Below are 57,671 nucleotides of genomic sequence, written 5' to 3' on the forward strand. Positions count from 1 at the left end.
ACTCAGTAGTAAGGTGTAATTCTTTAATAAATTCAGACATAAAAATAGGCCACAACTTCTGTTGTAGCCTATTATGAGCCCTTTGAAAGATCGTTCAATTAGCTTAAACGATCTGCATTACTACATATGGCAGGGCTAGGTTGTAACGGCTTATTTTAGTCGTTCAAGGGGTTTAAAACTCATAGCTAAAGCTTAAACTCAGCTCTCTAGGCGTTTCTTGAGAACGAATTAGCACATCATTTTGTTCTACTTCAAAGTTTTGTCCCAACATATTTTTCACTTTAAGTGTTAATGTAGTATTGAACGTTGGGTAGTAACTATAAACCATGTCTAACGAGTTTAAAGGTTGTTCGTAAGCGTCATCAAAATTGTTAACACCCGCAGCTAAAATACGGTCACCAAATACGTTATAAATAACTGAAGCTTGGTGCATGCCATCATGCGAATCGTAATTCAATTGTAAGTTGGCAACATACTTTGAGTGGCCAGTCATGCGTCGCTTTAGATTAGTAAGGTCAGCGCGCTGCTCTTGTGCAATTTCAACTTCTGAATCACTTACTGTTAAATTACCAGAAGTAAAAAAAGCACCTCCTAATAAATCACTATGCAACTCAGTTAACCATTCTGCTTCTATACCGTAAACATAGGCTGTATCTGCATTGTCAAACTGCAGCGTAAAACGGCCGTCACTTTCGGTTAATAATGCTTCGATTGGGTTATCTATATCTTTATAGAATGCGCCAACTGAGTAGTTATCACCATTGTCCATATAAAATTCGATACGTGCATCAAAGTTATCTAGGTAACTAGATTCTAAGAATGGATTACCAAGCGTTCGATAACCGGTCAACGGATCTTGGAATTGAACAGGGCTTAACTCACGCAAGTCAGGACGAACAACCGTGCTGCCATAGCCAAAACGAACCTGGTACGACTGCTGACTGTATGTCATGGATAATGAAGTAAAATACTCATCTTCCATCACACTTGCTTGTTTTATTGCATCTGCACTTAATTTATCTGCCAATAAAGCAGGATCGAATGCTGAGCGAGAAAAAGCGAGGGCAACTTGGCGGAAATCCTCGTAACGCACACCACCACTTAAACGCCAATCTTGAGCAAAAGTGATATCAAAAGAGCCATAATAAGCATCAATCATTTGCGCTGCTAAGTAATCATCGGCTGTAGGTTCTTGAAACAATAACTCTAAATCCGTTGAATCGATCACAGCATCATTTGCAAAGAAACTACCAATTGACAGTGCTTCTTCTTCACTTTGTGCTAAATCTAAAGACTGTGTTTGGCTAAAACGATAGTTAAAAAAGTCTGTGCGGTAATCACGCGTTTTTTCAACAAAATAGCCGCCACCCGCGATTTCAACTTCGGCGTTCTCAAAGTAAAAAACTTTGTTAATATTAACGCCCCAGTTTTCTACATCGTCTTCTAGCTCAACAAATCGATACAAATAAGGGTTGCCACCTAAGCTACCATTATAAAAAGTACGTTGATATTCGCCATCGGCGTACTCATCACGCACCGTTACTTCAAGCTCGCCGGGTATACTCGTCGTCGCTGTTGAATCAGTGTATTGCCAATCTACACCGACACCTTCAAGAAAACTCCACTCTAAATTGTGCATTCCACGAAGTTGAAGTATTTCAAGTTCCCGTTCCTCAAAAGAGGTTAAGTGGCTTCGCTGTAATTGCCCAGCATCAATGCTTAATGACTTTGAAGGCTCTTGGTAAAGCGAAACAGAAGCTTCATCTTCAGTATCTCGTAGCATCATATAGGTAGCTGTTAAATCATGGCCGCCAATTTTATAACCTAAATTTAGAGAGCTATTTAATTTTATATTATGCTTGGTTGATACTTCTTTCTCTGTGGCAGAGTAACAAGTAAAATCATCTTTTGAACATTCAGATTCAGATGCGTCAACAGAAGAAAGTACTGCGCTAAACTTCTCTGCATTAGACCATTCATTTTCATAAGCAACTGATGCTAAGAAACCAAAAGATCCGTCTAGGCCAAATAAGTTATCAAATCGGTCGCCATAAACAGCTTTAATGCCTGCATCAGGGTTTAAGCTTTCTTTTTCTAAGCCAAAATCTCTTGGTAGTGCTTTTGATAAACTTTTATTTAAGTCTATTGCAGCTGCTTGACCAATATCAGCCCCCTGACGTCTTGACTCGACATCTCTTATATTTCTGTATGAGATATCAGACAAGCCATTGATATAGGTATTTAGCGCCGTTTTAACGGCTCCAGGTAATGCGCGTGTACCATCATCTTTACCTAACCAGTCGTCACTGCCGCCATTGTATGTGTAGCCTTCATCGTTTGTATCTTTATAGCTAGCACCAATCTCAACTTTAAATAAAGTATCACTTGGAATGCTTTTCGTCCTGATATTAACGTCACCACCACCAAAAGCCGCAGGCATATTAGGCGAATAGGCTTTTTGAACAGCTAAAGATTCAATAATACTTGATGGGAAAATATCAAGTGGAATTACATTTCGAGTCAGATCTGGGCTTGGAACAACCGCGCCATTTAAACGCACGCTTGAGTAACGCTCACCTAAACCGCGTACATAAATAAACTTATCGTTAACTAACGATAAGCCTGTAACACGGCGAAGTGCAGAAGCGGCATCGCTATCACCTGTTCTAGATATTTGCTCTGAACCCATTATATCAGCAACAAATGCCTGGTTTTTACGTTCATCAATTACGGCACTAGCACTGCCTTTAAGGCGTGTACCTGTTGCAACAACTTCTTCTATCGCTTCTTCATTGATTATTTCTTGTGCCTGTTCAGCAAAAGAATTAAATGAAGAAAAAAGGGAGAGCAGAGATAACGTTATTAGATTAGTTTTAAACTGCTTTTGATGTTTCATATTTATATCCTCTAAACCTAAAATTCCCTTAAAAAAGGCGCCAGAGCGCCTTATAATTAGAGCCGGTCTAGATTAATTACTAGCGCGTTGTAAAGATGCAGCTACAAAATCAGCCCATTCACTTGATTCACCTTCTTTAAGTGCACCAATGTAGCCTGCGTTAGTAAAGAAAGAGTCAACCTCACTCATGTCTTTAGCTGTTGTAGCTACCGCAGTACCTTGTGAATCTGTAATAGTTGCTGCAGTTGAAACACCATCAGCACCAAGCACATTTGCAAAATCAGCAAAACCAATCAGCTGGTTATTTTCGCCACCAGTAAACCAGGTATTGATATCAAAGCTTGCTAACGCGCCTGTTAAAGGAGTATTTACGTCTTCAAAATTCTTACCACACGCAAATATTGAACTCATAAATGCGATATCACCGTTGTTAGCATTGGCATGCACACCAGCATCTCCTGATTTATCTTTTTCATTATATAAATCAAAACAGCCAGCACCATCTACAGATGATGAGTTTACAAACAGCATATTAGCTAATTGCGCTTTACCCCATTCTTTCATTTCCATACCGGCACCAGTACGACGCCCTTCAGCACCTTGGTCACCAGTAGTAACAACGGTTGCATTAGCAATAGTTGGATTAGAAACAGTCGTTACTAAATCTTGTGCGTCTGCAGATAATGGATCAACTTTTGCGCCATCTGTTTCAAAACCATGATTTCCATATTCATTTGAACGGACAAGAATGTACTGTCCATAGCCTTTCCAACCCTCATCCCAGTCAATACCATCATCGCCTGTATCAGTAACAACGATGTGTTTAAGGTTAACACTACCACCAAAGAGCTCTATACCATCATCAAAACCATTATGTACATGGACATAATCAATTGTTGTGCCTGAGCCAACAGCATTTAGTGTTAAACCATTTAGCTCATCACCTTCAACACCAAATCCTGCATACTTAATAACAATATGCTTTAGAATACCGCTACTATCTTGCGGATCATTACCACCGTAATAAGATACAATACCTTCAGCTGAGTGGTTACACATGTCTTGTGCCGCAGCTGTTGCTGTACAACGAATAGAATGACCACGTCCATTTACCTGAACACCACCCCAATCCCCAATTTGAGCGGTGGTAGAATCATCACCATCAACTTCTTTAATGCTTGTGAAAATAATTGGCTTATCTACTTCACCAATTGCTTCAATATTTGCACCGCGAGCAATACGAATAAAACTCTCTGGCTTGGTAAACGCAATGGTAGCGCCTGCTTCAATAGACAATGTTGGGCCATTAACATCAATAGTGGCGCCAGTAGATGTGTCTACATCGTCACCAATAAATAAAGCACCTTCAAATACATGGGCACCGCCATCGTCTAGCGCAGGGATAACAAAAGAGCTTGTAATTTCTTTTGCATTACTTGCAAATGCTTGGCTGTATAAACAGTTAATGCCTTCTGCTTCACCCGTAAATGTAGCTCCATCTAATGTGTATGTGGCACAACTTATTGTATCGCCACCATTATCACCACCTGGGTTAGTCACTGAATTGTCTACACTGTTATCAACTGTAGTCGGTGTAACGTTAATATCACCACCGCCACAACCAGCCAATGTTATTGCTGTAGTCACTAAGCTGATTTTGAATAAGCCAGATAATTTCATTGTTCACTCCGTAAAAGTATTTAATTATTGTGTTAGCGCTTTAAGTAATAACTTAAGTCACTTTAAGGCACGATACTCATGCATTAAGGTCACTTGAGTTATCGAATACGAAGTACAATACGGGAGTGTTATGACAATGAAGTTACACTTTAATAAACATAAAATGACAATGTTAACTTTCATAAAATCAATTGGTTACTTTTTATAGCAACAAAAAAACCGCCATGAGGCGGTTTGGTATTGCGATTATGAAATGGCTTTATAATTCCTACTTATACGTTTGCAGGAATTAGTAAAATTTACAGTAACGCTGTTCTAAGTGTTTCTGCATGCACTTTCTCGCGCTTTACATATTTAATCCATTGCTGCGCTAAACGCTGTGATTTTTTATGTTTTTCTGCCTGTTCGAACGCTAAAATTGATGCATCAAAATTTTGTAAGTTGTACTGAGCCATACCCAAGGCAACAAATGCATTTGATTCAAAATCAAGTGAACCTTTATTAAGTGCTTTACGCGCTGCGTCGGCCGCTTCCTCGTATTGCTCAGTATTAACATATACTTCAGCTAAGCGTTGGTCATATTTACCACTGGGTGATAAATCGGCTGCTTTTACAAAGTATTTTATTGATTTTTCGTCTTCTTTTGCTTGGATCATCGCCTCTGCTACAAAGGCATAGTTTTTAGCGTTTTGCTCTGCAATCCCTTTTTCAATCGCATCGCTCATAACGTCTGCGGCTTTAAATGCTAAGCCGTTATATAAATACACTTGTGCTAATTGGCGTAAATCAGATTTAGAGGTTAAAAATCCTTGCTGATAAGCGGCTTCAATTACGGCTAACTGTTGTTTTTCTTGTCCTGTTTCGCCATACATACCCGATAACTGTACCCAATACTCAGGCTTGTTATAAAGTTTTACTAAGCGCTCAAGTACAGTAACTACTTTACCTGTTTGATTAAGTGAGTAGTACATGGCACGTTGTAGCACTAACCAATTCTCTTTAGGCGCTTTGCCTTCATTATCGCTCAGTGCAATAACCTGAGATATATACTTAAGCCCTTTCTCATAATCTTTTAACTGATAATACGTTTGGGCTCTTAACAAGTAATAAGCTTCTGTTTTAGGCTTAGTGTTGATAGTGTCCCAGTCATCTAAAAATGCGATAACTTTAGTGTAATCACTATTAGCCATAGCTAGTTGCGCTAAACTAAAGGTAGTACTTAAACGAAGCGACTCAGGAATGGCTTCCTCTGCTACGACCTTTTCAAACGAAGCTATCGCTTTTGGTAAATCGTTTTCGTTGTAATAAATAAACCCATAAAAATTATGCATCATCGCAATTTCGTACGAGTTCATGCTCGATGAGCGCTCGTTAATACTGTCAAGCGCCTCAAGGCCTGCTTTAACATCGCCATCATCAGCGAGTTTTTGTGCACGTGCGAGTTGGCTGTAGACCTTTTCGCGAAGCGCTGGTACACGTTTAGTTTTTTGTTCTGACTCTGCATGTGCCGTAGCTACATTTAGCCCTGGTATCAGGCTTAAAGCACTTGGAGTTACAATGCTTGTACTTACTGCAGCGGTACAAAATAAAGTCACTTTCAAAAGTTTAGCCGTAGGGTTTAATTTCATAACTGATTTAATAAATGGTTTCATAATCGCCTCGCATTTCTGTCCGTTTACTCGTGGTTAGTTACTAAATTAACCGCTAATTTGGAAAGATATTTTGTTCTGAACACCCGCTACTTCAACGGCTTCACCGCTTACTACACGTGGTTTATATTTAAATTTAAGTGCTGCATCCATCGCGGCTCTATCAAACAGTGACTCAGGCTGTGCTTTAATTACTTGTGGGTCACGCACTGTGCCTTGTTTAGTTACTGTAAATTCAACAATAACGTAGCCTTCTATGCCACGAGATAACGCACGACGCGGATACACTGGGGCCACTTTTACAATCGGTAAATATTCACCGTCACTTGTCTCTAGAGCTAAACCGCCCGCTAAATTTACATCTGCATCTACATTGGCAGCAAAATCAAAGTTATTAGCATTTGCTGTCGCATCGCTGTTTTGCATTTGCGGCGACTCCATTGGTGGTGGCGGCTCTTTTGGTGTTGGTGGTTTTTGAGGTTTACGCTCTTTTTTTTGTACGGTTTCTTCTTTTTTCAAGCGAACAAAATCAAGTACGTTACCCTTTACCGGATCCGACATAGCGCCTTCACCGCCAGTAATCAGTGCCTGCATGCCTAAAAACAACATAAAGGTCACTACACCGGCTATCACTAATGCAACTAAATATCGCAACATAACTAGCCCTTAAGACGCATCTTGTGCGGCAATTGATACATCAAATGCGCCCGCCGCGCGCGAGGCATCCATCACCTTTATTAACATTTCGGTAGTGGCTTTTTTATCCGCTTGAATCACAACGCTACCTTGTGGATTTTCTGCTTTTAAACGCTCGATATTGGCTTGTACTGCGCGTACATCAATTTGACGTTTATTAATCCAAATTTCACCTGTATCTGAAATCGCCACAAGGATATTTGCACGCTCTTTTTTAACCGCTGTTGCGGCTTCTGGGCGGTTAACATCAATACCGGCTTCTTTAACAAAAGAGGCAGTTACAATAAAGAAAATAAGCATGATAAATACAACGTCTAGCATTGGGGTCATGTTTATTTCTTCAGCTTCGTCTTCTTGAAATAGGTTTCCTAACGGGGCTCTCATTTTTATTCTCCTAGGATGAGCGACTTTATATAAGCCGCTTATCAAAATTTTGCTTAATGGTCTAAAACCATGCTGTCTTGTAGTAGTTCTACTTCGCGCTTAGCTTTTCGTTGTAAATACGTTGAGGCAAATACCCCAGATAACGCACCTACCATGCCTGCCATTGTCGGGATAGTTGCTTTAGATACCCCTGATGCCATTGAACGCGCACTCCCTGTGCCGGTAATTGCCATTACATCAAACACTTCTATCATGCCCGTTACAGTGCCTAACAAACCAAGTAGTGGGCACAAAGCAACCATCACATTAATCAAAGAAAGATTGGTGTTTAAGCGCATACCTGCTCGCGATATCATCGCTTCGCGTATTTGCTCTGCGTTCCAACTATTACGTTCTGCACGGTTAATCCAATCGGTTTTCACACCCTGTTTATAGCTTCGAAAACCGTTGAAAAAGTAAATAAATCGCTCGAGTATCAATAACCACATCGCGAAGATTAACACCCCGATGACCAAGAGAACTTGGCCACCAGTGTCGAGAAAATCACGGATAGCATTGATTGAATCAATCAATAGCACCATGGTTTATGCTCCCTTCTCGCTACGCTCTGCAATAATACCGGCGCTCTGCTCTTGAATAGTCAACAAAATGTTTTTAGCGCGCGTATTAAGTAAGGTGTATAAAAATACCGTTGGTATTGCTACCACTAAGCCTAGTACCGTTGTTACTAATGCTTGAGAAATACCACCTGCCATAAGCTTAGGATCCCCAGTACCAAATAAGGTGATTGCTTGGAATGTATTGATCATGCCTGTTACCGTACCTAATAAACCTAACAGCGGTGCAACAACAGAGATGATTTTGATAAGTGTTAAATTACGCGTCACTTTTGGCATTTCACGTAAAATAGCTTCACTTAATTTAAGCTCAAGTGTGTCGTGTGAAACACTCGGAAATTGATCTTTTACTTTCATTACGCGTCCAAGCGGATTGTCATCACGTGCAACTGAATCTTTAAGTTGACGACGAATTTTACCGCCCATAATCAATAATGAGAAAAAACGCTCTAGTGATATAAGTAGTGCAATAACACCCACGCCTAAAATCACATAACCAACAGTCCCACCTTGATGAACACGTTCTTGTGTATCGGGTGCTTGAACTAATAAACCAAGAATAGAGCCGCCTGTTGGGTCAAGTGCGAATTGCACCACACCGCTTTTAGTACTTTGAAGATCGTCTGCCGTTGCGGTAAAGCGCGATACGGGTTGGCGAGTTAATTCACTCAAAGAATTAGTCGAGGAATTAAACTCTAAATACTTACCGTTTGATATAAGGTTAAATGCACCCACTCGCACAACTTCTTGCTGTGCTTTAGTACCGCCTTCAACAATGACACTTGCGTTAAAGCGGCTTACCTTGCCTTGCTCGGTCATTTCGCGCTGTAGTTCAAACCATACTTTTTCAATATCTTCTATTGAAGCAAGTTTTGACGTTGAACCCATTTTTTGAGCAAGTTCATCCATAAACGTACTACGCCCGTCTATTTGAGCCGACACAATCGATGTCGCAAATTTATTACTAGAATCACCTGCTACTTGCTGTAACACACCAAACAACTCTTTTAGTGAGCCCATACGCTTAGTAAGCGTGTCTGTTAGGTTAGCTAGTTTTACTTCGTTTTCTTCAAACTGTGTTTCTAAACGCTCAGATTCCACCAGCATTTGATTACGCTTAGCTTGGGTGTTTTTAAGCATTTGTACTTGTTCGTTTTGACGAGCCGCAAACTCTTGCTCACGTTGCTTGTTTTGCTCGCTTTGTGCTGATTTACCATTTTCGAGCGTTTTAAGTAATGAATCTAGGTTCATAGGCTCTGCCGCTACACTTGCGCCAGTAATACTTAGGCTTGCAGCAAAAAGAGCTATTTTTGTCATTTGAGTAAACAATTTCATTTTCAACCTCTTATTCTGCTGCATGTACTGGCAGAGTTAACATATCTGGGGCTAGTTGCTTACGTGCAATACGTAAACCTTTATTTATTTGGCTTATTGTAGAATCTGGTAATGCTTCGAATGATTTTGTATCTGCATTCCAACTACCTGCTTTTTTTCCATCACGTGTTAAATAAATAAGCTCTAAACGGCCAATGCGTAAAAAGTCGACTTCACGCTCTTTATCATCCACATTTAAAAGTGCGGTATAAGCTTCGATAGTACGTCCGTAGTCAACTTCAACTTGGTAGGCTTCAAGCACACGGCGAAACTTTTCGCTTGAGTTGATATCTGCACGATTCATCATTTCATTTAAAGACGTAACGCGCTTAGTGCGCTCATCAGCTAAAAATGGAATGTCTAAAGATACAAACTGCTCAAGACCTGTGATCATGCGCAGCATAAGAGGGGTAATTTGACGTTCAATAATAGAAACCTGATCCATTGATAGGTTTAAAGATTCCATCTCTTCTATTTGATTATTTAACTGTTTAGTTAGCTGAGCGTTGTAAACAGCTAAACCGTCAATTTCTTTATTGAGGGTTTTAAACTGTTGTAAACGTCCTTGCATTGAATCTGCAATCTTGTCTATTGTTGTTTGTGATTGCGCAGCTGATTTATTAATTTCACTGCTTTTATCAATAACCTTATCTAAATCATTTGCGTGTACTGCTGCACTTGCGGCCACAATACCAGCTAAGATTAATGGTTTAACGCCTTTCATCGCATACACCTTTACTCGTTAGTTAGCGGATTTGCTAGTTTGTTTTTTAAGGTAATAAATTAAGTTCTATAAATAATTTATTACTTTAGAATTTCAATGAGCAGGAGTTTATAGATGAAACATGACAAGGATGTTGCGAAAAAAAGTCGATTTTATGACAGTGGTAATAATTAAGACTTACGAGGGGGTTTTTAAGATGATAAGAGCATTTGTTAGCCAAATGCCCTATAAACAGGCTGGATTATTTTAAAATTGAATTAATTTGATTAAGGGAATAATGCCAATCGGTGTAATTTATTTCAATTGGGTATGCTTTATTACCTTTAATAAGCACTAGTGAGGGAAAACCTTGGATTGGTAGTGTACGAACAAAGGATAACTCAGCTTTAAATTCATCATTAAGCTCGCTTGACGTTAGCTGCACGGTAAACTCATTTTTATCTAAGCCAATCTTTTCAGCCAAACTAATTAATGTACTTTCATCTGACGGGTTTTGCGCATTTAGGTAATAAGCATTTTGAATTGCAGCCACCATTTGAGCTTCTTTATCCGCTTTACGCGCTATAAGTGCGGCTCTACATGCGGGATACGTTGAACGCCTTGGCTGGCAATTGCGCCAAAAATCATAATTAAATTGAGTGCCTAGCTGCGCTGAAATTTTATGCCAAGTCCCCTCAAGCATCTCTTTCATATTTTGTGGCATTGGGTCTTGGCTATCGGGTGCTAGGCCACCTACTCTATATTCTATTGCCACTTTACCAGCAAGCTCTGATTTTAGCTTAAGCCAGGTTGGTGAGTAACCCCAACACCAACTACACATTGGGTCATGAACATATATTAATTTACTTTGAGACATATTAATCCTTCAACTAGTTCGAGACGACACTATTACGACCAGCAGCCTTTGCACTATAAAGAGCTTCATCAGCTTGTTTTAACGAATCATCATAATCAGTTACTTTATTTACTTGGGAAATACCAATACTACAGGTGATTGAAATACGCTGCTTGTCATCAGTAAATATAACATGCCCTGCAACAGCCTCTCGAAATTTGTTTGCTATTACAGTGGCTGTAGGAACAGTAACCTGCGGTAAAATAACAACAAACTCCTCACCTCCATAACGGGCCTTTAACGCAGTTGCTAAAAACTGAGATTCAAGGAGCTTGGTAAATTCAATCAATACTGTATCACCAAAATCGTGTCCATGCGTATCGTTTAAAGATTTGAAGTTATCTAAATCAATTAACAAAATTGAAAAAGGTAAGTACTGCTCTGGGCGAGTTTGGGCAAGCTTTAAAAAATGAGAGGTAATAAAACGTCTGTTTGCTATACCAGTAAGGGGGTCGGTATAAGCATCTTTTTTTTGCTCTAGCGTAATATCAGCAATAGCCATGTGGCTTTTATACCTAAAATACTCACCAATAAATGAGAATAAAAACACCATAGAAAAGGACGCTATAAATCGTGCTTTTTCTACGTCGCCATAGCTAACTTGACCGAAGTCAGGGCCGTATAAAATAACAAGACAAGAAAACAGTAAAGTAAAACCTAACCAAGCACCTAATCTAACCCCTAAAGATGCAAACGTCACTACAGGATAAAACATTAGCCAATATAGCGCGGTGTTGTCTTTACCGCCGGTATAAACAAGTGCAACAAACATCATGCACACAATGCTCATACTTATTAATGCCACTACTTGAAGATTACCCGTTTTTATAAAGTATATAGAACAGCTTATATTTGTAATGTTAACGATAATTAATAAAGCTGTGAGTATCGGTGAGTAAACCTTATAATTCAAAAACACTAATACTGCGATCACCACAATTGATATCCCAATCATGGTAAATAAAGAAAACGCTTTGCGTTGCATGTCTGAGCTATAAACACTGTCGATATTTATTAGACTGAGCCAATTTGGTTTATTCACATTTTTTTTAGTCATTAATTTTATACTTTAAACTTTTGAACCATATTTTCTAAGGCACTAAACTGCTGTTTTAGTTTGGTACATTCGTTAAGCGTGTCATTTAAGTTAGCCTTGCCTTGTATAGAAAGCGCACTAATTGTTCGAATATCAGTATCTAATAACTTAACAACTTGGTTTTGCTCATCGGTTGCACTGGCCACAGAATGATTTGCATCGTTAATTTGCTTAATAGATTGTATAACATGACTCATTAAATTGCCGACGGCATCTGCTTGTTGTACGCTTTTTTCACTGTCTTGAAGGCTTGTTTTCATAAGCTCTACAGCAAGGTTTGAGCCTTTTTGTAACTGGCTCACGGTGTCTTCAATTTCTTGCGTTGATTGTTGAGTGCGGTGTGCTAATTGGCGTACTTCATCTGCTACAACGGCAAAACCGCGTCCTGCCTCTCCTGCTCTCGCAGCCTCTATTGCGGCATTAAGTGCCAATAAATTCGTCTGCTCACTTACACCTTTAATAACTTCAAGCACTTGGCCAATACTAGCTGTATGCGTATTTAAACTGTTTATAGTTTGCTGAGCTTTCTCCATATTAGCCGAAAGCTGGTGGATGGTTGCAACACTGTGACTTAATGCTTCTTGATTTTGAGTTGAGTGCTCATCTGCATTTTTAGCAAGTTGCGATGCACTCTCTGCATTATTTGAAATATCCATTGATGTAGCTGAAAACTGATTGATAGCTGCTGCAACACTATCGGTTCGTTTACTTTGGTCATCATACATAGACAGCGATGAATGTGTTTGTGATACCAAGCTCTCAATAGCTGTATCTAATTGCTCTGTGGAGTCTTTTACTTGCTCTATTGAATGCTGAATTTTTTCGATGAAAATATTAAACGAATGGCTTAACTCGCCAAACTCATCATCATTTTCAACGGCTAAGCGCCTTGTTAAATCGCCTTCGCCTTGTGCTATATCTTTAATGGCATCGTTTAAACGGTTCATAGGCTGCATTAAATAGCGTAATAAAAGCTGCATCATAATAATGATAGTAATGATCCCTATCACCATAAAAACAGCCGCAGTTTGGCCAAAGTTAGAAACACTGACATACGCTTTATCTTTATCTATAACGACACCTAGGTACCAATCTACGTTTTCAATACCGCTTATTTTTGTAAATGAGATAAGCTTAGACTCTCCGTTTATCTCATATTGGGTAAACTCTCTTTGCAAAGGTGTATTAGTGCCAAAAATATCTGATGTGTTTTTTAAATTTAACTTCGCATTTGGATGGCTTAGCACTTGGCCTTTGTTATCGAGTAAAAAACCATAACCGAGACCTAAAAAATCAATATCGTTAATAATTTTAGTCACGGTTTGCATATCAATATCGGCACCTGCAACGCCGCTAAACTGGCCATTTTGTAGCATGGGTACTACCGCTGAAATTGTAAGCTCATTAGTTGTTACATCTATGTAAGGAGTCGTAAAAGCAGTATTAGATTTGTTTTCAACTAATTTATACCAAGGACGAGAAGTCGCATCAAAGTCAGCAGGTAAAACGACTGATTGATCGTTTAATATAAACGTGCCGCTGGATTTACCTATGTAAGTATTTTTAAAGCTTCCAGCAAGCTCTGCAGTATTTAATTGTGAAAGGGTGAGGGCTTTAGAATCATTAGCTTTATGGGTTTTAGCAATTGATATAACAATTGCCAGCTTTGCATTTAACCAACTCGCTATATTTTGCGACACAGATTCAGAATTTTGTTGTAATACTAGGCTTAACTGCTGCTCGGTTTGCTTACGCATGGCAATATAGTTATTAAAAGTAAATAACCCTAGTACCAAAACTAAAATTAAAGAGGCTGCAATAGTCACTTTGGAAGTAAATTTTAACGAGTTAAGCATATAAGCCCTTTTATTATTTTTTCGTTATTATCCATACAGTTTTAGCAAAAATTTAGTTAAATGTCTTAATTAATAAGGCTTGCGACTAGATTATTAGATAAAAATAAGGATAAAGGATTAAAAAATAAAAGGCTTTAGGGGGTAACTGACTAATATTGAAATAAATTGTGACTTATATTAATTACTTATGGAACGTTCCTATTAAATGTAGCTTTATAAGTGACTGAATACGTATTCAGTCACTTAATATTAAGCGGTTATTGCCACTTATTTGCTAAGCGAACAACATTTAATCCGTACCATGCTATAAATATGTAACACACCATTGGTACAAAAAAGCTTTGTTGTATATTTACTGTATCGGCTATAAAGCCTTGGAGTAATGGCACAAGTGCACCGCCTACAATAGCTAAGCATAACCAACCAGAACCTTTACTGGTCAATGATCCTAGTCGCTCGATAGCAACCGAAAATATAGTCGGGAACATAATTGAGTTAAATAAACCAATTGCCAATACTGAATATAAAGCGACGTCACCTTGAGTAAAAATAGTGATCAGTAAGAGTGTAATAATACTAAATGCATTAAATGCGATGGCTTTTGAAGGTGCTATTTTTTGTAATAATACAGAACCAATAAAGCGCCCTACCATTGCCCCGCCCCAGTAATAACTAATAAGCGCTGCTGCAGTGTGCTCTTCAAGTCCTGCTATGTGTGCCTCACCAAAATAATTAACTAAAAAGCTGCCAATGGCAACCTCACCGCCTACATAACAAAATATAGCAAGTACACCCATAGTTAAGTGCGGTGCTTGAGTTAATGAACGAAATTCTACTGCAGCATTATTTTCCTCTTTATGGGCTTCAATTTCTGGAAGCTTTATAAAGGCAAATATAATAGCGATAAGTAATAAGGCACCGGCAAGCATTAAGTAAGGCACTTTTACCGATTCAGCAGTTGCTGCAGAAGCCGCTAATGTACCTGCGGTTCCAAAAAATAGTATGCCACCAACGTACGGACCAACTGTAGTGCCGAGTGCATTAAGAGCTTGTGCTAAATTTAACCTAGATGAAGCTGTTTTTTCAGGCCCAAGAGCTGCAACATAAGGATTTGCAGAAACCTGGAGTACTGTTACACCTGATGCAAGAACAAATAAAGCGCCTAAAAATAGCCAATACTCATGTACAACAACAGCAGGGTAGAACAACATACACCCAATTGAAGCCACAATTAAACCGGTTAAAATCCCTTTTTTGTATCCAAACTGCTTAACTAAAATCCCCGCAGGGATAGAAACAATAAAATAAGCACCAAAAAAGCAAAACTGTACTAGCATCGCTTCAAAAAAACTTAAATCAAATACGCCTTTTAAGCGTGGTATTAGTACATCGTTTAAAACAGTAATAAAACCCCATAAAAAAAATAGGGTCGTCATTGCAGTCAGTGGAAACAGATAATTTTTATTTGGCTGTTCGTTGACCGCGAATGATTGGTTTGTATTTATTTCACTCACGTCGTTTTCACTCCATTAACAAGTTGAAAACGATTTTACATGTTTAAATATAAATTAGTCAGCGTACTTGTGGAACGTTCCAGCGGTGTTGTTCACATTGCGTATTGATCGCACTAATAATTCGGTCTATTTCGCCACTATTATGAAACTGATAAAGCCCTTCGTTTATATCCTCTAATACTAAAAGCCAGTTAGGTGTAAGCTTACTAATAGCGAAATATAAAGGGTTGTATTGCAAAGGGATGTTTTCTATTTCAATGGATGAAAGCAAGGTGTGTTTTTTAGATTTACTCAAAGAGGAGTAAGAAACTGAGAACTTTAAAACGTCGGGATCGCCTATAATCAAATCAACACGCTTAGCAACCAGTAGCTGAACAAGTTGTAAATCATCAACAGAGGTAATAATTTCAAACTCATTATTATCCATCATGGCATCAAACTCAGGTGTGTTTTGATACCCACGAACAACCCCAATTTTTTGTCCTTTGAGCGACTTTAAATTTCCAGTAAAACGATCCTTATCACCTTTTCGTTTTAAAAATGCAATTTCGCCACCTTTAAACGAATTAGATAAACCAAGTAATTCTCGACGGGTTTTGCCAGTAACATAATCAGAGGGGGCTGTATCTTCTATAAAGTATTCAGGCATTAATATATCAGCTTTGCCTAGTTCTACATTTCGTACAGCTCTTGCCCAAGGCAAAAATTCAATATATACGCTGTAGCCCTTACTATTTAATAAGGCAATAGAAAACTGATAAACCCACCCTTTATTACATAAATTACTACCAATATATGGAGGCCAGTCGAGAGTAGCTAGATGAAGTGTTTGCTTGGGAGTTTTAGACTCAAAAAATATGCCCGATTTATGGTTGTAACCGTTTACAACTTGATGACTACCCTTTAGATGATATTCAACTATTGAATCTGAATAACTAAGGTTGCTCGCTAATAATAGAACTAATAAAAATAACCAACGCATTGTAATATCTTAAAATGTCTTAATTTATTTAAGCTTAGTTAAAAATGAATTTTTTGCATGATTTAAGTGGGTAAGGATTTAACAGAAAAAGAGTGTTTATAGAATATAGGTAATGTTGTTGCGCATTATAAGCTATGCGCAACCAAGGCTCTATAGTAAGCGTGAAAGCAAGGTTAACTAATCAGCTTTTTCCCATTTCATTTTATTATTTGTATCGCGCGAGCTTATAATTGTTGTATCGCTGCTCTCAACGCCGCCTAATTTAGCTAAGCGATCGTACAAAACCACATTACAAGTAGCCGCTAAGTTCATGCAGCCAATAGTGGGAATATAAACAACTTCATCGCACCACTTTAAAATATCTTTTGGGATTGAGCCGTCTTCAGGACCAAATATATAAAATGCGTTTTCAGGGTGTTTAAACTCAGGAAGTGGCGTTGCACCTTCAATAAGTTCAATAACAACAACGGTAGCACCCTGTGGCTTTACTACTTCTAAACTATCAGTTTCGGTAAGCGGGATACGCTCAAGTACATTTTTTGTGTCGGTATGAAATTTCTTGGCGTTTAAATAACGATTACCAGTAAAGAAAACCTGTTTAGCGTCGTAACACCCTGCAGCACGCAATACGCCACCAACATTAGTCGGGCTTTTAGGATTAATTAAACCAATTACCGCTTGTTGTTTGCTCATTAATCAGCGTCCTTTGTTGGCCACTCTGCAATGTACAAATCAAAGTCATCTAGCTTCACATCGCAATCTTTTACTGTTTTATCTTTTACAGAAATCCCTAACTCGTGCATTTTTGTTTTATCGCCATTGTTTAATAACGGATGCCAAGAAGCCAAGCCACGCCCTTCGTGTAAACGGCGGTAACTGCAACTTTGCGGCATAAAAAAGATGTCTTTGAGGTTTTCTTTTGTGAGTTTTACACAAGAAGGAACAAGCGTTTGGCGGTTTTCGTACTCGCTGCAACCACAGGTGTTGTTATCAAGATACTGGCACACAATATTAGTAAATATTAACTGCTCACCTTCACGTAACTGATCGGTGGCGGTAAATTCGTCTTCATCTTCGCTATCAATAAACGTATTTAAACAACATTTTCCGCATCCATCACAAATGGCTTCCCATTCGTTTTGACTCATGTCGCTTAAGCTTTTTTTAAGCCAAAATTGTGTATTTGCTAATTGTTGATCAAACATAGTTTACTCGTGCCCCCTAAAGAGCGCGCATTCTACCGTATTGCTGCAAATGGCGCAAAGCCAATACCCTTTCAAAGTACTGGCTTTGCGCTACAAATTAGCTTTGAGATTTAACCCAACGCTTAATTTTTTCCTCTAGGATTGGCATTGGTAATGCGCCATCAATTAATATTTGCGTGTGAAACGCTTTAATATCAAATTTATCGCCGAGTTCTTTTTTAGAATAATCACGTAGTTCTTGGATTTTAAATTGCCCTAACTTGTAAGAAAGCGCTTGTCCTGGCCATGCAATATATCGCTCAACCTCTGCAATTACATCGCTCTTGGCCATAGATGAGTTAGCAAGCATATAATCTATTCCCTGCTCACGCGTCCACCCTTTTGCATGAAAACCAGTATCAAGCACTAAACGCATTGCGCGTAATTGCTCGTCTGATAAACGCCCGTACCACATGTAGGGGTCAGTAAATAATCCAAGCTCTTTGCCTAAACTTTCTGCGTAAAGTGCCCAACCTTCTGCAAATACGGTGTAACCACCAAATTTGCGAAAATCAGGTAAGCCCTCTATTTCTTGTTGCAGGGCTATTTGAAAGTGATGTCCTGGCGCTGCTTCATGAATAGATAAGGTTTCGAGTAAAAATTTCGGCTGTGCTTTTAAGTTATACGTATTGATATAAAAAATGCCTGGGCGAGAGCCATCAGGTGCAGGAGATGCATACGACGCACCTGCTGCCGACTGCGCTCTGTATGCTTCAACCGCTTTTACAACGTAAGGTGCTTTTGGTGCTATGTTAAAAAGCAGAGGCAAACGAGCATCTATTTTTTTCTTAACGTTTTCATATGCCGCAATTAACTCCTGTGGCGTATTGTAGTAAAACTCGTCTGAATTACGTAAGTGGTCAAAAAATTCAGACAATTCGCCTTTAAAACCTACGGTTTCTTTTACTTTTTTCATTTCGCTTAAAATGCGCGACACTTCACTTAAACCAATCTCATGAATTTCGTCTGCAGATAAGCTAAGCGTCGTGTTTTTCTTAATTTGGTATACGTACCACGCTTTACCGTTTGGTAAGTCACTATAACCAACGCTTTCTCGGCTATTAGGAATATACTGATTAGCTAAAAAGTCACTCATGCTTTTATAAGCTGGTACTAGGTGCTGCATAATCAGTTCGCGATACTGCGCTGTAATTTTTTGCTTTTGCTGTGCGCTAAACGATTCTGGTAATTTTTTAATTGGTCCCCAAAATAGTGAGTCTTCAGCATTTTTAACTACATGAGCCGCAAATTGTGGTTGCAGTTTTTCAGCCAGAGGCTTTGGCAAGGTAATACCTAGTTTAATACCTTGTGCCATTGAGCGCTCTACACTAATAAGCCACTTAACAAAACCTTCACTGCGCGACATAAAAGCAGTGTAATCTTCAACTGTATTAAACGGCTGAGCGCTTTGACCTGAGCCAAAACCTGCAAACGTGTTATGCGCACCCGCCATTTGGTTAATTGGTAATAAATAATTAGGAAACTGCATGCCCTCTAATTTTAGTGCAAGGTCGCGCTCTAATATTTCAAAGCTTAAAAGCGACTGCCCTGTTAACTGTGCTTTATCTACAAAGTTTAATCGCTGTTGATATTTTTTATAAAAAGCCGCTTTTTTTGCTCTATTTTCTTTTGAGATTTCTGGCGTAAATTGATCGTTAAACTCGTTACGGCCACTATACGTTGCGCTTATAGGGCTATATGTAAGCGATTCATCGTAATACTGTGCAACAAGTACATCGAGCTGTTGCTCTGCCGAAAGCTCTGAAACAATACCTGCCGATGCGTTAACTGTGTTTAGCTGCGCACTGGTGTTAGTGTGTGTACTAAGCTCAGTATTCATACAGCCACTTAAAGCAAACATAACGCCACTGGCAACTAATGCTAATTTAATTGATTTCATGATAATCCTTTTTAATATCGTTTTTTGATTATGCGCATTAAGCCTTACTTAATAAAGTAATTACGATAGATTGCGTTCATCGAATTAAATTTGCACTTTTATCTGAGCTTGTTACATTTCTATTAATTCAAATATGATTTAAAAGAAAAATAAAATGAAAAAACAACTACTCAGCACCTCTATAGCCTTACTTTGTTTAACTACTTTTAATGCCCATGCCGTTACATACCTATCGGCTAAAGCCATGGTTAATGTTGAAAATGGCACGCTCATTAAATCGCCCTTGATTACTATTGATGATGGCGTAATTACTAACATTGAACAAAACAAAAAACCTAGGCTTTCTAAAAATGATGAGCATATCGCGTTGCCGGAGCTAACACTTATGCCTGGTTTAATGGATATGCATGTGCATTTAACAAGTGACCCAACTGTTTCTCGTAGTGAGCGTTTAGGACAATCTGTTCCGCGTATGGCAATTAAAGCGGCTTATTTTGCTAAAAAAACCTTAGAAGCCGGATTTACTACAGTACGTAATGTTGGCGCTGAAGGTTACAGCGTTATAGCGGTGCGTGATGGAATTAACGCAGGTGATATTGTTGGTCCTCGTATTTGGGCTGCGGGTCCATCACTCGGAATTACTGGCGGGCACTGTGACAACAACCGCCTACCGCCTGAACTTAAATATACCTCAAGTGGTGTGGCAGACGGCCCATGGGCTGCGCGAATAAAGGTGCGCGAAAACATTAAATATGGGGCAAACGCAATTAAGTTTTGCGCCACCGGTGGCGTATTTTCAAAAGGCACTAAAGTAGGTGCACAGCAGTATTCTTTTGAAGAAATGAAAGCCATTGTTGATGAAGCCCATATGCGCGATTTACCGGTTGCAGCCCATGCACATGGTACAAGCGGAATTAAAACAGCCATTAAAGCAGGCGTTGATAGCGTAGAGCACGCCAGCTTTTTAGATGACGAGGCTATAGCTCTTGCAAAAGAGCATGGAACTTGGCTTTCTATGGATATTTATAACACCGAATACACGCTAACTTATGGCGAGCAAAACGGCGTAGACGAAGAAAACCTAAATAAAGAGCGCCAAGTATCTAGAAGGCAACGTGATAGCTTTAGCCGTGCTGTAAAAGCCGGTGTGAAAATGGTGTTTGGCACTGATGCTGCAATTTACCCGCACGGCGATAATGCAAAACAGTTTAGCCGCATGGTTGAATTTGGTATGACAGAGCTGCAAGCCATTCAAGCATCTACTATTAATAGTGCAAAGCTATTAAAAATGGACGATCAGTTAGGGCAAATTAAAACCGGATTTGCTGCTGATATAATTGCTGTAAAAGAAAACCCGCTTAAAAACATTAAAACCTTAGAGTCAGTACCCTTTGTAATGAAAGCCGGTGTCGTTTATAAAAAATAATAGTAAATGCTAAACAAGTTGACCTTTGGGGGTTAAAATTTTATTTAGTAAGGCTAAGATTACTTAGTCTTACTAGCCCCCTTAATTCCCATAAAAGGAACAAGATAACCTTATAAAACTTCTTTTTGATTGTTAATCATCCAAACAGTTCTATTTAATCAAAAAAAATGAACTTTTTATTCACTTTAAAAACAATAACCATTATCATTCGCGTAAATTCAATAACGCGAATAGTTATCACTCTATGAAAACGTTTAAGTACTCTCTTATTACTCTTGCTTGTTTAAATGCAAATATGGCATTTGCCGAAAATACTATAGCTGACTCTGATATTGAACGTATCAGCGTATACGAAAAACAAAATCGCGTGGTGATGAGCTCAGGTCTTGCGACTAAATCAGACATGTCTTTAATGGAAACACCTGCACCGGTTGTTATTATTGACCGTGAACTTATTGAATCTCAAGGTGTAGATAGCCTACAAGATTTAGTTAGAAACGTAAGTGGTTTAACACAAGCAGGTAATAACTACGGTATTGGTGATAACTTAGTAATTCGTGGCTTAGATGCAAACTATACCTACGATGGTATGTATGGTGGTGCTGGTTTAGGCAATACATTTAATCCAACTCGTTCGCTTACAAATGTTGAATCTGTTGAGGTTTTAAAAGGCCCTGCAACAGGTTTATATGGCATTGGTAGTGCGGGTGGCGTAATTAACCTAATTGAGAAAAAGCCAGAGTTTGAAGAAAAACACAAAGTAGCGGTTGAGCTTGGCCAGTGGGACAGCTACTCGTTATCGTTTGATAGCACTAACGCGATAACAGATGATTTAGCATATCGTGTAATGGCTAAAACAGCATCAAGTGACGGCTTTCGTGATTTAAAAGAAGATCGCGACGAAATTTACACCTCGCTTAAGTACGTGCTTAACGATAGACAAAACATCATGCTTTCTGCTGCATACATTAAAGATGAAATAGCGGTTGATTCTATTGGTCACCCTATTCGTATTTACAATGCAGAAACTGCAAACGGTTTAAGTGCGGGTGAAGTAACGGGGGCTGATTTAGTAAACGATCCGACAGGAAGCGGCGTACAGTTAAGTGACGCACAGCGTGACCAGCTAGCTAATTCGCTATCTGCATCTGATGGTTTAACACCTTATAGCTTTGGCACAAACGGTATTATTTCACCAATGGCTGATGATAACGAAGGTGAAGAGCTGCGTTTTAAATTAACGCATAACTATTACATTACTGACGATTTGTTTTTAAACCAGCAACTACAGTACCGTAATTACACATCGAGCTTTGCGCGCCAAACAGGTGCTTATAACTACGTCTATTCAACGCGCGATTCAATTATAAATAACGACCCTCGTGCTCCATTAGTTGAAGACGGTGTACTTTATCCGTATGCAGCACGCCGCCAAGAATACCGCCAAGTAGAAGCAGATGAAAAGTCGTGGCAGTACTTTTTAGATTTACGTTATGACTTTATGTTAGGCGACGTAGATAACGAATTACTTGTAAACGCAAACTACGAAGATAGAGATATTCGTTTTAAACAATACTCTATTTATGACGCTGATAAAGTAATTAACGACAGTGATGGTAACTTACTTTACCAAGGCACATTGCCATACATTTACGATATCAGAGAGCCAAATTGGCCATCTGGCAGCTTTGAAGATTACGATCCGCTTAAAACAAGTGACTACAATAAAAAAGTACAAGCATGGGGCTTAGGCATTCAACACGTAGGTTATATAACTGAAGAGCTTACAACGCGTATTGGTGTAGCATATAACCGTATTGAGCAAACTTACGAGCACTTTGGTGTAGATGAGCGCTATAGTTCAAGCAATGCAGACCCAACACCTGAAGCGAATACTTCAGATAGCGGTTTAACGTATAATTTAGGTGCAACGTATCAGCCAACTGAAGATTTATCTATATTTGTAAATCATTCAAAAGGTCGTACTGCTTACAGTGTTTTAGGCTCTGTTGCAGGTAACGAAGCCGACAGAGAAGATTCTGAGTCAATGAGTAACGATTTAGGTTTTAGATTTAAAGCGTTTGATGATCAACTACTAGCTTCTGTTGTTATATTCGAAAGCTCTCGTACTAATTTAGAATACGCAAACCCGCTTTATGACGCTTTAACATCAGGCTCAAATGTACCTGAAAGCTATTATGATGGTAAAGAAGAAACAACAGGTATTGAACTTGATTTAAACGCTTACTTAAATGATAAATGGAAAGTAAACGTAAACGGTATTTATCAAGATGCACGTGACAAGAGTAATCCTAATAGCAGCAGTTATGATACACGCCAAAAAGGTGTGCCTTACGTAACAGCAAGCACATGGGTAACTTACTACGCAGATATGTTTAACTTACCTGAAGCTGTAAATATAAGTGGTGGTATTACATTTGTAGATAACAGAAGCACTAATTCAAGTTCGTTCTCGATTCCTGATGGTTATGTACCAAGTTACACGATTTACGATACAGCGGTATCGTATACAACTGATAAATGGCATATGCAGTTAAACATAAATAACTTGTTTAATAAAAAGTATTACTCAAAAGCAATGTTTTTAGGTGGCATGCCAGGCGAAGAGCGTAATGCAAAACTAAGTTTTAGTTACACACTTTAATTGGTTTAGTATTTAAAAAGCACGGTTTTGTATTTTTACAAACCGTGCTTATTTACTGTAGCTATTTAATTAAATAGTAACGACAATTCGGCCGTTAATTTCGCCTTTAAGCATATCATCAAAAATTTCGTTAATATCCTCTAAACGTTTTTCTTCAATAATTGCTTTTACCTTACCTTGTGCGGCAAACTCTAAGCATTCTTGTAAATCTTTACGTGTACCAACAATAGAGCCCACTACTGACACGCCATTAAGCACAGTATCAAAAATAGGAAGCGGCATATCCTCTGGAGGTAATCCCACTAATACACATTTACCGCCACGGCGTACACTTTTATAAGCTTGTTCAAACCCAGCTTTAGATACCGCAGTACACACTACAGCATGCGCACCACCAACTTGTTCAAAAATAGCTTCGCTTGGAACAACTTCTTTAAAGTCGAGGGTTATATCTGCGCCAAGCTCTTTAGCAAGTGCGAGCTTTTCTTTACCTGTATCAACAGCTATTACATTAAAGCCCATTGCTTTAGCGTACTGTACTGCTAAATGACCAAGCCCACCTACACCAACAATAGCAACCCATTGCCCCGGTTTAGCACCGGATACTTTTAATGCTTTATACGTTGTAACACCTGCGCAAAATAATGGAGCAGCTTCAGAAAAGCCTAATCCCTCAGGTATTTTTACAACGTAATCACCGTGAGCCAAACAATATTCTGCATAGCTACCATCAATAGAATAGCCAGTATTATGCTGCGATAAACACAGTGTTTCTTTGCCATCTAGGCAAAACTCACAGTGCCCACATGCACTATAGAGCCAAGGAATACCCACCCTATCGCCAACTTCTAAGTGCTTAATGTTGCTTCCAACTTTATCAATAACACCAACTCCTTCATGCCCTGGAACTAATGGCATTTTTGGCTTTACCGGCCAATCACCATGACAGGCATGTAAATCAGTATGGCAAACACCACAAGCGGCTATTTTTACTAAAACGTCGTTTATTCCAACCTCAGGAATTGGCAGATCTGTTATTTGTAATTTACCTTTGTATTCATTATTAATTGCAGCTTTCATAGTCATTCCATCGTATTTGAAAAAATAAAAAAAGGATTTATTTACGTATTGTTGTGTACAACATATCCCAATGTAGATGTATAAATATTAATCTAAATCATACTTTAGTCGTTAAAATCAATTTATAAAATGGCTAAGAACTTGCTATCCAAAATGAGCGTGCTAGCATTTACTTTCTGAAATTACTGAAAGTTACTAAGCTATGAGTTTATCCGAAAAGAATTTTGCCTTTGTAATGCATTGTGGTGAGATGGGCAGCCGCTGGGGATTCAATCGTACGATTGGGCAAATGTGTGGTTTGCTGATTATTACTAAAAATCCAATGACAGCCAATGAGATTGCAGATGCGCTTAGTATTTCTCGCGGTAATGTAAGCATGGGTATTAAAGAGTTGCAATCGTGGCAATTAATTAAAGTGCAGCATATCCCTGGCGATCGAAAAGAGTACTACGCCCCTGCTGGCGATATTTGGGATATGGCTAATCGCGTATTTGAAGAACGTAAGAAGCGCGAAATTGAGCCCACCTTAACATTACTACGCGATAACTTATTAGACGAAGCCAGTAACGACGATGAACTTTACGCACAAAAACAAATGGGGGAAATTCACAACCTGCTTGAAACCGTCACTAAATGGTCATCAGAGCTGCAACGTTTAACGCCAGAGCAACTTAATAAACTGATGAAGCTAGGTTCTGGAATTGGTAAAGTTATTGACTTAAAAGATAAGATATTCAAAAAAGAATAAAGCCGCAATTGCGGCTTTATTTATAGGTATATTTTAAAAATTAGATTTTTGGATAACCAATTCTATCCGACAAGTAACCTACGCTAGTAGCAAAGTAATACGAGCGATTCCAATGCATAAACACTTTGTAGTTATCGTACGCTAAGTACATACGGCCATTTATATCATCAGGCATAACCAGCGCAGCACGTACGTCCACATTAGGTAAATCAGAGCCATCGGCTTTACGTACACCCAGTGCTTGCCAATCAGCTAATGAGCGCTCAGAATCATTCCAGTATTCTAACCACTGCTTGCGCGTTTTTGTACCACGCACCAAAACATATTTACTATCAAAGTTTTCAGGTAACTGTACTTGGCGACCCCACGTAAGAGAGTCGTTCCAGCCTTCTTGCTTTAAATAGTTAGCAATTGAAGCAAAAGCATCTTCCTTTGTGGTCCAAATATCTTTACGGCCATCATTATTGTAATCAACCGCGTAAGCATTAAATGAAGTTGGCATAAATTGCGTTTGCCCCATTGCGCCTGCCCATGAGCCTTTAAATTTATCAAGCGTTATGTGGCCCGATTTTAAAATGTCGAGTGCAGCCCAAAGTTGGCGTTTATAAAGCGCTTCTCGGCGTCCATCAAAAGCAAGTGTAACAAGTGACGAAATAACATTATGGCCACCTTGAATAGCGCCAAAGTTACTTTCAAGTCCCCATAGTGCCACTATAAAGCGTGCTTGTACGCCAAACTCTTTCGCTACTTTTTCAAGTACATCTTTGTTTTCTGCATAAAGCTTGCGTGCGCGGTCTATTTTCCACTGTGGTACGCGTTTTGGTAAATACGTTTCAAGGGTTTCTTTTACTTCTGGCTGGTTTTTATCAGCCGAAACCACTTTTTCTTTATACGTTGCTGTTGCAAAAGCATCATCAATTAATTTGGCTTCATAGCCTTTTGCAATGGCTTCTTGCTTTAAATTAGATAAATAATCTTGAAATTCGGCCTGTGTTTTTGCCATCACAGATGAGCTTAAACATACGCCACACAATATAACTGCCAGCTTCTTAATCACTATCGGCTCCATTTTGCTTTCTAAGTTCACTTAACAAGTTTTGCTCTGGTGGAGGTAGTTGTAAATAATAGCCTTTATCACTTAACTCAGCTTTTACAACTTCTAAATCAGACCCGCCTAAATGCTCACGTTTTGCTAAGTTGATAATCATCACATAATGAGGTTGACCAAGCATAGTCATTAAAGGTTCCGGAACTTTGCTAAAATCATCTCTTTTCTCGACAAATAAGAACGCATCCGCTTTTTTCTTACTTTTATACACTGCAGTTAACATTATGGCCCCATAAATTCTTGCTTAACAATGCTGCACACTATAACATGAGAGTAATAATAAGTTAGAAAAATTAGATTAGAAATTTCATCAAAGGCCTCATTCAGCCTACGTTTATCTAAAATTAATTTCTAATCAGACAATTCAATTGAGCGTGTATGTCGGACCAAATTTTTGAGTTAAAAGGGAATCTTTTTACGTTATCAGTTTTGCATCTTTATAGTACTGATATAAACCTTTTAGCAGAACAACTGTATGTAAAAATAGCCCAAGCGCCTAGGTTTTTTGAAGGTGCCCCCATTGTTGTTAATTTAATGGAAATTAAAAACAGTCCGCTCGATTTTATTCACTTAAAATCACTAATTGAGCGCATGAGTTTTAATGCAGTTGGTGTGTGTAATGGCTCAGATGAGCAACACACTCAGGCAAAAGCTGCTGGCTTATCTGTTTTAAATTATTCACAAGACGTTAAGAACGAACCTGTTAAACAGGAGGCTAATACGTCTATTGTAGAAAAAACAGTGCATTTGCCGGCGCAAATTATTAGCGGTACCGTTCGTTCTGGCCAACAAGTTTATGCAAAGGACAGGGATTTGATAGTACTTGGCGCGGTAAGTCACGGTGCTGAAGTCATTGCCGATGGTAATGTCCATATATATGGCACGTTGCGCGGTCGCGCTATTGCAGGCGCAAAAGGGTTTAAAAAAGCACACATTTTTTGCCAAAAACTTGAAGCCGAACTGGTTTCAATAGATGGTAACTACTGGATCAGTGATTCGCTACAAGGTGAACACTGGGGAAATGCAGTGCAAATACAACAAAAAGACGAATCATTAGAAATTTCAGCTTTGGTTAAAGGATAAATCTCATGGCAAAAGTAATTGTCGTTACCTCAGGTAAAGGCGGTGTTGGTAAAACAACATCAAGTGCTGCAATTGGCACAGGCTTAGCGTTAAAAGGCTATAAAACAGTTATTATCGACTTTGATATTGGTTTACGTAACTTAGATTTAATTATGGGCTGTGAACGCCGTGTTGTTTATGACTTTGTAAACGTAATTAATGGTGAGGCAAACCTTAACCAAGCGCTTATTAAAGATAAACGTGTAGATAAATTATTTTTACTACCCGCTTCACAAACTCGTGATAAAGACGCATTAACTCGTGAAGGTGTTGAACGCGTATTAAACGAATTAAAAGAAGACTTTGATTACATTGTATGTGATTCACCAGCAGGCATTGAAGCTGGCGCTATGATGGCAATGTACTTTGCTGACGAAGCAATCGTGACAACAAATCCAGAAGTGTCGTCAGTTCGAGATTCGGATCGTATTTTAGGTATCTTACACAGCAAATCAAAACGTGCTGAAGAAGGCCTAGAAAACATTAAAGAACACTTACTATTAACACGCTATAATCCTAGTCGTGTTGAAAAAGGTGAAATGCTATCGGTAGAAGATGTGCAAGATATTCTGTCAATCCCATTATTAGGGGTTATTCCTGAATCGCAAGCGGTATTAAGTGCTTCAAACTCAGGCCAACCTGTTATATTGGATACAGAATCTGATGCAGGTCAAGCTTATTCTGATGCAATTAACCGCTTACTAGGTGAAACCGTCGATTTTCGCTTCTTAGACGTTGAGAAAAAAGGCTTATTTAAACGGATTTTTGGAGGTTAACGTGTCTTTACTTGACTACTTCCGCTCGGAAAAGAAAAACAGTGCGTCACTTGCAAAAGAGCGATTGCAGATTATAGTCGCGCATGAACGTTCTCAACGAGGGACACCGGATTACTTACCACAATTAAAACAAGATATTTTAGATGTGATCCGTAAATACGTGAATGTAAGTAGTGATGCAGTTCAGGTTCAGTTTGATCAGAACGAAGACGATTTAGCCGTACTTGAGCTAAACGTTACACTACCTGATGAAGAAAAGAAGTAATTGAAGAAAGGGCGCTTTATAAGCGCCCTCTTTATTTTCGCAATAACTTTCTAAATATCTACGTTTCAATCCCCTTCATGCAACTAAAACTTTTAACTATGTAACACAAAAACTATAGATAAGTATTACACAGTTAAAGAAAATATTTAGTCTTAAGTATCCCATTCTTTTAAAGCGTCTTTAACGTAGGTATATCGCCAAGAGCTAAGTAAATCAGGCTTTATATGACTCTGTTTTTGCTCATTAGTTAACTTCCAATTCCAACTAATCAGTTGATTGACTTGCTTTTTAGAGGCCATAACATCTTCTGGTATATTGTGTTCTTTAGCTACTTTAGTGATTTTTTGTTTTATATCTTTTGCTACTTTTTTATAAGTAGGAAAATCAATTAAGCGCTTAAGTACATCAGGGTGCTGAGCATCTGGAACTTCTTTGGCAGCTTCAATACACTTTATTATATCTACACCAGAGCGATTAACTTCAATAGCTTCAACCCCTGGAATTTGACGTAGAGCGTTTAAACTTGAAGGACCACGTTTGGCAATTTCAGTCATGTTATGTTCTTTTAACACAAAATTAAGCGCCAAATTTTTCTTGATAGCTTTATTTCTTCGCCATACAGCAAGCTCTTTTAACACCGCTAGTTCGTGCGGTTTAAGTTGCCATGCATTTTTAATATCTTTATATAAAAGCTCGTCAGGTGTTTGAAATGCACGTTTTTTGGCAATCAATTCACTTTCGTTTATTACAATGTCAAAGAAGCCAGCGGCATTAATACGATCGATAATCAGCTCAAAACACGGTAATAAGTAAAAAGTATCAGCAGCCGCGTAGTCTAATTGTTTTTTAGTTAACGGGCGTTGCAGCCAGTTAGTGCGTGACTCGCTTTTATCTATTTCAATACCTTGCAGCTCTTTTACCATAAGAGCAAAACCCATACAGTTACCTTCACCGAGTAGCTGCAACGCAAATTGTGTATCAAATAATGGGGCTGGGACAAAGCCTGCGTACTTTTGAAAAACTTCAATATCTTCTGAAGGAGAATGCAGTACTTTTAAAACTGCAGGATCTTTAAGTATTTCCCAAAAATCAAATAGTGAAAGTTCCGCTAATGGGTCAATAAGCGCTAAATGCTCACCATCAAAAACTTGGATAAGTGCAACTTCTGGATACAAAGTACGACGACGCATAAACTCAGTATCTATGGCTAAAACGGGTTTATTTTTAATTTGCTCAACAAATGTATTAAGTTGATTCTGGGTTTCAATCAATTGGTATTGCACTTAATCTCCTACAATAAAAAAGCCGACATATGTCGGCTTTTTTATAGGTTGCTAATCTTTCAAGGCTCTTCGGAGTATCTTACCTACGTTAGTTTTAGGTAACTCATCCCTAAACTCTACCAGCTTGGGGACCTTGTAATTAGTTAAATTATCACGACAGTGACTTATTATATCTTTTTCAGTTAAAGAAGGGTCTTTTTTCACAACAAAAACTTTAACTTGTTCACCACTTACATCATGAGGAATACCGATAGCAGCTACTTCAAGCACACCTTCGTGCATAGCCACTACTTCTTCAATCTCATTAGGGAAAACATTAAAGCCAGATACAATAATCATGTCTTTTTTACGATCTACAATAAAGAAGAAACCTTCATCATCATAAGTCGCAATATCACCTGTAGCAAACCAGCCGTCTTTTAAACATTCAGCGGTTGCATCTGGTCGCTTGTAATAGCCAACCATTACCTGAGGGCCTTTAACACAAAGCTCGCCAGGCTCACCTTTAGCTGCTTCTTCGCCGTTATCTAAAACCAATTTAATATCAGTGTTAGGCGCGGGCAAACCAATAGAGCCATTATATGCTTCTAAATCAAAAGGACTAATAGTAACTAAAGGAGAGCATTCTGTAAGGCCATAACCTTCCATTAATTTTGAACCAGTCACTTTTTGCCATTTTTCAGCAACAGGACGTTGAACGGCCATACCGCCGCCCAAAGACATTTTTAAATGGCTAAAGTCAAGTTCAGCAAAACCTGGTGTGTTTAATAAACCATTAAATAATGTATTAACACCGGTAATAGCTGTGAAATTATGTTGACCCAGCTCTTTAACAAAACCAGGCATATCTCGTGGGTTTGTAATTAATATATTTAAACCACCGTACTTCATAAATGTTAGGCAATTAGCTGTTAAAGCAAATATATGATAAAGCGGTAAAGCAGTAACAACGACTTCTGTACCACGATTTAACACTTTGTCTAAACAACCTGAAACTTGTTGAAGGTTACCAACCATGTTGCCATGGCTCAGCATTGCCCCTTTAGATACACCTGTTGTGCCACCTGTGTACTGTAAAAAAGCAAGATCAGACAAGCTCATTTCAGGACGCGTATATTTAGCTTCATCTGCAGCTAGAACGTCTGAAAATTTAATTGTGTTAGGCAAGTTGAACTTTGGCACCATTTTTTTAATGTGCTTCACAACAAAGTTAACTATATGCTTTTTAAGCCCGCCAACCATATCGCCTACTTGGGTGACCACAATATGCTTAACATCAGTATGAGCAAGTGACTTTTCAAGTGTGTCAGCAAAGTTTGCTAGGATGAAAATAGCCGTAGTGTCAGAGTCTTTTAGCTGATGCTCTAATTCACGTACTGTGTAAAGTGGGTTAACATTTACAACCACACAACCTGCACGCAAAACACCTAAAATTGTGACTGGTGTTTGTAGTAAGTTAGGCATCATTACGGCAACTTTGTCGCCTTTTTTAAGACCCAAATCATTTTGAATATAGGAAGCAACTTTTTTTGTTGCTGTATCTATTTCATCGTAAGACATCGTTTTACCCATATTCGTAAATGCAGGTAAATTGGTGTAATCACTAAAACTTTTTTCGAACACTTCGAGTAACGAGTTGTAATGCTCAGGATCGATTGTTTCAGGCATACCCTCTGGGTAGCGCTTAAGCCAGATTTTTTCCACTCTTAGCCCCTGTTTATAATTATATTTTTATTAACCTTAATCTAAGTAAGGCACTTTAACAATTGAGCAAATACTCTAATGCAGGAATAATCCCACATTTTACGTAAACTTACAATTAACATGCACCATTTTGCAGCATAAAGTCTTGAATATGCTCAAAACATAGTTCACTGCTTTGCATGTGGCAATGATGCCCACCATCTATATTAATGACCTTCAAGCTGTTGTAATAACTAATATACTTTGCCAAATTTTGTTTTACAAACGAATAACCTTCGTTACCTAAAATTAATTGGCATGGTGCAATTAAATCTTTTATTGCACCAATACATTGCGCCTCATTAAACCTAAAACCTGAGTGATTTTTGAGCTTTGGATCTGTTGCTAGCGCAAAACCATCTAGAACCTGTTTTATATTACGTTGCATTAAGAGCGTAATAAGATCACTATTTAAATCGGTTGTTTGAGCGCGTGCTTCATAAATAAGTTCTTTCGATTTATAAATTCTCGACTTTTTATTTTTTAAACGCGCTCTATTAAGTACCGCACTTTTTAACTGTTCACACACACCTTCACTAAGGGTTGTAACACAACCAATTCCCTCAATAAAGGTAACAGACTTTACATAATCGCTAAAGCAGCTAGCAAAAAGTCCTGCAACCATAGCTCCCATTGAATGACCTACTAAATGTACTTTTTTAACACCAAGCGCATTTATAAGTTGGTACACATCATCAATATAATCAACAAAATAATAGTGTGCATCATCACTTCGCCAAGACGATAAACCGTGCCCAACAAAGTCAATGCAATACCAAGTGTGCTTTGGGTTAACGTTGTTTAACATTGGCATAAAGCTATGGCAGTTGTCTAACCACCCATGCAACGCTATGACTACTTCGTTCCCTGAACCTACTTTTAAGCCATGAATATTTAAATTATTGGTTTCAATATTAAACGGCTGCACGGTAAGTCCTTTCTCAATTTAGAGCATCATTATTTATAGCATACAAGTTGTCAGACCACTAACTTATAAAATGGTGCCAGATTTACTATCCAATTATCTTCATGGTAACAAATATAGCACTAAGTAGAAAACCAAACTCAATATTTTCAATAACTTAAAAAGTGCGTAATAAGCAAAATTTTTTTACATATTAATTTTGAGTTCCTTCTAAACAAATAAAAGGTGAGAGCACCATGTATAGATAGCTTATAGCTAGGGCCTGTTAACCTTTCTGGATTAAAATTTGTTCTAACTAGGGACGATTTAATCACGGCGCGAGGTTTGTAACCTAGTGGGCTAAGTAAAAGCCGAGCAACAAAGAGTTAATCGTCCCTAGGACGAACCTTCAGGCAGCGCGTGTTTGGTATTTATGCTGTGTTATCGCCAATTTATGGGGAATAACCACACTACATAGGCTCTGCCTTGCCTAAATACCAAACACACTGCTGCAAATTTAACCTCGAAAGATATACAGGCCCTAGTATAATTTAAATAAATAGAACTAACAGTGTTAACTACAATTCTATGTATATAAAATCAAAGTATAAATTATAAATATCTCAGATATTCATTTATTTATCATCCTATCTGTATACAATATCAGCGGCTATTAAATAAGGTACACTCATAAGGTACAACCATGAAAAAACAGATCAGCTTATTGGCACTTTTATGCACCGCTACTGGTGCTTACGCAGAATCAGCACCTAAAAATGTAATTTATATGATTGGTGACGGCATGGGTCCGGCTTACACCACGGCTTATCGCTATTTTAAAGATGACCCTGCAACAAAAAAAGTAGAAAGCACAGTTTTTGACACCATTTTAAAAGGCATGGCTCATACCTACCCTGACGACCATACTTATGTAACAGACAGTGCAGCGGGTGCTACAGCGCTTAGTAGCGGTCATAAAAGTTATAATGGCGCGGTTGCTGTAGATACAGATAAAAAACCAGTTAAAACTATGCTTGAAATAGCAAAAGAGCGCGGTATGACAACAGCGCTTGTTGTAACGTCACAAATAAACCATGCAACGCCTGCTAGCTTTACAGCTCACAATGAATCTCGTTACAACTACGATGATATTGCCAACGATTATATTGATAATAAGATTGCTGGTAAATTACCCGTTGATTTAATGCTCGGTGGCGGTACTAAATATTTTATTCGAGATGACCGTAATTTAGTTGAAGAATTTAAAGCGGCAGGTTACCAATACGGTGACGATATTAATAATCTGGGCCAAATTACACAAATACCTGCCATAGGTTTGTATGCAAGCAAAGGCCTGCCATTTGCACTTGATATGAACCCAACTCGCCTTACTCAGTTAACATCTAAAGCGCTTGGTTTACTAGATAACCAGAACGAAAAAGGCTTTTTTGTGATGATTGAGGGCAGCCAAATTGATTGGTGTGGTCACTCTAACGATATAGCCTGTGCGATGGCTGAAATGGACGACTTTGCTAAATCAATCGAAAAAGCAAAAGCGTACGTTGATAAAAATAAAGATACTATACTTGTAGTTACAGCCGATCACTCAACGGGCGGCTTAACTATTGGTTCGCACGGTCAATTCAAATGGGAAACAGACGTAATTAAGGGTGTTAAGGCAACAGCTAGTAAGTTGACAGACAAACTTATGGAGTCTAAAGACTTAAAACCAGTATGGACTGCTAACACCAATATTGAATTTACAACGGAAAACCAAATCAAACTTGAGCAAGCTAAAAAAATGGGCGAAAAAACGCTTAATTTAGCTGTTAAAAGTATTATTAGTGATGCGAGCTTTACTGGCTGGACAACCGGCGGACACACCGCTGTAGACGTTCAAGTATTTGCCTATGGTAAAGGCAGTGATCAATTTATTGGTTCACAAAATAATACTGATATTGCAGATAAACTAATCGGCTTTATTGAACAGTAAATTCCACCTCGTTTTGAACACAAAAAGCCCGAACGAATGTTCGGGCTTTTTATTGAATTTTATCGCTGTATTTATCTAAAAGGTTTGAATGAGCTTTAAGCGTATATATCAACGCCTATTAAATTTTGTACTTCTGCTCGGCGCTCTAAATTAGCAAATTCAGTATAAGTAGAAATCGCTTTACTTACTTGAGCTGTCGGTTGGTCGTAAATTGTTTGGCTGTATTCATTGCTTTTAGCACTGCTTTTAAACAGTTGATTAGCCAGTTCGACGCCCTCAACACTGCTTTTTACATAATCGGTATTCGTTTTTTGTGCAGCCGGCTGGTCTAATAAACTCTGTGGTTTATTAGTAACAACTTTAGTAGGGCTAACCCTACCCGGAATATCTCCGGTAAAAAAACCTGAACCAATAGGCAGCGTCATTACGCGTCTCCAACCTTAATATTGCATAAAATTATGATTTAAAAACAACCAATTTGCAAATAATATGATTACTCACGTCCTGGTAGCTTTTTCCACGTTACCGTATCGCGCACATATTTAGGTTGAGCGTCACTCGCTTTTACAACGTCACTCGCTAAAAACGCGGCTTCAACATGCGCTAACATATAACGCGCATCAGGCAATGTAATATCAGTATTAATTGTCACATTTTCAAAATCATTAAGCGCATCAGGGTAAGTTTTAAAGCCCGTGCCCACCGCTACAGATGGCTCTGTAGTCGCTATATAATCATTATTTAGTAAATCAGGTTTTATAACGCATTCTTGGTTAACTAAAAGCATTAAATTATTTTGCGCTTGGTAATGTGCAAAGTATATCTCCCCCATACGCGCATCTATGCTTGGGTAAACACTCAGGCTGTCGTTTTGCTCAAACGCTTGTTGCGCCATAATAGCCAAAGTAGACACACCTACAAGCGGCAAGTTAGTTGAATACGCTAAACCTTGTGCTATTGCTACACTAATACGTACACCAGTAAAACTGCCCGGGCCTTGCCCAAAACCAATGACATCTAAATCTTTTAATTTACAGTTTGCTTTAGTTAACAGCTCATCCACAAGTGGCAATATTTTTTGGCTGTGCTGCTGCGGACATTCTTCAAAATGATGAAATGTTTGGCCCTGAAAATGTAAAACAATTGAAAGTGCTTCTGTTGAAGCATCAAGGGCAAGAATATTACTTTTGATCATTTTATTACTCTAATTAATTTGTTTTAAAAATGTATTGGCATCTTCTAAGCTTCGCGTGCGGCGCATCGGCGGTAAGCTTTTTAAAAATACTTGGCCATATTGGCGTGTAACTAAGCGATTATCGCATATTACAAGTACGCCTTTGTCTTTACTATCTCGAATTAAACGCCCTACACCTTGTTTTAGCGCAATAACAGCCTGCGGTAATTGTATGTGTGAAAAAGGGTCTTTCCCCTGCATTTGGCAATCTTGCATTTTAGCTTGAAGCAATGGATCATCAGGGGCCGCAAATGGCAATTTGTCTATAATAACACAGCTTAACGTGCTACCGCGTACATCAACGCCTTCCCAAAAAGAAGCCGTGCCGAGTAATACTGCATTACCATGGCGGGTAAATTTCTCTAAAATAATACGCTTAGACATTTGCCCCTGCATATAAACTGGGTAGTCTATTTGTGTGGTGAGTCCTTCGGCAACTAAGTGCATCATTCGATAGCTGGTAAATAACACAAAACAACGCCCTTGCGCTGACTTTATAAGCTCAAGTGTTAATTTTACAATTGCATGGGGCATATTATCAGCGTGCGATTCTGGTAAGTAACGCGGTAAACACAGCAGCGCCTGATTAGGGTAATCAAACGGGCTATCTACCATCATGCTTTGCTTTGGTTTTAAACCAAGGCTTGCATTAAAATGCTCTAGTTTGTTGTCGACCGAAAGTGTAGCTGATGTAAATACAAAGCCTGCGCCCGTGTCTTGCATCATTTGAGCAAATTTAGCTGATACATTTAATGGCGTTATATTAATCGTTAAATAACGGCGCGTTGTTTCATACCAGTAACTAAAACCGGTTTGAGCCGTATCAAAAACGCGTTCTAACTGCCCTTTAAATGCCAATGCACGCTCAAACGGGTGCTCTATTTTATCGCTTCTATCTAGGCAAAGTTTAAGTACTTGATAAACAAAATCTAAATCACTGATAACACGATGAAGTGCCGCACATATTTGTTTATCGCTTAGCTTTTCTCGCCAATCGCCTCTACTGCCATCAACACCAAACTGTAATCGTAAATCAGCAACGCTTGTTTCAAGCTTATTTAAGCTTTTACCAAGTTGTAGCATATCGGGAATTTCGGCTCTATAAATAGCACGTAAATCATTAATTAAATCCACCAGCTTTTTAGTACTTACACTTTCACCAAAATAGTCACTGGCAATTTCGCTTAACTGATGGGCTTCATCAAATATATACGCATCGGCTTTTGGCATAAGCTCAGCAAAGCCACTTTCTTTTACGGCCATGTCAGCAAAAAATAAATGATGGTTAATAACAACCACATCAGCATCAGCTGCTGTTAATCGCGCTTTACGTATATAACAGCTTTGAAAGTCTGGGCATTCTTTGCCTAAGCAATTATCGGCTGTTGAATTGACATAAGGCAGTACTTTGGCGTCTTCTTCTATACCAATACAATCGGCTAAATCGCCCGACTGGGTTTCACTGGCAAACTTAGCCACCATGGCTAGTTGATGCATTACGTCGGAGTCGTCAGTAGGTACATGCGCAACATGCTGATTTAGTCGGTAAGTACATAAGTAATTGGCACGCCCTTTTAATAAGGCGGTTTTTTTAGATGCACTAAGCGCTTTTACTAATTGAGGCAAGTCGCGGTGATAAAGTTGCTCTTGGAGAGCTTTAGAACCTGTCGATATTATCGTTCGGCCTTTTGATTTGAGTGCTGGGGCTAAATATGCAAATGTTTTACCTGTACCCGTGCCTGCTTCAACAACCAATTGCGAACTGTTTTTTAATGCATCAGCAACGGCTACAGCCATATCAATTTGTGGTTGACGAGGCGTATATCCATCTAACGATAACGCCAAAGGTCCGGTTGCACTAAACAGCTGTTTGATAATACCAATCACTTTAAAATAAATAATACGCCGATTTTACGTAAGCTAAACATCAAGGGCAAGTAATTAAGTGATAGGCGTTATTTTATAAGTAAGGGAGCCTAGCTCCCCTTATTTAACCTGAACTGTAGTTATAGCTATCGAGCGCTAATGGTTAAGGTCATGCCGCTTGCCACACTATAACCTTTTAAATCTATGTGCCACTTACCTTCTTGAGGGTTTGTAATACTGCACGCTTCAGCATTGCCATTTTTATAAGGCCTGCACAAGTAAACCGACTCAGATGATTGATTATTAAAATTTAAATACAAGTCAGCATCACCCGTACCGCCGGACATGCTTACATTCAGTGAGGAATACCCGGGGCCTAAATCTTGTATGAATCTAGTCCAGTTCCCTGACGATACATTAACATTTGCCTCTACCGTGTTTATCGGCTCAATAATCGAAGCTTCATTGTAACTTCCCTTGAGAGAAACATTCGCTATCGCGTTCCATGCTTCTAACATTACATAATAAACACCGACTTGAGGGCTGCTAATATCACAACTTTCGCTACTTGTTGATGTTGTACTTTTACAATCGAAGCTATTAAGTGTGGGAGGCGTATTAAATTTTACATATAAATCTGCGTCTCCGCTTCCACCTGCTGTAGTAAAATTTAAATCGCTAACATTATTTGGTACTTGCAACGTATAAATAAGTTGTGCCTTAGCATTAGCCGTTATTGCTGATACTGTTACACCATTTTGTAGCTCATTGTTAGCAGGCGGAGCTACATCTCCCGCATTTTTGGCCATTTCGGCCAAGTAACTAACAGCAAGTTTTGCAAATTTACTGGCATGATCAGCATCAAACACTTCGTCATTTTCAGTATGAATTAACGTATTAATATCGTTCATTCTCGATTCAAAAGGGATCGATGCAGCAAAACCTTGTTGATACCAGGATGCATGATCAGAGCAACCATAACCACACTGATCAAATCCGTACGTAATATCAGGTAAATAAGTCGTAATTAGCTGACCTAAATACTGATTTTGAGCCGCAGTTGTGTAGTCAGTCATCATTACTATATCTTCACTGCTGCCATTGTTACCTGTCATATCAAACTGCACCATACCAACAACATTTTTTCCCTGAGATTTAAATGCAGAAGCAATATCTTTGGAGCCTCTTAAACCCACTTCTTCAGCAGCAAAGGCCATAATTTTAATGGTTTTTTGCGGCTTATAGTTTTGCTCTACCACAGCGCGAAGAGCTTCGGTTAGTACTGCAATGCCTGACGCGTTATCATCGGCGCCAGGTGAGCGTCCATTACTTGGATTAGATTGATTTATGGAATCTAAATGCCCGCCAATAATCACAATATCATCCGCTTCTTCATTACCGTTAATAGTCACAAGCACTGATGATTGTGACCAACTATGTGTAAAATAATCTACCGAAATATCACTTCGTGAACTTGTCAGTTGCTGCCAATAGCCTTTTAGCCACTGGGATGCATCAACGCCTGTTTGTGATGTGTAATAACGATTATTAAAATTAGTTAAAGTATTCACTGTATTCGTTAAGTTATTAGCGCTTATCTGATTAATTAACCCTTGCACTGTTTGGCTATTATCAATGGAGTAAGCAAAAGCTGTACTTATTTTCTGATTTTGAACTGATGCTAGCTGGTCGGTATACTGTTTAGCTTCTGTTAACGAATCATGAGCAACAAACCCACCACAACGATTATAGTTATGGTGCATAAACTCGCTCAGTTGTGCAATATTTTGCTTTTCTACCTTTAGTAAATTTACAGTATTGAGCTTTGTATTTTGTACGCTTAATATTTGCTCATTTCGTGAGAGTGCTCTTTGATTTTGCTGATAATGTTTTGCAGCAACGGGGTCAATACTCACCCAAACACTGTCATTACCTTGTGCGTGCGATTGAAAAGCATTCACAAAGGTACACGCACTAAACACCACTACTTTAATTGAATTATTCATAAGTATCTCTTGTTATAAAATACAACTTCAAGCTATAAAAAAGGGAGCTCATGCTCCCTTAAAGTTAGTTTAATTCGCTGAAATACTTAGCGTTATACCATTAGCCGTACTATAGCCTCGTAAGTCTATTGACCATGTACCCGCTTGTGGGTTATCAATAGAACAGCTTTCATTATTGCCATTTTTATATGGGCGGCAAAGATAAGTGCTTGTACTTGAAGCCGAACCAAAGTTCACATATAAATCCGCATCACCAGTGCCACCAGAAATAGTCACATCAAGTGCAGAATAGCCCTCCCCTAGCGTTTGTGTAAAACGGGTCCAGCTACCAGAGGCAACGCTTACATTACTTTGCGTTTTATTAATTGGTGTAACACCGCCGCCAGTGCCTCCATCGTAACTACCTGTTAAGGATACGCCAGAGATTTCATTCCACGCTTCCACCATCACATAGTAAGTTCCACTTTGAGCATTACTAATTGAGCAGCTTTCTGTGCTAGATGAGGTTGTACTTTTGCAATCAAAGTTATTTAACGTTGGTTTAGATGCAAACTGTACATAAAGATCTGCATCACCAGTGCCGCCATTCGTGTTAAACGTTAAATTGCTTGCGCCAGCAGGCACCTCCAACGTAAAGAAAAGTTGCTCTTTAGCTGAGCCACTTATCCCAGTGCGAGTTACACCATTGCTTAGGGCTTCGTCATCACTTGGTGGAGTCGAACCACACGAACTGCCTGAGCTTAAGTTAGAACTGACACCCACCGCATTCAGCGCGGCTTGAACATCACTAGGATCGTAATTTAAATCACAAGCAGCATCCATTACACCATTGCCTGCTAAATCCCAGTTTGTGCTTGCGCTCCAATAAAGCTGATTTGCTCTCGTCATTACAATAAATGCTTTTTTAGTATCCCAACCTGGTGTGGTCGCTAAGTTATAAAATGCTTTATTGAATACGCCAGAACTATTATGAACATCCATACCTGAGTAATAACTTGATTGGTTGTCTATTGAATTACCATCTTGCGTTGGGTTATTCATGTAGCGCAATGCACCATTGCCTTTAAATATGTCTTTACCAACTAACCAGTCATTCGTGCCTTTCATGTAAAATTCAGCGGCTTCACCTGCCATATCTGAAAAAGCTTCATTTAAGCCACCAGATTTTCCGCTATAAACAAGTCCTGAGTTTTGCTCAGTAAATCCATGGCTAACTTCATGGGCCGACACATCAAGGCTAACAAGTGGATAAAAAGTGTTTTGGCCATCGCCAAATGTCATTGCACTGCCATCCCAAAATGCATTTTCATAGTTACTTGAATAGTGCACTCGCATTTTTAGCTGAAACGAAAATGGAGGTGTACCGATCCAGTCGTTATACATATTAAAAATTACATTGCCAAAATAATGTGCATCGTTGAGTGGTGAATACGCGCCGTTTATCTCCTTAAATGTATTTTCAGGACATGTAAATGAATAAGCACTCGTTCCACTTGTGCCGCCATTTAAGTTTATCGTACGAACATTCGCGTTATTCATCGTGCAATTATTACCTGACTGACTAACGTCTAAATTATCAAAGTCAGTGCCGTAAATGTACTTCCCTGTTTTTAAGTTACCACCAGGGCCTGTAGCATCGGCATGTTGTAGGTTATCTAAGCTAAATAATAGCTCACCCGAGTTCGCATCAATGATTTGATATGGACGAGATGGATTACTTCCATAAGTAACATAAGATACCTCGTATACTAGATGCGCTTTACTTTGATTGTCTACCCAAATGGCTAGTTGTGATTTTTCGTTGTGTTTTTTTAGTCCAACCGATTTGGCTGCTGCCGATGATTTTTGTAAACCTTTAGCAATGGCAAGCTTTTGATTGAGCTTCGGCACCACCGTATTTATATCACTTGATATATCGTATACGGCTGCACCGTGCGCATGCTTTAACTCACCATTGCTGCTAAACGTTAGACTTAACGTATCGCCAATTACAGGCAAGCCATTGTAAGTTTGTTGATAACGACGAGTAGTATCACCGTTATTGCTTTTTATTTCTTTTAATACAACTAGTTTGTTTCCTACTCCTAAACCCACTAATTGATCCGGGCTCTGCATTGCAATAAAAGATGCACTATTTTGCATTGCATTGCTTAGATCTGCTTCTTGGTTTAGGTATCTCTTATTCGCAGCTACTGCACTTGACGCTTGTACTAATGTAAAAGCAGCAAGAGTTGCTATTGTGATTTTAGATAAATTCACGTTTATGCTCCGTTAGATTTTTAGTTTGTAGTATTTTTGTATTAACCGAGAACGCCTGTCCCCGATAAGGGATCAGCTTATGTTACAAATTGACTTTTTGTAAATTAAACATTTAATTTACAAATAAAGTATTAGATAAATAATTAAACCCAAAATTTACAAATGGTTAACAGTAATATCTTGGCTACAGCTCTAACAAAAAGGAACAAAGTGTAAACATTAAGTTACTCTTACCTACAAAGTCACACAAAAACATCGTTTTTTAGTTAAATTAAAAACGAAAAAGCAGTTATAAACCTGCCATTAAAAATTTAATTACAATCGATAACACTGGCAATTTCACGTTAACTAAATGTCTCTACTGGACATAATAAAAAGTAACGAAATTGCCATAAACACTGTGACTCTTGCTAGTTACAGGAGTAACATACGCGGGTTTATAATCCTCCTTTTTGTGTGTCGTTTAAAAAATAGTTAAGGTTAATCAATGAATGCTTGGTACCTCATTTGTTTTCTCTCTGCAATTGCAATTTTTATAGCCTTTGCAAACCAGTACATCCTCAAAATGCAAACTACCATTGCCATTACTACCGGCTCTGTGGTTATTTCTTTATTACTGATTATTGCAGTAAAATTATTAGGCGATCAGAACGCATTAGCAATGACCCAAATTGTTTCCAGTATTGACTTTAACGAGTTACTACTTAAAGGCATGTTGGGGTTTTTACTTTATGCGGGTGCGCTCGAAATAAACCTACTTGCCCTGCGTAAGCAGCGGTGGGAAATTACTGCCCTGGTATTGTTTTCAACCATTGCTTCCACATTTATAGTGGGTTATTTGAGCTTTTATTTATTTTCAGTTTTTGGTTTTGATGTCCCTTTTATTTATTGTTTACTGTTTGGTGCGCTTATTAGCCCAACCGACCCTATCGCTGTACTTGCTATTATTAAACAAATGCGAGCGCCAGAAGGCATCTCAGTTCAAGTAGAAGGTGAGTCGCTATTTAACGATGGTATTGGTTTAGTTATATTTACCACTATATTTTCTGTTGCTTTTTATGGCACAGATGCACAATTTGGTGACATAGCAGAGCTATTCTTTGTTGATGCAATAGGGGGTATTGCATTTGGTTTAGTCATTGCATTAGTTGGCCACTTTTTAATTATTAATAGCCGCGATGTAAACATTCGCTTATTAATTACCTTAACGATTCCTACCGCAGGTTTTGCTGCTGCAAATATTTGGGAAATATCTGGCGCACTTGCTATGGTAACGAGCGGCATATTAATGGGTAATATCACCCGCACTAAAGCAACTGAGCGCACAGGCCCTGAAGACACACGCTACGTAAAAGACTTTTGGCATGCAACCGACAGCTTTTTAAATGCCCTACTGTTTTTAATAATAGGTATGTTGATAGTTACTATGCCAATCACTATTGGCGAAATAGGTTTAGGCTTATTAATGGTACCTGCGGTATTACTTGCACGCTTTATAAGTGTAGGCGCACCATTTGTAATTTTTAAACGCTTTAGGACTTACGATAAACACAGTGTTAAAATTTTAACCTGGGGTGGACTACGTGGTGGCCTTGCACTGGCAATGGCCGCAGCTATACCACGCGAGCAAGTTTTTGTAGGCGGTTCAGACCTACATAACTTAATCGTTATTGTTACTTACGTTGTGGTTATATTTTCTATTATTGTACAAGGCTTAACTATTTCGCCGCTTATTCAAAGCAGCATTAAGTCAGCTGAGCAAGCCAAATAATAAATGCTTTGTCTGCAACACATTCAGTAACCAAGTTATTATAAAAATCACTTGGTTACTGTTACTCTCGTGTTACAAAAACACTTTAAAGTTATATAAATTGTTATCCTTTTTATTTATCTGCTTTGTTTAAATTAATCTGCTTGAAATGCAAATGAAAACAATTATAATTTTGGCTTTTCCTCTGCAGGGCTTTTCAATGTCCATAAATAATTCTCACATGTTTATTAACTTTGTGTCTGTAAGCAAGCGTCAGCTTAATTTCATTTTTGCACTTTTGATCATGATGACGGCAAGCTTTAGCGTTTCTGCCTCACCCGATCAACAAATAAAAATAAAGCAAATTGCACAGCTTGCAGAGTACGTAGGTGTTGATTACGTAGCAGCTGTTGGGAATGGTGAAATACTCGACCCCGACGAATATCAAGAAATGACTGAATTTGCGCACGTTATTATTGAGCAAGCTGGACAGCTATCAAGCCAAACAAATGAGTTCGACACAGTAAAGGTACAAGCTAAAGCCTTGCATTCAGCGATTGCCAATAAAGCAAGCGTTGCCGATGTACGCGCAGCAAGCTCTGCGCTTCGTGAATCACTTCTTGTCTTTATGCCGCAGCTATCGTTACCTACGTCACTACTACCTGTTGAGCAAACCAAAGCGCTTTTTGCTGCTAACTGTTCAATGTGTCACGGCCCAAGTGGTCAAGGCGACGGCCCGCTTGCAAAAAACTTATCGCCAGAGCCTACCAACTTTACCGATGAAGAACGCGCAACTAACCGCTCATTAATGGGTTTATTTGACGCTGTAAGTAACGGTATTAACGACACGCCAATGGTTGCTTTTACTCAATTTAATGAACAACAACGTTGGTCTTTAGCTTTTTATGTAGGTAGCTTGGCATTTAAAGATGTTCAAAAACCACAAAATCTAGAGCAAAACATTACCGCTTCGCAGATTGTAAACTTAAACCCTGCACAATTATCGGCAGGTCAAAGTGAAGCACAAGCACATTACGTTAAATGGCTTCGTGGTAATCCAGAGCAACTATTTACCGGTAAAAAGAATCCGATAACGGTTACTCGCACACAGTTGCTTGCAGCGCAAGCCGCGCATGCTAAAGGCAATTACTCACAAGCAAGTGATTTAGCAATTAGCGCTTACCTAGATGGCTTTGAGCTTGTTGAAAACAACTTAAATGCTTACGACGAAACTTTGCGTAAAAACATCGAAGTACAACTGATGAACCTGCGTCAAACATTTAAAAACGAGAAAGATACTGCAATCGTTGGCGAAAAAGTAAGTGCAGCGCTAGCTCAACTCGCTAAAGCAGATAGCATGCTAAACGAAACCAAACTAACTGATGGTGCACTCCTCTCAGCAAGTTTAGTTATATTACTACGCGAAGGCCTAGAAGCACTCTTAGTTATTATTGCCCTTATGACCGTACTTATTAAAACTAAACGCCAAGACGCGCTTAAATATGTACATATTGGTTGGGTAACCGCACTTCTTGCAGGTGGTTTAACGTGGGCTGCGGCGCAAACATTAATAGAAATAAGTGGTGCAAGTCGCGAAGTTATGGAAGGTGCTGGTGCATTGTTTGCCGCTATAATTTTACTGTATGTTGGCGTATGGATGCACAGTAAAACCAGTGCGCAGCAATGGCAAAAATACATCAAAGACAATATAGATAAGCGTCTTGAGTCGGGTACATTATGGGGTTTAGCAGGGCTTTCGTTTATAGCCGTATACCGTGAAGTATTCGAAACCGTACTGTTCTATCAGTCTTTATTAACGCAAAGCTCGCCTGCTCAATATTCATCTATTGCTTCGGGTTTTGCGATAGCTGTAGCAATACTGGCTATTATTACGTGGGTATTAATTAAGTACTCAATTAAATTACCGGTTGCTAAGTTTTTTGCCATTACCACTTACCTATTATTTGCACTCTCGTTTGTGCTTATGGGCAAAGCTGTTATTGCATTACAAGAGGCCGACATAATAGGTATTGCGCCGCTACCAATGAGCTTTGATATTGCATGGCTTGGTATAAAATCGACATGGCAAGGTATTGCGGCTCAAGTTTGTGTATTCGCTATATTTAGCTTTTATATATTCAAAAGTAAAAGCCAGAAGTAATTAGTTCAACAAAAAAGGGAAGCCTAGTAAATAGGCTTCCCTTTTTGAATTCTAGCAATCTACAAATAACTTTAAACTATTAACTGTAACCTATGCCCATGTATCTAAATGGGGATTTTCGTCCCCATCTAAGTTAGACTTTTTTTTATTATTTTGATCATCAAGCATATTGAGATTTTTCTTTTTTTGTAACTCACGCCTTTTTTTATTCTCTAGTTCAACTTTTTCAGCCGCAGCGCCACTTTGCACACCCGCAATATGAAAAGCACTTTTTGTCTCAACTTCTAGCCTAGTTATTCTTCCTAAATAAGGAATCATAATATCCATACATACTTCCTTATTTTAACTGTTTGATTGTCAAAATGCTTAATTTGAATAATAAACAAACAATTATTCGCTAAAATTGCGCTTATTACCTTAATATTATCGACAGTTATAACATATGCTTTAATTAAGCTAAAAAAAACTTGCCATAATATAGCTGTTTATGTTTTTATGAATGCGAAATTTATTTAAACAGATAACAACTGCACGTTAACAAAACAACGGGCAGTTACATAGGATAAAAAATGCGCTTAAACCTGACAACAGTACATCATCACCACCATTCACCGGAATAACCTGTCAGGTCTTTCGCTGAGAGGTTATTCCTAAAAGGAACCTCTGGCGATTCAAATAACATTGATTCATTTTCGCCCTGAGGTTCCCCTCGGGGTTTTTAGTTTTTAAATTAAAGGAAAATGAATAATGAACAACAGTAATCGTCTACGTATCGCCATCCAAAAAGGTGGCCGCCTATCTAAAGATTGTCAAGATCTGCTAAAACAGTTAGGTGTTAAACTTAACCTTCGTGAACAACGCTTAATTGCACACTCAACTAATATGCCAATTGACGTACTACGTGTGCGCGATGACGATATTCCGGGTTTAGTAATGGACGGTGTATGTGACTTAGGCATAGTTGGCGAAAACGTACTAGTAGAAGTTCAAGCAGAACGTGAACGACAAGGTGTTCCAAGTGAAGTAACTAAACTTTCAAAACTAGACTTTGGTTACTGTCGTCTTGCACTTGCATGGCCACAAGAGCTTGGCGCTCGCGATAAGAGCTGGTTTGAAGGCAAACGTATTGCGACTACCTACCCAGAAATCTTAACTCAGTGGTTAAAGCGCGAAGGCATTAACGCAAGTACAGTAATGCTTACGGGTTCTGTTGAAGTAGCACCGCGTGCGGGTTTATCTGATGCAATTTGTGATTTAGTATCTACTGGCGCAACACTTGAAGCTAACGGCTTAATTCAAGGCGAAACAATTTTAGAATCAAACGCGTGTTTAATTCAAAATAAAGATCTTCAAGATGCTGACAAACTAGCACTAATCAATAAGCTTATGCCGCGCCTACGTGGTGTTAGACAAGCTAAAGAAAGCAAATACATCATGCTACACGCACCAAAAAACAAACTTGATGAAATTTGTGAAATTTTACCAGGTTCTGGTCAACCTACTCTACTTGCCCTTGCGGGTAACGATGAATACGTAGCACTTCACATGGTAAGCAGCGAAACATTATTTTGGGAAACAATGGAGCAGTTAAAAGCCCTAGGCGCTAACTCTATTTTAGTTATGCCAATTGAAAAAATGATGGAGTAAGTGCCATGCTTCGTTGGAATGAGGAATCTTCACAAGTACAAGCAGCGGCGCTAATGCGCCCTGCAGTTTCTGCCAGTGCCAAGGTTGAAGCTATATGCAAAACTATTTTAGCTAACGTAAAAGAGCAAGGCGATAAAGCCTTACTTAGCATGGCTAAAGAGTTTGATAATAGATCTAACCCTCGCTTATGTGTTCCGCTTGATGAAATTAACGCATCAGAGCAAGCACTAAGTGCAGAGCTTAAATACGCAATTGATACTGCTTATGCAAACGTTAAACGTTTTCACGAAGCGCAATTGCCAAAAGATATTAAATTATCGACCCAACCAGGCGTTGTATGTGAACTGAAATATCAAGCCATCGAAGCAGTCGGTATTTATGTACCCGGTGGCAGTGCTCCACTGCCATCGTCGGTTATTATGCAGGGTGTATTGGCGCAATTAAGCGGCGCAAAAACCGTTGTACTTGCTACACCAGTACAAGGTGATAAAGCCATTAACCCTGCTATTTTATATGCAGCTAAGTTGTGCGGTATCACTACGTTAATAGAAAGTGGTGGCGCAGGCGCCATTGCAGCAATGGCGTATGGCACCGAATCGGTTCCTAAAGTGAACAAAATATTTGGCCCTGGTAATAGCTTTGTAACAATGGCTAAACAGCTTGTTGCGCAAACTATACCGGGTATGGCAATTGATATGCCAGCAGGTCCGTCTGAAGTATTAGTTATTGCAGATGAACGTGCGAACCCAGAATTTATAGCCGCCGATTTACTCTCTCAAGCAGAGCACGGCGCAGACTCGCAAGTTATTTTATTATGTAACAGCGAAAATATTATAGAACAAACTCAACAGGCGCTTACACGCCAGTTAGCTAACTTAAGCCGCAAAGACACAGCCGAAAAAGCACTGGCTAACTCTTCACTTATTTTAGTTGACTCAATTGAGCAAGCATTTGATGTATCGGCGCAATACGGGCCAGAGCACTTAATTTTACAACTAGGCGATGCAACACCATACCTAGATAAGATTAAAAATGCAGGCTCAGTATTTGTAGGTGACTACACGCCAGAATCTGCAGGCGATTACGCATCAGGTACTAACCACGTGTTACCAACATATGGTTACAGTGCAACATATTCTAGCTTAAACTTACTTGATTTTTTTCGTACATACACAGTGCAAACAATTACCAAAAGTGGTTTAACGCAGCTTTCGAAAGCTATTTTACCACTTGCAGATGCAGAAGGCCTTGATGCCCACGCTAATGCGGTTTCAATTCGTTTAGAGGCAATTAAAAATGAGCAATGAGAGCGCACAAGCGTCTAGCTTATTACCTAAGAATATTGCAGCCCTTGCTGCATACAGCTCTGCAAAAAGTGAAAAGCTAACCGGTACTACGTGGCTAAATGCTAACGAAAGCCCTTATGCTAAAAACCTTGAACTGAGTATTGAAGATTTAAATCGCTATCCTGATCCACAACCGCAACTGGTTATTGACCGTTACGCCGCTTATACAGAGCTTGAAAGCGGAAATGTATTAATGACGCGCGGCGCAGATGAAGGCATTGAGCTTTTAGTGCGCACATACTGTGAGCCAGCTAAAGATAGTATTGCGCTATTTTTACCAACCTACGGTATGTACAAAGTTACCGCCGATACACACAACGTTGGTATTAACGCGCTTACCCAAGAATTATTATTAAGTGGCAGTGCTGACGAAATAGTCGCAGCTGTTGGCAGCTCAAAACTAGTATTTATTTGTAACCCAAATAATCCAACGGGCAGCCTAACACCACTTGATAAAGTAAAAGCGATTGCTACAGCACTTGCGGGTAAAGCACTAGTAATTGTTGATGAAGCCTATATAGAGTTTTGCCCAGAGCAAAGCGCGACTAAGCTTATTAATGAGTTTAGTAATGTAGTGGTTCTGCGTACGTTATCTAAAGCCTTTGCGCTAGCAGGACTTAGAACCGGCTTTACCCTTGCACAAGCAAGTGTACTTACGCCAATTCGTAAAGTCATCGCGCCGTATCCGGTATCGGGCGTAGTAGCAAGTATTGCAGCGCAAGCAATTGCACCCGATGCAATTACATCAATGCGCCGCCAGGTCACTATTTTAAATAGCTTAAAAGCTAAATTAGTAGATTGGCTAAACGCCTCCCCTGCTGCATTAAAAATTCTCACTGGTGAAGGTAACTTTGTTACTTTAAAATTAGCCGATAAAAACTACTTTAAAATTGCACTTGAGCAAGGTTTGGTTATGCGCGCTTTTACGCTATACGGTGAAGACGACTGGCTACGAATTTCAATTGGCAGTGAACAAGAACTTGAACAAGTAAAAATTTGGTTAGATGGCCTACAAACGCCAGCTACCGCAGCATCTTTAGCAGGAAACGAAGTATCATGAGTAACCCCTATTTATTTATCGACCGCGACGGCACTATCATTGAAGAGCCAATTACCGACAAACAGGTAGATAGCCTTGAAAAGCTAGCATTTTTACCTGGCGTTATTCCTGCGTTATTACAATTACAAGCCGCAGGTTACCGTTTAGTGATGGTTTCAAACCAAGATGGTTTAGGCACAGACAGCTTCCCTACTGCTGACTTTGATATTGCACAAGACAAAATGATGGACATAATGCAAAGCCAAGGTATTAACTTTGAGACAGTATTAATTTGCCCTCACTTTAACGAGCAAAACTGCGATTGCCGTAAACCTAAAACAGGCTTACTTACCGAGCTTATGCGCTCAGGCAAAGTAGATTTAGCACGCTCTTTTGTTATTGGCGACCGCGAAACTGATATTGGCCTTGCTCAAAACTTATGTTGTGAAGGTATTTTATACGATGGCGATTGGAGTGCAATAGTAACTAAATTGACCACTGCAAACCGCGAAGGTCGTGTTACACGCAACACTAAAGAAACCCAAATTGATGTAGCCATAAACTTAGATCAAACTAAAAATGGCAGCATAGACACCGGCCTTGGCTTTTTTGATCACATGCTTGATCAAATTCGCACGCACGCAAACATTGGTTTAAACATTAAAGCCAAAGGCGATTTACACATAGACGAGCACCACCTTGTTGAAGACATTGGTATTGCCTTAGGTGTCGCACTTAAACAAGCCCTCGGTACTAAATCGCAAATTGCGCGCTATGGTTTTGCTCTTCCTATGGATGAATGTAAAGCCGAAGCACAAATTGATTTATCGGGTCGTGCATCATTTGTATTAAACGCTAACTTTAGCCGCGAAAAAGCCGGCGATTTAGATGTACAAATGGTTGAGCACTTTTTCAAGAGCTTAAGTGATAACGCCGCTATTAGCCTTATTTTATCGGTAAGCGACGGTAACTGTCATCACCAAGTAGAAGGTTTATTTAAAGCATTTTCACGCGCCCTTCGTATGGCAGTAGCACAAGACACAACCCAACAAACAGCCAGCTCTAAGGGATGTTTATGATTGCCATAATTAATACCGGTTGTGCCAATATTAATTCAGTACGCTTTGCGTTTGAACGCTTAGGGCAAACGCCAACAGTAATTACATCACCCGAGCAATTAGCCGGATATGAGCGCGCAATATTGCCAGGTGTAGGCCATGCATCGGTTGCTATGAAACGCCTAGTCGATAACGGCTGGCAACAAGCTATAAACGAATACCAGCGCCCGCTTATGGGTATTTGTTTAGGCATGCAGTTACTGTGCGAAAGCACCGAAGAAGGTAACGTACAGTGCCTAGGTAAAATACCAGGGCAAGTAAAAGCGCTTGATGTAGGCAATTTAACGTCGCCGCATATGGGTTGGAATAACTTAAGCGTTAACAAAGAACATGCATTAACTAAAGGGCTAACGCTTGATGAGCAAGTGTATTTTGTTCACAGCTTTGCGCACACCATAAACGACGCAACACTTGTAAGCGGCGAATACGGTCAAACCTTTTCAGCCATTGTTGCTAAAGACAATTACGCGGGCATGCAATTTCACCCAGAGCGCAGCGCAAAAGTTGGCGCACGTTTATTACAAAATTTTGTTGATTGGCAGTTATAAGCTGCCTATTAACTAACAAAAAAGAGATTATTTGTGATTATTCCAGCATTAGACGTATTACAAAATCAAATTGTGCGCTTGTACCAAGGTAAATACGATACAGCACAGTTTTACCCTTTCGAACTTGGCGCGCGCTTAAAAGAATACGCCGACAGCGGCGCAGGAAAACTGCACCTTGTTGATTTAGAAGGTGCACGCGATCCAAGTAAAAAACAGTGGAAACATATTCAAGCTGCAACCAAAGCGCTTAACGTACCGTACCAAGTGGGCGGCGGTATTCGCTCAGAGCAAGATGTAAGTGATTGGCTAAAAGCCGGCGCAAACCAAGTTGTTATTGGTTCAATGGCAGTAGAAAAACGCGAACAAGTAAAAGCCTGGATTGAACAATTTGGCGCAGAGCACTTTGTTATTGCCCTTGATGTAAATAAAACAGCCACTGGCTGGGCACCTGCTACGCACGGTTGGTTAAGTGAATCTGAATTTGGTTTACTTGAGCTGGTTGATTTTTATGTGAGCTTAGGCGTTATCGACTTCTTATGCACGGACATCAGTAAAGATGGCACAATGACGGGCCCATCGTTTGAGCTTTACGAAGACCTAACTCGCCACAACAGCACAATTAAAGTGCAAGCCTCAGGTGGCGTAAGCTCACTGGATGATATTAAAAAGCTTAAAGAGCTAGGTGTGGGCGGCGTTATATTAGGTAAGTCACTGCTTGATGGCGCATTTAGCGTTGAGGAGGCACTGGCATGTTATCAAAACGCATAATTCCATGTTTAGACGTTAAAGACGGCCAAGTAGTTAAAGGCGTTAAGTTTAAAGGTCATGAAGTTGTTGGCGATATTTTAACAATGGCTAAAGCCTACAGCGAAGCTGGCGCAGATGAACTGGTTTTTTACGAGATCAGTGCAAGCGTTGAAAAACGCCTACTTGATGTAAACTGGGTAGAGAGCATTGCACGCAATATCGATATTCCATTTTGTGTAGCTGGCGGTATTAAATCAGTAGCTGATGCAGCGCGTGTTTTAGAGCGCGGTGCTGACAAAATAAGCATTAACAGCCCTGCTATTGCGCGCCCTGAACTTATTAAAGAATTACACGATGAGTTTGGTAAGCAATGTGTTGTAGTCGGCATAGACAGCTTTTTTGATGAAATTACCGGCGAGTATTTAGTGTATCAATTAACCGGCGATCCTAATGCATCAAGCCGTACGCGTTATAAAACACAAGAATGGGTTAAACGCGTACAAGACTTAGGCGCAGGCGAAATCGTATTAAACTGTATGAACCAAGATGGCGTTCGTAACGGTTACGACAACGAGCAACTCAGTAAAATTCGCGAGCTATGTCACATTCCTTTAATCGCCTCAGGCGGTGCGGGCTCTATGCAAGATTTTGTTGATGTATTTAAACAAAGCAAAGTAGATGGTGCATTAGCCGCCAGCGTTTTTCATAAAAATGTGATTAACATTGGCGAACTAAAACAATTTTTAACAGATAACCAAGTGGCAGCAAGATTATGCAAGTAACACAACAAAACCAAGATCAAGTCGATTTCGCTAAAAGTGAAATGATCCCTGCTATTATTCAAGATGCCCGCTCGGGTGTTATTTTAATGCAAGGCTTTATGAACAGCGAAGCACTAAACGTTACGCTTGATACCAATAAGGTAACGTTTTACTCGCGTTCAAAATCGCGTTTATGGACTAAAGGCGAGTCATCAGAAAACTACTTAAACGTAGTATCTGTGCATACCGATTGTGACTACGATTCAATTTTAGTACTTGCCAACCCAGAAGGCCCAACGTGCCACTTAGGCACACAAAGCTGTTTTGGCGATGAAGCAAAACCAAGTTTAAGCTTTTTAGCACAGTTAGAAGATGTGATTGTAGCGCGTAAAAACGACGACCCTGAAAAAAGCTACACTGCCTCATTATTTGCAAAAGACTTAAGCCGTAGTTGTCAAAAAGTAGGTGAAGAAGGCGTAGAAGTTGCCCTTGCCGCTATGAAACACGATAACGATGAGCTAACTAACGAGTCTGCTGATTTAATTTATCACCTTACCGTATTGCTACAACGCCAAGGCTTAGCCCTTGAAGATGTAGTTAAATGCTTGCAAGGTCGCCATAAATAGCACCTGTTACAGAAAATTACAAAAGGCTCATATTTTATGGGCCTTTTTGTTTTTCGCTTTTAATTGAGTAAATTATGTATGGTATAGTGCGAGGCTCAATTAATCGGTTACTGTGAACTATGAAAAACTATATTATTCCTCTTATTATCGCGTTTATTTTAGCGGGCTGTACCAGCAAAACTAATCAGACTACAACTACAGCAGCCACTACTACAACGAATCAGTCTGTAAAAACCACAGTAACACCCGATGAATGCAGCACCATAAATAACCTAATAAATGGTTATGAGTCTGGTTTTAATTCAATCAAAACAGATAAAGTAAATAACCAGTTTACTAATCAATGGCGTACTAATACTCATATTATTGGAGCAAGCTGTACGATTACTTTAAATAAGTCAGAGCAAGCAAGCTACCAATGCCAAACACCCGTTAATACACAAACGCAAACCGTAAAGTCTCATCAAAAACTGGCTAAGCAATTACGCCAATGCTTAACCACAACAGGTTGGTTTGAAAGCCAAAAAGAAACAGCAAGTTCAATTTACAGCACCTTTGTACTTGATACTAAAACCCCTGTCATTACACTCTCTACCAATCAAGAAGGTAATGGGTTCAATACTCGCTTTGAAATTGCACCACCGTTAGGGCTTTAATAATGCGCCAATTAAATCAAAACAAAAAACCATCTAAATTTAAAACTGATTGCCTAGGAATATGCGAAAGGCGCAGCGGTTACTGCACCGGGTGTGGGCGTACCAACGAAGAAATTTTTGATTGGATAATATTATCTGAAGATGAAAAAAAAGCGATTTTAGAAACACCACGAGCAGATGCTAACTCATAACAAATAAAGCCCCTAAATGTTAAAAGTAACAGTTAACTGATTAACTAAAAGCTTTTTACTTGTTGTGGCTATTCATTTTAGTTGCGCTAATACAGCTTTCGACTACTAGCTCGAATGAGTTATTAATATCTATATTTATAACATTGGGCTCATCTTCTTTTGGTACTTCTAGCGCTTCAAATTGGCTTTTGAGTAAATCAACAGGCATAAAATGCCCTTTTCTGTCCTGCATACGGCTTTTAACCAGTTCAAAATCACCATAAAGATGTAAAAAGGTAATACCTATATTTCCGTCACATATTTGTTCTCGGTATTTCTTTTTTAATGCAGAGCAGACTATTACCGCAATTTCATTTTTCTTTTCAATGCTAAATGCAGCATCACGTATTCTTTCTAGCCAAGGCACACGATCAGCATCATTTAAAGGCTGCCCAGATGACATTTTTAATATATTAGCCTTGGGATGTAAGTCGTCTCCGTCGATAAATTTAGCGCCAATGCGCTTTGCTAATGCATCACCCACACTTGACTTCCCTGTGCTTGAAACCCCCATTACAATATAAACACGACCTACATTTGTGTTACTCATGTATTTACCCTCGCCTTAATTTAATAATTAATTATTTTCAATGTATATATTATATTGAGTTACGGGTAACATGTTACCCGTAACAAATGCGAAAGTGAAGTTAAACACACACTAAACATCATAATTCACACTGAATATAAGTAGGGAAAAATGTCAGATTTATCATTAATACTAACAGCGGCAGGCTCCATATTTTTATTGCTTTTCTTAGTAATGAAAGTACGACTACATGCTGTCGTCTCTTTAATCCTTGTTTCTATGATTGCAGGATTATTCTCAGGAATGAGCCCTGAAATAATTGCCGCTACAATTCAAAAGGGAATGGCTGGAACGCTAGGCTTTGTAGCGGTGGTGGTCGCTTTAGGCGCCATGTTTGGCAAAGTAATGGAAGAAACCGGCGCGCTGGATCGTATTGCCCACACACTTTTACACCGTTTTGGAGAAAAAAACGCTAATTGGGCGCTTACCTTTACGGGCTTTATTTGTGCCCTCCCCCTCTTTTTTGATGTGGCCGTTGTACTTTTAATCGGTATTGTTTTTGCTGTGGTACGAAAAGGCGGTGGCAGCGTTGTTAAAATTGGTATTGGGCTACTTGCTGGGATAGCGTCTTGTCAGGCGTTTCTTATTCCTGCGCCAGGGCCTATTTTGGTTGCCTCTCAATTAGGCGCTGACTATGGTTATATGATTTTATTTGGCCTTATTGCTGCCATACCGGCAATGATTATAGGAGGTCCAATTTGGGGCTCTATTATTTCTAAATCTATTCATGTAGAACTCCCACAGCACGAACAAATCGACGATAACCAAAGAGTTGGTAAAGGGACGCCTAGTTTTGGATTAGCATTAGGTTTAATTGCTCTGCCATTAATTATGATTAGTTTAAATACTATTGGTAGTCGCTTTGTTGAAAAAGACTCTGATTTATATAATTGGTTAGCCTTTATAGGTCATCCATTTACTGCAATTTTAGTTGCCTGCCTAATGGCATTTTATTTGCTCGGCGCAAGGCGCGGTGTCCCTAATGCTAGAATCATGGAAATTTGTGGTAGTGCCTTACAACCTGCGGGAATTATTATTCTTGTCACTGGTGCCGGTGGGGTATTTAAACAAGTATTAGTTGATTCAGGAGTAGGTACGGCACTGGGTAATTACTTAGCTGGCTCAGGCTTACCGATTGTAATACTCGCTTTTGTATTATCAGCCGCTGTGCGGGTCATTCAAGGCTCTGCGACAGTAGCTATGCTTACAGCGTGTGGCTTAATTATTCCAATGCTTCAGCCTTTAGGCCTTGATGGAGCGCAGCTTGCCGCTGTCACTATCGCTATTGGTGGGGGCTCTATTGTGCTCTCCCATGTAAACGACTCAGGATTTTGGTTAGCAAGTCGCTATCTCGGTTTGAGCGAAATGCAAACTCTTAAAACATGGACAGTAATGGAAACCATTATTGGGTCTGTTGGCGCACTTGTCGCTATGATTATTTCTCTGTTTTTGTAAAATTACAGTATGTAGAGTTATCATCACATATAAAAATTACCTGAGCCTTTTGTTATTTAGGCTCAGGTAATTAGGCTCATATAATTAGAGGATTTAAACACTTTCACCTAGATGAACTATATAACCAGTATCAATTACTTGCTCATAATTCATGCTCGTATCCAAATCGGAATTAATCCGGCTCAACAACTCTCTTCCCGCAACATTACCTATCTGATAACGGGGGGTGATTACACTTGCTAATTGAGGCACCATTGCTTGGCCAATATCATGGCCATGAAAACCCACAATCCCCATTTGGCTAGGCACTAAAATATTGTTTCGCTGGCACTCAAAAATAGCCCCAATTGCTAAATCATCATTAGTACAAAACAAACAGTCAGTATTTGGGTAGTCAGTACGCGCTTTTTGTAAAAGTTCAGCGCCTAAACTGTAAGATGAAGCTTGATCAGTCATCACACTTTTAGGCGTAAAGCCTTTAGCTAATATAGCATCTGAATAACCTTGAAATTTTAGGCGTGTTCGTACATCGAGCCTTGCACCTATATAAACAATATTGCGATAGCCTTTATTTAAAAGTGCCGTCGTCATATCAAAAGCGGCTTTAACATTATCAAAACCAACCGCTTGCTGCATAGGAGAGTGATGAGTATCCATTATTTCAATCACAGGTACGCCTGACATTTCAATCATTTTTAGCGTTCTGTCTGTGTGTGTGGTTTCTGATAAAATTAAACCATCAACGTGGTACGACAATAAATACTCAACCCGTTTTTCTTCAATTTCAGGGTTGTAACCATAATGGGCCAACATTGTTTGGTATCCTGCAGGCCCTGTTACATCTTCAATGCCTTTTATAACTTGAGCAAATACGTGGTTCGTTAACGATGGAACGAGTACACCAATAGAGTAGCTTTTAGCATTAGAGAGTAAATCAGGGGCTTTATTTGCAATGTAGCCTAGCGTATCAATAGCTGCACTAATTTTAGTGCGAGTAGACTCTGATACTTTTT

Annotated in this window: 50 protein-coding genes (1 of these 50 running past the window's edge); 20 read left to right on the forward strand and 30 right to left on the reverse strand. The window is 39.1% G+C overall.

Features of this window, described 5'->3' with window-relative positions:
* Positions 1-172 precede the first annotated feature (172 nt).
* From I6F40_RS11155 to I6F40_RS11230, 16 genes are all read right to left on the reverse strand, one after another.
* The gene (locus I6F40_RS11155; protein WP_166376647.1) at positions 173-2,896 is read right to left on the reverse strand and encodes a TonB-dependent receptor domain-containing protein; all 2,724 of its coding nucleotides are present in this window, start codon (positions 2,894-2,896) and stop codon (positions 173-175) included.
* Between the two features lie 72 nt (positions 2,897-2,968).
* Entirely contained in the window at positions 2,969-4,576 is a 1,608-nt protein-coding gene (locus tag I6F40_RS11160) for a hypothetical protein (RefSeq protein ID WP_166376646.1), read from the reverse strand.
* Between the two features lie 299 nt (positions 4,577-4,875).
* A complete protein-coding gene (locus tag I6F40_RS11165; RefSeq protein ID WP_166376688.1) occupies positions 4,876-6,204 on the reverse strand; it encodes a tetratricopeptide repeat protein in 1,329 nt (442 codons plus the stop codon).
* A 69-nt stretch (positions 6,205-6,273) separates the two neighbouring features.
* A complete protein-coding gene (locus I6F40_RS11170) occupies positions 6,274-6,879 on the reverse strand; it encodes an energy transducer TonB (RefSeq protein ID WP_197192959.1) in 606 nt (201 codons plus the stop codon).
* A gap of 12 nt (positions 6,880-6,891) precedes the next feature.
* A complete protein-coding gene (locus tag I6F40_RS11175; protein WP_004334764.1) occupies positions 6,892-7,305 on the reverse strand; it encodes an ExbD/TolR family protein in 414 nt (137 codons plus the stop codon).
* A 53-nt stretch (positions 7,306-7,358) separates the two neighbouring features.
* A complete protein-coding gene (locus tag I6F40_RS11180; RefSeq protein WP_024593980.1) occupies positions 7,359-7,886 on the reverse strand; it encodes a MotA/TolQ/ExbB proton channel family protein in 528 nt (175 codons plus the stop codon).
* A 3-nt stretch (positions 7,887-7,889) separates the two neighbouring features.
* A complete protein-coding gene (locus I6F40_RS11185) occupies positions 7,890-9,257 on the reverse strand; it encodes a MotA/TolQ/ExbB proton channel family protein (protein ID WP_197192930.1) in 1,368 nt (455 codons plus the stop codon).
* A 10-nt stretch (positions 9,258-9,267) separates the two neighbouring features.
* Positions 9,268-10,020: a DUF3450 domain-containing protein gene (locus I6F40_RS11190; protein WP_166420859.1), complete on the reverse strand. Its 753-nt coding sequence runs from the start codon at positions 10,018-10,020 to the stop codon at positions 9,268-9,270.
* Positions 10,021-10,261: 241 nt separating this feature from the next.
* On the reverse strand, positions 10,262-10,876 hold the full coding sequence (locus I6F40_RS11195) for a DsbA family protein (protein WP_165741236.1): 615 nt from the start codon (positions 10,874-10,876) through the stop codon (positions 10,262-10,264).
* A 13-nt stretch (positions 10,877-10,889) separates the two neighbouring features.
* Entirely contained in the window at positions 10,890-11,972 is a 1,083-nt protein-coding gene (locus I6F40_RS11200) for a GGDEF domain-containing protein (RefSeq protein ID WP_166376643.1), read from the reverse strand.
* Positions 11,973-11,977: 5 nt separating this feature from the next.
* Entirely contained in the window at positions 11,978-13,867 is a 1,890-nt protein-coding gene (locus I6F40_RS11205) for a methyl-accepting chemotaxis protein (protein WP_197192931.1), read from the reverse strand.
* 257 nt (positions 13,868-14,124) lie between these two features.
* Positions 14,125-15,381, reverse strand: a complete 1,257-nt coding sequence (locus I6F40_RS11210; RefSeq protein WP_166376641.1) for a sugar MFS transporter — start codon at positions 15,379-15,381, stop codon at positions 14,125-14,127.
* A 58-nt stretch (positions 15,382-15,439) separates the two neighbouring features.
* Positions 15,440-16,363, reverse strand: coding sequence for a substrate-binding periplasmic protein (locus tag I6F40_RS11215; protein ID WP_166376640.1), 924 nt, complete (start codon positions 16,361-16,363; stop codon positions 15,440-15,442).
* Between the two features lie 177 nt (positions 16,364-16,540).
* Positions 16,541-17,056 carry an RNA methyltransferase gene (locus tag I6F40_RS11220; protein ID WP_166376639.1) on the reverse strand — a complete coding sequence of 172 codons (516 nt, stop codon included), beginning with the start codon at positions 17,054-17,056 and terminating at the stop codon, positions 16,541-16,543.
* The gene (locus tag I6F40_RS11225; RefSeq protein ID WP_165727974.1) at positions 17,056-17,568 is read right to left on the reverse strand and encodes a YcgN family cysteine cluster protein; all 513 of its coding nucleotides are present in this window, start codon (positions 17,566-17,568) and stop codon (positions 17,056-17,058) included. Before I6F40_RS11225 ends, I6F40_RS11220 begins: the two co-directional genes overlap by 1 nt.
* A 97-nt stretch (positions 17,569-17,665) precedes the next feature.
* Positions 17,666-19,507, reverse strand: a complete 1,842-nt coding sequence (locus I6F40_RS11230; RefSeq protein WP_166376638.1) for a DUF885 domain-containing protein — start codon at positions 19,505-19,507, stop codon at positions 17,666-17,668.
* 154 nt (positions 19,508-19,661) lie between these two features.
* On the opposite strand from I6F40_RS11230, the gene I6F40_RS11235 reads away from it, so the two are divergent.
* Together I6F40_RS11235 and I6F40_RS11240 are read left to right on the forward strand one after the other, a co-directional pair.
* Positions 19,662-20,933 (forward strand): Xaa-Pro dipeptidase, encoded by a 1,272-nt coding sequence (locus I6F40_RS11235; protein ID WP_197192932.1) that lies wholly within the window; start codon positions 19,662-19,664, stop codon positions 20,931-20,933.
* Positions 20,934-21,177: 244 nt separating this feature from the next.
* Positions 21,178-23,598, forward strand: coding sequence for a TonB-dependent receptor (locus I6F40_RS11240; RefSeq protein ID WP_197192933.1), 2,421 nt, complete (start codon positions 21,178-21,180; stop codon positions 23,596-23,598).
* Between the two features lie 69 nt (positions 23,599-23,667).
* Here I6F40_RS11240 and adhP read toward each other — a convergent pair whose 3' ends face one another.
* Entirely contained in the window at positions 23,668-24,678 is a 1,011-nt protein-coding gene (gene adhP / locus I6F40_RS11245; RefSeq protein WP_166376635.1) for an alcohol dehydrogenase AdhP, read from the reverse strand.
* Between the two features lie 202 nt (positions 24,679-24,880).
* On the opposite strand from adhP, the gene I6F40_RS11250 reads away from it, so the two are divergent.
* The gene (locus tag I6F40_RS11250; RefSeq protein WP_010552940.1) at positions 24,881-25,426 is read left to right on the forward strand and encodes a GbsR/MarR family transcriptional regulator; all 546 of its coding nucleotides are present in this window, start codon (positions 24,881-24,883) and stop codon (positions 25,424-25,426) included.
* Positions 25,427-25,466: 40 nt separating this feature from the next.
* On the opposite strand, the gene I6F40_RS11255 is transcribed toward I6F40_RS11250, so the two are convergent.
* A complete protein-coding gene (locus tag I6F40_RS11255) occupies positions 25,467-26,483 on the reverse strand; it encodes a lytic murein transglycosylase (protein WP_166376634.1) in 1,017 nt (338 codons plus the stop codon).
* On the reverse strand, positions 26,476-26,757 hold the full coding sequence (locus tag I6F40_RS11260) for a YcgL domain-containing protein (RefSeq protein WP_166376633.1): 282 nt from the start codon (positions 26,755-26,757) through the stop codon (positions 26,476-26,478). The genes I6F40_RS11255 and I6F40_RS11260 overlap by 8 nt, the downstream gene beginning before the upstream one ends.
* A 155-nt stretch (positions 26,758-26,912) precedes the next feature.
* Between I6F40_RS11260 and minC the strand changes: the two genes are divergently transcribed.
* The 3 genes from minC to minE are packed head-to-tail and all read left to right on the forward strand — an operon-like array spanning position 26,913 to position 28,697.
* Entirely contained in the window at positions 26,913-27,617 is a 705-nt protein-coding gene (gene minC / locus I6F40_RS11265) for a septum site-determining protein MinC (protein ID WP_166376632.1), read from the forward strand.
* A 5-nt stretch (positions 27,618-27,622) separates the two neighbouring features.
* Positions 27,623-28,432 (forward strand): septum site-determining protein MinD, encoded by an 810-nt coding sequence (gene minD, locus I6F40_RS11270; protein ID WP_007583272.1) that lies wholly within the window; start codon positions 27,623-27,625, stop codon positions 28,430-28,432.
* Between the two features lies 1 nt (position 28,433).
* A complete protein-coding gene (gene minE / locus I6F40_RS11275) occupies positions 28,434-28,697 on the forward strand; it encodes a cell division topological specificity factor MinE (RefSeq protein ID WP_007377619.1) in 264 nt (87 codons plus the stop codon).
* Between the two features lie 152 nt (positions 28,698-28,849).
* Here the strand turns inward: minE and rnd are convergent, their stop codons facing one another.
* From rnd to I6F40_RS11290, 3 genes are all read right to left on the reverse strand, one after another.
* Positions 28,850-29,980 (reverse strand): ribonuclease D, encoded by a 1,131-nt coding sequence (gene rnd, locus I6F40_RS11280; protein WP_166376631.1) that lies wholly within the window; start codon positions 29,978-29,980, stop codon positions 28,850-28,852.
* A gap of 51 nt (positions 29,981-30,031) precedes the next feature.
* Complete coding sequence (fadD, locus tag I6F40_RS11285; protein WP_166376630.1) at positions 30,032-31,684, reverse strand: long-chain-fatty-acid--CoA ligase FadD; 1,653 nt, start codon at positions 31,682-31,684, stop codon at positions 30,032-30,034.
* Between the two features lie 115 nt (positions 31,685-31,799).
* Entirely contained in the window at positions 31,800-32,651 is an 852-nt protein-coding gene (locus I6F40_RS11290; protein WP_166376629.1) for an alpha/beta hydrolase, read from the reverse strand.
* Positions 32,652-33,330: 679 nt separating this feature from the next.
* Here I6F40_RS11290 and I6F40_RS11295 point away from each other — a divergent pair.
* Complete coding sequence (locus I6F40_RS11295) at positions 33,331-34,620, forward strand: alkaline phosphatase (protein WP_197192934.1); 1,290 nt, start codon at positions 33,331-33,333, stop codon at positions 34,618-34,620.
* A 95-nt stretch (positions 34,621-34,715) separates the two neighbouring features.
* Here I6F40_RS11295 and I6F40_RS11300 read toward each other — a convergent pair whose 3' ends face one another.
* From I6F40_RS11300 to I6F40_RS11320, 5 genes are all read right to left on the reverse strand, one after another.
* Positions 34,716-35,045, reverse strand: a complete 330-nt coding sequence (locus tag I6F40_RS11300) for a hypothetical protein (protein WP_007580633.1) — start codon at positions 35,043-35,045, stop codon at positions 34,716-34,718.
* A gap of 68 nt (positions 35,046-35,113) precedes the next feature.
* Positions 35,114-35,815: a tRNA (adenosine(37)-N6)-threonylcarbamoyltransferase complex dimerization subunit type 1 TsaB gene (gene tsaB / locus I6F40_RS11305; protein ID WP_166376627.1), complete on the reverse strand. Its 702-nt coding sequence runs from the start codon at positions 35,813-35,815 to the stop codon at positions 35,114-35,116.
* A gap of 9 nt (positions 35,816-35,824) precedes the next feature.
* Positions 35,825-37,741, reverse strand: coding sequence for an ATP-dependent DNA helicase (locus tag I6F40_RS11310; RefSeq protein WP_166376626.1), 1,917 nt, complete (start codon positions 37,739-37,741; stop codon positions 35,825-35,827).
* A 125-nt stretch (positions 37,742-37,866) separates the two neighbouring features.
* Positions 37,867-39,726: a M28 family metallopeptidase gene (locus I6F40_RS11315; RefSeq protein WP_166376625.1), complete on the reverse strand. Its 1,860-nt coding sequence runs from the start codon at positions 39,724-39,726 to the stop codon at positions 37,867-37,869.
* Positions 39,727-39,795: 69 nt separating this feature from the next.
* Positions 39,796-41,985: a M4 family metallopeptidase gene (locus I6F40_RS11320; protein ID WP_166376624.1), complete on the reverse strand. Its 2,190-nt coding sequence runs from the start codon at positions 41,983-41,985 to the stop codon at positions 39,796-39,798.
* Positions 41,986-42,472: 487 nt separating this feature from the next.
* Between I6F40_RS11320 and I6F40_RS11325 the strand changes: the two genes are divergently transcribed.
* Both I6F40_RS11325 and I6F40_RS11330 read left to right on the forward strand, forming a co-directional pair.
* Complete coding sequence (locus I6F40_RS11325; RefSeq protein ID WP_197192935.1) at positions 42,473-43,756, forward strand: cation:proton antiporter; 1,284 nt, start codon at positions 42,473-42,475, stop codon at positions 43,754-43,756.
* A 283-nt stretch (positions 43,757-44,039) separates the two neighbouring features.
* The gene (locus I6F40_RS11330; protein ID WP_197192960.1) at positions 44,040-45,896 is read left to right on the forward strand and encodes a cytochrome c/FTR1 family iron permease; all 1,857 of its coding nucleotides are present in this window, start codon (positions 44,040-44,042) and stop codon (positions 45,894-45,896) included.
* A gap of 90 nt (positions 45,897-45,986) precedes the next feature.
* On the opposite strand, the gene I6F40_RS11335 is transcribed toward I6F40_RS11330, so the two are convergent.
* On the reverse strand, positions 45,987-46,223 hold the full coding sequence (locus I6F40_RS11335) for a hypothetical protein (RefSeq protein ID WP_197118969.1): 237 nt from the start codon (positions 46,221-46,223) through the stop codon (positions 45,987-45,989).
* 420 nt (positions 46,224-46,643) lie between these two features.
* On the opposite strand from I6F40_RS11335, the gene hisG reads away from it, so the two are divergent.
* From hisG to I6F40_RS11385, 10 genes are all read left to right on the forward strand, one after another.
* On the forward strand, positions 46,644-47,543 hold the full coding sequence (gene hisG, locus I6F40_RS11340) for an ATP phosphoribosyltransferase (protein ID WP_007580644.1): 900 nt from the start codon (positions 46,644-46,646) through the stop codon (positions 47,541-47,543).
* Positions 47,544-47,548: 5 nt separating this feature from the next.
* Positions 47,549-48,850, forward strand: coding sequence for a histidinol dehydrogenase (gene hisD / locus I6F40_RS11345; RefSeq protein ID WP_197118968.1), 1,302 nt, complete (start codon positions 47,549-47,551; stop codon positions 48,848-48,850).
* Complete coding sequence (hisC, locus tag I6F40_RS11350) at positions 48,840-49,949, forward strand: histidinol-phosphate transaminase (RefSeq protein ID WP_197118967.1); 1,110 nt, start codon at positions 48,840-48,842, stop codon at positions 49,947-49,949. Before hisD ends, hisC begins: the two co-directional genes overlap by 11 nt.
* Positions 49,946-51,007, forward strand: coding sequence for a bifunctional histidinol-phosphatase/imidazoleglycerol-phosphate dehydratase HisB (gene hisB, locus I6F40_RS11355; protein ID WP_197118966.1), 1,062 nt, complete (start codon positions 49,946-49,948; stop codon positions 51,005-51,007). The genes hisC and hisB overlap by 4 nt, the downstream gene beginning before the upstream one ends.
* Positions 51,004-51,594, forward strand: a complete 591-nt coding sequence (hisH, locus tag I6F40_RS11360) for an imidazole glycerol phosphate synthase subunit HisH (RefSeq protein ID WP_197118965.1) — start codon at positions 51,004-51,006, stop codon at positions 51,592-51,594. The genes hisB and hisH overlap by 4 nt, the downstream gene beginning before the upstream one ends.
* A 33-nt stretch (positions 51,595-51,627) precedes the next feature.
* Positions 51,628-52,362 (forward strand): 1-(5-phosphoribosyl)-5-[(5-phosphoribosylamino)methylideneamino] imidazole-4-carboxamide isomerase, encoded by a 735-nt coding sequence (locus I6F40_RS11365; protein ID WP_002960267.1) that lies wholly within the window; start codon positions 51,628-51,630, stop codon positions 52,360-52,362.
* Entirely contained in the window at positions 52,344-53,123 is a 780-nt protein-coding gene (hisF, locus tag I6F40_RS11370) for an imidazole glycerol phosphate synthase subunit HisF (protein WP_033038393.1), read from the forward strand. The genes I6F40_RS11365 and hisF overlap by 19 nt, the downstream gene beginning before the upstream one ends.
* Positions 53,114-53,728 carry a bifunctional phosphoribosyl-AMP cyclohydrolase/phosphoribosyl-ATP diphosphatase HisIE gene (gene hisIE, locus I6F40_RS11375; RefSeq protein ID WP_197159880.1) on the forward strand — a complete coding sequence of 205 codons (615 nt, stop codon included), beginning with the start codon at positions 53,114-53,116 and terminating at the stop codon, positions 53,726-53,728. The genes hisF and hisIE overlap by 10 nt, the downstream gene beginning before the upstream one ends.
* Positions 53,729-53,847: 119 nt before the next feature.
* Complete coding sequence (locus I6F40_RS11380; RefSeq protein ID WP_197175979.1) at positions 53,848-54,384, forward strand: hypothetical protein; 537 nt, start codon at positions 53,848-53,850, stop codon at positions 54,382-54,384.
* A 2-nt stretch (positions 54,385-54,386) separates the two neighbouring features.
* Positions 54,387-54,575 carry a DUF1289 domain-containing protein gene (locus I6F40_RS11385; protein WP_002960277.1) on the forward strand — a complete coding sequence of 63 codons (189 nt, stop codon included), beginning with the start codon at positions 54,387-54,389 and terminating at the stop codon, positions 54,573-54,575.
* A 55-nt stretch (positions 54,576-54,630) separates the two neighbouring features.
* On the opposite strand, the gene I6F40_RS11390 is transcribed toward I6F40_RS11385, so the two are convergent.
* Positions 54,631-55,164, reverse strand: coding sequence for a gluconokinase (locus I6F40_RS11390; protein ID WP_197159871.1), 534 nt, complete (start codon positions 55,162-55,164; stop codon positions 54,631-54,633).
* 150 nt (positions 55,165-55,314) lie between these two features.
* Here I6F40_RS11390 and gntU point away from each other — a divergent pair, with 150 nt between their 5' ends.
* The gene (gntU, locus tag I6F40_RS11395; RefSeq protein ID WP_197192936.1) at positions 55,315-56,658 is read left to right on the forward strand and encodes a gluconate transporter; all 1,344 of its coding nucleotides are present in this window, start codon (positions 55,315-55,317) and stop codon (positions 56,656-56,658) included.
* A gap of 93 nt (positions 56,659-56,751) precedes the next feature.
* Here gntU and gntR read toward each other — a convergent pair whose 3' ends face one another.
* A protein-coding gene (gene gntR / locus I6F40_RS11400; protein ID WP_197192937.1) for a gluconate operon transcriptional repressor GntR crosses the window boundary here: on the reverse strand, positions 56,752-57,671 show its 3' portion. The gene runs 91 nt beyond the window's last position; only the last 920 of its 1,011 coding nucleotides appear in the window; its start codon lies off the right edge, out of view — the gene reads right to left on this strand; its stop codon occupies positions 56,752-56,754.

It is taken from the genome of Pseudoalteromonas sp. SWXJ133 (assembly GCF_015864365.1).
Lineage (GTDB): Bacteria > Pseudomonadota > Gammaproteobacteria > Enterobacterales > Alteromonadaceae > Pseudoalteromonas > Pseudoalteromonas arctica.

Excerpts from the sequence above, each read along its gene's own strand:
- I6F40_RS11155 (WP_166376647.1), bottom strand. The coding sequence starts at position 2,896 with ATGAAACATCAAAAGCAGTTTAAAACTAATCTAATAACGTTATCTCTG.
- I6F40_RS11160 (WP_166376646.1), bottom strand. The coding sequence starts at position 4,576 with ATGAAATTATCTGGCTTATTCAAAATCAGCTTAGTGACTACAGCAATA.
- I6F40_RS11165 (WP_166376688.1), bottom strand. The coding sequence starts at position 6,204 with ATGAAATTAAACCCTACGGCTAAACTTTTGAAAGTGACTTTATTTTGT.
- I6F40_RS11175 (WP_004334764.1), bottom strand. The coding sequence starts at position 7,305 with ATGAGAGCCCCGTTAGGAAACCTATTTCAAGAAGACGAAGCTGAAGAA.
- I6F40_RS11180 (WP_024593980.1), bottom strand. The coding sequence starts at position 7,886 with ATGGTGCTATTGATTGATTCAATCAATGCTATCCGTGATTTTCTCGAC.
- I6F40_RS11185 (WP_197192930.1), bottom strand. The coding sequence starts at position 9,257 with ATGAAATTGTTTACTCAAATGACAAAAATAGCTCTTTTTGCTGCAAGC.
- I6F40_RS11190 (WP_166420859.1), bottom strand. The coding sequence starts at position 10,020 with ATGAAAGGCGTTAAACCATTAATCTTAGCTGGTATTGTGGCCGCAAGT.
- I6F40_RS11195 (WP_165741236.1), bottom strand. The coding sequence starts at position 10,876 with ATGTCTCAAAGTAAATTAATATATGTTCATGACCCAATGTGTAGTTGG.
- I6F40_RS11200 (WP_166376643.1), bottom strand. The coding sequence starts at position 11,972 with ATGACTAAAAAAAATGTGAATAAACCAAATTGGCTCAGTCTAATAAAT.
- I6F40_RS11205 (WP_197192931.1), bottom strand. The coding sequence starts at position 13,867 with ATGCTTAACTCGTTAAAATTTACTTCCAAAGTGACTATTGCAGCCTCT.
- I6F40_RS11215 (WP_166376640.1), bottom strand. The coding sequence starts at position 16,363 with ATGCGTTGGTTATTTTTATTAGTTCTATTATTAGCGAGCAACCTTAGT.
- I6F40_RS11220 (WP_166376639.1), bottom strand. The coding sequence starts at position 17,056 with ATGAGCAAACAACAAGCGGTAATTGGTTTAATTAATCCTAAAAGCCCG.
- I6F40_RS11225 (WP_165727974.1), bottom strand. The coding sequence starts at position 17,568 with ATGTTTGATCAACAATTAGCAAATACACAATTTTGGCTTAAAAAAAGC.
- I6F40_RS11230 (WP_166376638.1), bottom strand. The coding sequence starts at position 19,507 with ATGAAATCAATTAAATTAGCATTAGTTGCCAGTGGCGTTATGTTTGCT.
- I6F40_RS11235 (WP_197192932.1), top strand. The coding sequence starts at position 19,662 with ATGAAAAAACAACTACTCAGCACCTCTATAGCCTTACTTTGTTTAACT.
- I6F40_RS11240 (WP_197192933.1), top strand. The coding sequence starts at position 21,178 with ATGAAAACGTTTAAGTACTCTCTTATTACTCTTGCTTGTTTAAATGCA.
- adhP (WP_166376635.1), bottom strand. The coding sequence starts at position 24,678 with ATGAAAGCTGCAATTAATAATGAATACAAAGGTAAATTACAAATAACA.
- I6F40_RS11250 (WP_010552940.1), top strand. The coding sequence starts at position 24,881 with ATGAGTTTATCCGAAAAGAATTTTGCCTTTGTAATGCATTGTGGTGAG.
- I6F40_RS11260 (WP_166376633.1), bottom strand. The coding sequence starts at position 26,757 with ATGTTAACTGCAGTGTATAAAAGTAAGAAAAAAGCGGATGCGTTCTTA.
- minC (WP_166376632.1), top strand. The coding sequence starts at position 26,913 with ATGTCGGACCAAATTTTTGAGTTAAAAGGGAATCTTTTTACGTTATCA.
- minD (WP_007583272.1), top strand. The coding sequence starts at position 27,623 with ATGGCAAAAGTAATTGTCGTTACCTCAGGTAAAGGCGGTGTTGGTAAA.
- I6F40_RS11295 (WP_197192934.1), top strand. The coding sequence starts at position 33,331 with ATGAAAAAACAGATCAGCTTATTGGCACTTTTATGCACCGCTACTGGT.
- I6F40_RS11300 (WP_007580633.1), bottom strand. The coding sequence starts at position 35,045 with ATGACGCTGCCTATTGGTTCAGGTTTTTTTACCGGAGATATTCCGGGT.
- tsaB (WP_166376627.1), bottom strand. The coding sequence starts at position 35,815 with ATGATCAAAAGTAATATTCTTGCCCTTGATGCTTCAACAGAAGCACTT.
- I6F40_RS11315 (WP_166376625.1), bottom strand. The coding sequence starts at position 39,726 with ATGAATAATTCAATTAAAGTAGTGGTGTTTAGTGCGTGTACCTTTGTG.
- I6F40_RS11325 (WP_197192935.1), top strand. The coding sequence starts at position 42,473 with ATGAATGCTTGGTACCTCATTTGTTTTCTCTCTGCAATTGCAATTTTT.
- I6F40_RS11330 (WP_197192960.1), top strand. The coding sequence starts at position 44,040 with ATGATGACGGCAAGCTTTAGCGTTTCTGCCTCACCCGATCAACAAATA.
- I6F40_RS11335 (WP_197118969.1), bottom strand. The coding sequence starts at position 46,223 with ATGGATATTATGATTCCTTATTTAGGAAGAATAACTAGGCTAGAAGTT.
- hisG (WP_007580644.1), top strand. The coding sequence starts at position 46,644 with ATGAACAACAGTAATCGTCTACGTATCGCCATCCAAAAAGGTGGCCGC.
- hisD (WP_197118968.1), top strand. The coding sequence starts at position 47,549 with ATGCTTCGTTGGAATGAGGAATCTTCACAAGTACAAGCAGCGGCGCTA.
- hisC (WP_197118967.1), top strand. The coding sequence starts at position 48,840 with ATGAGCAATGAGAGCGCACAAGCGTCTAGCTTATTACCTAAGAATATT.
- hisB (WP_197118966.1), top strand. The coding sequence starts at position 49,946 with ATGAGTAACCCCTATTTATTTATCGACCGCGACGGCACTATCATTGAA.
- hisH (WP_197118965.1), top strand. The coding sequence starts at position 51,004 with ATGATTGCCATAATTAATACCGGTTGTGCCAATATTAATTCAGTACGC.
- hisF (WP_033038393.1), top strand. The coding sequence starts at position 52,344 with ATGTTATCAAAACGCATAATTCCATGTTTAGACGTTAAAGACGGCCAA.
- hisIE (WP_197159880.1), top strand. The coding sequence starts at position 53,114 with ATGCAAGTAACACAACAAAACCAAGATCAAGTCGATTTCGCTAAAAGT.
- I6F40_RS11380 (WP_197175979.1), top strand. The coding sequence starts at position 53,848 with ATGAAAAACTATATTATTCCTCTTATTATCGCGTTTATTTTAGCGGGC.
- I6F40_RS11385 (WP_002960277.1), top strand. The coding sequence starts at position 54,387 with ATGCGCCAATTAAATCAAAACAAAAAACCATCTAAATTTAAAACTGAT.
- I6F40_RS11390 (WP_197159871.1), bottom strand. The coding sequence starts at position 55,164 with ATGAGTAACACAAATGTAGGTCGTGTTTATATTGTAATGGGGGTTTCA.
- gntU (WP_197192936.1), top strand. The coding sequence starts at position 55,315 with ATGTCAGATTTATCATTAATACTAACAGCGGCAGGCTCCATATTTTTA.